This window comes from Sphingobium sp. BS19 (genome assembly GCF_027925545.1).
In the GTDB taxonomy this organism is placed as follows: domain Bacteria; phylum Pseudomonadota; class Alphaproteobacteria; order Sphingomonadales; family Sphingomonadaceae; genus Sphingobium.
The window spans coordinates 113,662-170,535 of record NZ_BSEF01000002.1 but is presented as its reverse complement, the minus strand read 5'-3'; the positions used below and the strand labels follow the sequence as shown (position 1 = coordinate 170,535).

Annotated in this window: 52 protein-coding genes (2 of these 52 cut by a window edge); 34 read left to right on the top strand and 18 right to left on the bottom strand. The window is 61.3% G+C overall.

Translation table 11 applies throughout. The annotated features are described in order from the left end of the window. Positions 1-314, top strand: the end of a protein-coding gene (locus QMG56_RS03225; RefSeq protein WP_281821133.1) for a short-chain fatty acyl-CoA regulator family protein. The gene continues 1,090 nt to the left of window position 1, outside the view; only the last 314 of its 1,404 coding nucleotides appear in the window; the start codon falls outside the window, past its left edge; it ends in the stop codon at positions 312-314. Positions 315-619: 305 nt separating this feature from the next. Here the strand turns inward: QMG56_RS03225 and QMG56_RS03220 are convergent, their stop codons facing one another. The 3 genes from QMG56_RS03220 to QMG56_RS03210 form a co-directional block, all read right to left on the bottom strand. Beyond that, entirely contained in the window at positions 620-1,483 is an 864-nt protein-coding gene (locus tag QMG56_RS03220; RefSeq protein WP_281821132.1) for a sterol desaturase family protein, read from the bottom strand. Position 1,484: 1 nt separating this feature from the next. Continuing rightward, positions 1,485-1,898 (bottom strand): EF-hand domain-containing protein, encoded by a 414-nt coding sequence (locus tag QMG56_RS03215; protein ID WP_281821131.1) that lies wholly within the window; start codon positions 1,896-1,898, stop codon positions 1,485-1,487. Between the two features lie 75 nt (positions 1,899-1,973). Further along, complete coding sequence (locus QMG56_RS03210) at positions 1,974-2,390, bottom strand: hypothetical protein (protein WP_281821130.1); 417 nt, start codon at positions 2,388-2,390, stop codon at positions 1,974-1,976. Between the two features lie 163 nt (positions 2,391-2,553). Between QMG56_RS03210 and QMG56_RS03205 the strand changes: the two genes are divergently transcribed. The 3 genes from QMG56_RS03205 to QMG56_RS03195 all read left to right on the top strand — a co-directional run bounded on the left by QMG56_RS03205 (position 2,554) and on the right by QMG56_RS03195 (position 5,656). Continuing rightward, positions 2,554-3,273: a response regulator gene (locus QMG56_RS03205; protein WP_230188084.1), complete on the top strand. Its 720-nt coding sequence runs from the start codon at positions 2,554-2,556 to the stop codon at positions 3,271-3,273. Positions 3,274-3,278: 5 nt separating this feature from the next. Next, positions 3,279-4,601: a cell wall metabolism sensor histidine kinase WalK gene (locus tag QMG56_RS03200; RefSeq protein ID WP_281821129.1), complete on the top strand. Its 1,323-nt coding sequence runs from the start codon at positions 3,279-3,281 to the stop codon at positions 4,599-4,601. 317 nt (positions 4,602-4,918) lie between these two features. Next, positions 4,919-5,656, top strand: a complete 738-nt coding sequence (locus QMG56_RS03195; RefSeq protein ID WP_281821128.1) for a DUF72 domain-containing protein — start codon at positions 4,919-4,921, stop codon at positions 5,654-5,656. A 1-nt stretch (position 5,657) separates the two neighbouring features. Here QMG56_RS03195 and paoC read toward each other — a convergent pair whose 3' ends face one another. The 3 genes from paoC to paoA are packed head-to-tail and all read right to left on the bottom strand — an operon-like array spanning position 5,658 to position 9,463. Beyond that, entirely contained in the window at positions 5,658-7,865 is a 2,208-nt protein-coding gene (gene paoC / locus QMG56_RS03190) for an aldehyde oxidoreductase molybdenum-binding subunit PaoC (RefSeq protein ID WP_281821127.1), read from the bottom strand. Positions 7,866-7,868: 3 nt separating this feature from the next. Beyond that, positions 7,869-8,819 (bottom strand): xanthine dehydrogenase family protein subunit M, encoded by a 951-nt coding sequence (locus QMG56_RS03185; protein WP_281821126.1) that lies wholly within the window; start codon positions 8,817-8,819, stop codon positions 7,869-7,871. Next, a complete protein-coding gene (paoA, locus tag QMG56_RS03180) occupies positions 8,816-9,463 on the bottom strand; it encodes an aldehyde dehydrogenase iron-sulfur subunit PaoA (protein WP_281821125.1) in 648 nt (215 codons plus the stop codon). The genes QMG56_RS03185 and paoA overlap by 4 nt, the downstream gene beginning before the upstream one ends. Before the next feature lie 188 nt (positions 9,464-9,651). Between paoA and QMG56_RS03175 the strand changes: the two genes are divergently transcribed. After that, positions 9,652-10,812 carry a molybdopterin-dependent oxidoreductase gene (locus QMG56_RS03175; RefSeq protein ID WP_281821123.1) on the top strand — a complete coding sequence of 387 codons (1,161 nt, stop codon included), beginning with the start codon at positions 9,652-9,654 and terminating at the stop codon, positions 10,810-10,812. 8 nt (positions 10,813-10,820) lie between these two features. Continuing rightward, entirely contained in the window at positions 10,821-11,138 is a 318-nt protein-coding gene (locus tag QMG56_RS03170; protein ID WP_230188091.1) for a cytochrome C, read from the top strand. 22 nt (positions 11,139-11,160) lie between these two features. Here QMG56_RS03170 and otsA read toward each other — a convergent pair whose 3' ends face one another. The 3 genes from otsA to otsB all read right to left on the bottom strand — a co-directional run bounded on the left by otsA (position 11,161) and on the right by otsB (position 15,191). Continuing rightward, positions 11,161-12,555 carry an alpha,alpha-trehalose-phosphate synthase (UDP-forming) gene (gene otsA, locus QMG56_RS03165; RefSeq protein WP_230188092.1) on the bottom strand — a complete coding sequence of 465 codons (1,395 nt, stop codon included), beginning with the start codon at positions 12,553-12,555 and terminating at the stop codon, positions 11,161-11,163. Beyond that, positions 12,552-14,351 carry a glycoside hydrolase family 15 protein gene (locus QMG56_RS03160; RefSeq protein ID WP_281821121.1) on the bottom strand — a complete coding sequence of 600 codons (1,800 nt, stop codon included), beginning with the start codon at positions 14,349-14,351 and terminating at the stop codon, positions 12,552-12,554. Before QMG56_RS03160 ends, otsA begins: the two co-directional genes overlap by 4 nt. A 75-nt stretch (positions 14,352-14,426) precedes the next feature. Beyond that, positions 14,427-15,191, bottom strand: a complete 765-nt coding sequence (gene otsB, locus QMG56_RS03155) for a trehalose-phosphatase (RefSeq protein WP_281821120.1) — start codon at positions 15,189-15,191, stop codon at positions 14,427-14,429. Positions 15,192-15,311: 120 nt separating this feature from the next. Here otsB and QMG56_RS03150 point away from each other — a divergent pair, with 120 nt between their 5' ends. Further along, positions 15,312-16,628: an amidohydrolase gene (locus QMG56_RS03150; RefSeq protein ID WP_281821119.1), complete on the top strand. Its 1,317-nt coding sequence runs from the start codon at positions 15,312-15,314 to the stop codon at positions 16,626-16,628. Between the two features lie 4 nt (positions 16,629-16,632). Here QMG56_RS03150 and QMG56_RS03145 read toward each other — a convergent pair whose 3' ends face one another. Next, the gene (locus QMG56_RS03145; protein WP_281821118.1) at positions 16,633-17,019 is read right to left on the bottom strand and encodes a hypothetical protein; all 387 of its coding nucleotides are present in this window, start codon (positions 17,017-17,019) and stop codon (positions 16,633-16,635) included. Between the two features lie 171 nt (positions 17,020-17,190). Further along, positions 17,191-17,343 carry a hypothetical protein gene (locus tag QMG56_RS03140; RefSeq protein WP_230188097.1) on the bottom strand — a complete coding sequence of 51 codons (153 nt, stop codon included), beginning with the start codon at positions 17,341-17,343 and terminating at the stop codon, positions 17,191-17,193. A 182-nt stretch (positions 17,344-17,525) separates the two neighbouring features. Between QMG56_RS03140 and QMG56_RS03135 the strand changes: the two genes are divergently transcribed. From QMG56_RS03135 to QMG56_RS03110, 6 genes are all read left to right on the top strand, one after another. Continuing rightward, positions 17,526-18,914, top strand: a complete 1,389-nt coding sequence (locus tag QMG56_RS03135) for a short-chain fatty acyl-CoA regulator family protein (RefSeq protein WP_281821117.1) — start codon at positions 17,526-17,528, stop codon at positions 18,912-18,914. A gap of 73 nt (positions 18,915-18,987) precedes the next feature. Further along, positions 18,988-19,260 (top strand): hypothetical protein, encoded by a 273-nt coding sequence (locus QMG56_RS03130; RefSeq protein WP_230188099.1) that lies wholly within the window; start codon positions 18,988-18,990, stop codon positions 19,258-19,260. A gap of 179 nt (positions 19,261-19,439) precedes the next feature. Beyond that, complete coding sequence (locus tag QMG56_RS03125; RefSeq protein WP_281821116.1) at positions 19,440-20,828, top strand: TIGR03013 family XrtA/PEP-CTERM system glycosyltransferase; 1,389 nt, start codon at positions 19,440-19,442, stop codon at positions 20,826-20,828. A 7-nt stretch (positions 20,829-20,835) separates the two neighbouring features. Continuing rightward, entirely contained in the window at positions 20,836-22,911 is a 2,076-nt protein-coding gene (prsK, locus tag QMG56_RS03120) for an XrtA/PEP-CTERM system histidine kinase PrsK (protein WP_281821115.1), read from the top strand. Further along, entirely contained in the window at positions 22,911-24,275 is a 1,365-nt protein-coding gene (prsR, locus tag QMG56_RS03115) for a PEP-CTERM-box response regulator transcription factor (protein ID WP_281821114.1), read from the top strand. Before prsK ends, prsR begins: the two co-directional genes overlap by 1 nt. After that, complete coding sequence (locus QMG56_RS03110; protein ID WP_281821112.1) at positions 24,272-26,236, top strand: tetratricopeptide repeat protein; 1,965 nt, start codon at positions 24,272-24,274, stop codon at positions 26,234-26,236. The genes prsR and QMG56_RS03110 overlap by 4 nt, the downstream gene beginning before the upstream one ends. Here the strand turns inward: QMG56_RS03110 and QMG56_RS03105 are convergent. Then, a complete protein-coding gene (locus tag QMG56_RS03105; protein WP_230188104.1) occupies positions 26,233-26,580 on the bottom strand; it encodes a GntR family transcriptional regulator in 348 nt (115 codons plus the stop codon). The genes QMG56_RS03110 and QMG56_RS03105 overlap by 4 nt on opposite strands. A 74-nt stretch (positions 26,581-26,654) precedes the next feature. After that, positions 26,655-27,233 carry a nitroreductase gene (locus tag QMG56_RS03100; protein ID WP_281821110.1) on the bottom strand — a complete coding sequence of 193 codons (579 nt, stop codon included), beginning with the start codon at positions 27,231-27,233 and terminating at the stop codon, positions 26,655-26,657. Positions 27,234-27,419: 186 nt separating this feature from the next. On the opposite strand from QMG56_RS03100, the gene QMG56_RS03095 reads away from it, so the two are divergent. From QMG56_RS03095 to QMG56_RS03085, 3 genes are read left to right on the top strand one after another with little or no spacing between them, the layout of a single operon-like run. Beyond that, positions 27,420-29,003, top strand: a complete 1,584-nt coding sequence (locus QMG56_RS03095) for a peptide MFS transporter (RefSeq protein WP_281821109.1) — start codon at positions 27,420-27,422, stop codon at positions 29,001-29,003. Further along, complete coding sequence (locus QMG56_RS03090; protein WP_281821108.1) at positions 29,003-30,394, top strand: amidohydrolase; 1,392 nt, start codon at positions 29,003-29,005, stop codon at positions 30,392-30,394. Before QMG56_RS03095 ends, QMG56_RS03090 begins: the two co-directional genes overlap by 1 nt. Then, on the top strand, positions 30,391-31,707 hold the full coding sequence (locus QMG56_RS03085; RefSeq protein WP_281821107.1) for an amidohydrolase family protein: 1,317 nt from the start codon (positions 30,391-30,393) through the stop codon (positions 31,705-31,707). The genes QMG56_RS03090 and QMG56_RS03085 overlap by 4 nt, the downstream gene beginning before the upstream one ends. A 24-nt stretch (positions 31,708-31,731) precedes the next feature. Here QMG56_RS03085 and QMG56_RS03080 read toward each other — a convergent pair whose 3' ends face one another. Next, positions 31,732-33,111 carry a sodium:alanine symporter family protein gene (locus tag QMG56_RS03080; RefSeq protein WP_281821106.1) on the bottom strand — a complete coding sequence of 460 codons (1,380 nt, stop codon included), beginning with the start codon at positions 33,109-33,111 and terminating at the stop codon, positions 31,732-31,734. Positions 33,112-33,202: 91 nt separating this feature from the next. Here QMG56_RS03080 and glmM point away from each other — a divergent pair, with 91 nt between their 5' ends. From glmM to QMG56_RS03055, 5 genes are all read left to right on the top strand, one after another. Further along, positions 33,203-34,543: a phosphoglucosamine mutase gene (glmM, locus tag QMG56_RS03075; RefSeq protein WP_281821105.1), complete on the top strand. Its 1,341-nt coding sequence runs from the start codon at positions 33,203-33,205 to the stop codon at positions 34,541-34,543. A gap of 1 nt (position 34,544) precedes the next feature. Further along, positions 34,545-34,769, top strand: a complete 225-nt coding sequence (locus QMG56_RS03070) for a DUF1272 domain-containing protein (protein ID WP_230188109.1) — start codon at positions 34,545-34,547, stop codon at positions 34,767-34,769. Continuing rightward, on the top strand, positions 34,766-35,650 hold the full coding sequence (gene thiD, locus QMG56_RS03065) for a bifunctional hydroxymethylpyrimidine kinase/phosphomethylpyrimidine kinase (protein ID WP_281821104.1): 885 nt from the start codon (positions 34,766-34,768) through the stop codon (positions 35,648-35,650). Before QMG56_RS03070 ends, thiD begins: the two co-directional genes overlap by 4 nt. Then, entirely contained in the window at positions 35,643-36,239 is a 597-nt protein-coding gene (locus tag QMG56_RS03060; protein WP_281821227.1) for a ribonuclease HII, read from the top strand. The genes thiD and QMG56_RS03060 overlap by 8 nt, the downstream gene beginning before the upstream one ends. Positions 36,240-36,452: 213 nt before the next feature. Then, positions 36,453-37,592, top strand: coding sequence for a site-specific DNA-methyltransferase (locus tag QMG56_RS03055; protein ID WP_281821102.1), 1,140 nt, complete (start codon positions 36,453-36,455; stop codon positions 37,590-37,592). Between the two features lie 8 nt (positions 37,593-37,600). Here the strand turns inward: QMG56_RS03055 and QMG56_RS03050 are convergent, their stop codons facing one another. Further along, on the bottom strand, positions 37,601-37,789 hold the full coding sequence (locus tag QMG56_RS03050) for a hypothetical protein (RefSeq protein WP_230188111.1): 189 nt from the start codon (positions 37,787-37,789) through the stop codon (positions 37,601-37,603). A 106-nt stretch (positions 37,790-37,895) separates the two neighbouring features. Beyond that, entirely contained in the window at positions 37,896-38,111 is a 216-nt protein-coding gene (locus QMG56_RS03045) for a circumsporozoite protein (RefSeq protein ID WP_230188112.1), read from the bottom strand. A 216-nt stretch (positions 38,112-38,327) separates the two neighbouring features. On the opposite strand from QMG56_RS03045, the gene QMG56_RS03040 reads away from it, so the two are divergent. From QMG56_RS03040 to QMG56_RS03020, 5 genes are all read left to right on the top strand, one after another. Further along, a complete protein-coding gene (locus QMG56_RS03040) occupies positions 38,328-39,308 on the top strand; it encodes a metalloregulator ArsR/SmtB family transcription factor (RefSeq protein WP_230188113.1) in 981 nt (326 codons plus the stop codon). After that, positions 39,305-40,252 (top strand): methylenetetrahydrofolate reductase, encoded by a 948-nt coding sequence (metF, locus tag QMG56_RS03035; protein WP_281821100.1) that lies wholly within the window; start codon positions 39,305-39,307, stop codon positions 40,250-40,252. The genes QMG56_RS03040 and metF overlap by 4 nt, the downstream gene beginning before the upstream one ends. Before the next feature lie 124 nt (positions 40,253-40,376). Continuing rightward, the gene (locus QMG56_RS03030; RefSeq protein ID WP_281821098.1) at positions 40,377-41,423 is read left to right on the top strand and encodes a homocysteine S-methyltransferase family protein; all 1,047 of its coding nucleotides are present in this window, start codon (positions 40,377-40,379) and stop codon (positions 41,421-41,423) included. A 111-nt stretch (positions 41,424-41,534) separates the two neighbouring features. Next, positions 41,535-44,153, top strand: coding sequence for a methionine synthase (gene metH, locus QMG56_RS03025; RefSeq protein ID WP_281821096.1), 2,619 nt, complete (start codon positions 41,535-41,537; stop codon positions 44,151-44,153). Positions 44,154-44,210: 57 nt separating this feature from the next. Continuing rightward, positions 44,211-45,149, top strand: a complete 939-nt coding sequence (locus QMG56_RS03020; protein WP_281821094.1) for a right-handed parallel beta-helix repeat-containing protein — start codon at positions 44,211-44,213, stop codon at positions 45,147-45,149. A 2-nt stretch (positions 45,150-45,151) separates the two neighbouring features. Here the strand turns inward: QMG56_RS03020 and QMG56_RS03015 are convergent, their stop codons facing one another. Next, positions 45,152-46,681 (bottom strand): alkaline phosphatase family protein, encoded by a 1,530-nt coding sequence (locus QMG56_RS03015; RefSeq protein ID WP_281821226.1) that lies wholly within the window; start codon positions 46,679-46,681, stop codon positions 45,152-45,154. Between the two features lie 262 nt (positions 46,682-46,943). Here QMG56_RS03015 and QMG56_RS03010 point away from each other — a divergent pair, with 262 nt between their 5' ends. From QMG56_RS03010 to proC, 8 genes are all read left to right on the top strand, one after another. Further along, a complete protein-coding gene (locus tag QMG56_RS03010) occupies positions 46,944-48,986 on the top strand; it encodes a protein-disulfide reductase DsbD (protein ID WP_281821093.1) in 2,043 nt (680 codons plus the stop codon). Then, positions 48,986-49,741, top strand: coding sequence for a TlyA family RNA methyltransferase (locus tag QMG56_RS03005; RefSeq protein ID WP_281821092.1), 756 nt, complete (start codon positions 48,986-48,988; stop codon positions 49,739-49,741). Before QMG56_RS03010 ends, QMG56_RS03005 begins: the two co-directional genes overlap by 1 nt. A gap of 59 nt (positions 49,742-49,800) precedes the next feature. After that, the gene (locus QMG56_RS03000) at positions 49,801-50,868 is read left to right on the top strand and encodes an efflux RND transporter periplasmic adaptor subunit (RefSeq protein ID WP_281821090.1); all 1,068 of its coding nucleotides are present in this window, start codon (positions 49,801-49,803) and stop codon (positions 50,866-50,868) included. Positions 50,869-50,880: 12 nt separating this feature from the next. After that, positions 50,881-54,000: an efflux RND transporter permease subunit gene (locus QMG56_RS02995; RefSeq protein WP_281821089.1), complete on the top strand. Its 3,120-nt coding sequence runs from the start codon at positions 50,881-50,883 to the stop codon at positions 53,998-54,000. A 48-nt stretch (positions 54,001-54,048) separates the two neighbouring features. After that, the gene (locus QMG56_RS02990) at positions 54,049-54,597 is read left to right on the top strand and encodes a TspO/MBR family protein (RefSeq protein ID WP_281821088.1); all 549 of its coding nucleotides are present in this window, start codon (positions 54,049-54,051) and stop codon (positions 54,595-54,597) included. Positions 54,598-54,645: 48 nt separating this feature from the next. Further along, positions 54,646-54,945 (top strand): accessory factor UbiK family protein, encoded by a 300-nt coding sequence (locus QMG56_RS02985; RefSeq protein ID WP_281821087.1) that lies wholly within the window; start codon positions 54,646-54,648, stop codon positions 54,943-54,945. 138 nt (positions 54,946-55,083) lie between these two features. Next, complete coding sequence (locus QMG56_RS02980) at positions 55,084-55,590, top strand: YbjN domain-containing protein (RefSeq protein WP_230188124.1); 507 nt, start codon at positions 55,084-55,086, stop codon at positions 55,588-55,590. A gap of 66 nt (positions 55,591-55,656) precedes the next feature. Beyond that, positions 55,657-56,469, top strand: coding sequence for a pyrroline-5-carboxylate reductase (gene proC / locus QMG56_RS02975; RefSeq protein WP_281821224.1), 813 nt, complete (start codon positions 55,657-55,659; stop codon positions 56,467-56,469). Here the strand turns inward: proC and QMG56_RS02970 are convergent. Further along, positions 56,462-56,874: the 3' end of a DMT family transporter gene (locus QMG56_RS02970; RefSeq protein ID WP_281821085.1), read on the bottom strand. It continues 505 nt past the right edge of the window; the window shows 413 of its 918 coding nt (coding positions 506-918); its start codon lies beyond the right edge, outside the window; the stop codon is at positions 56,462-56,464. The genes proC and QMG56_RS02970 overlap by 8 nt on opposite strands.

The window sequence follows — 56,874 nt, the reverse complement described above, 5'->3', positions numbered from 1 at the left end:
TGACGCAGGTGGCGCAAATGCCCGATGGCCGCACCTATTTGTGGATCGCGCGAACCGTGGGACGCAGTAACCCGGGCTTCGGCGAGATTGGCAAGACCTTCGCCGTCGGCCTGGGCTGCGATATCCGGCATGCAGGACGGCTCATCTATTCCAAGGGGCTGGACCTGACCGACCATATGGCGGCAACGCCGATCGGCGCCGGTTGCAAGATATGCGAGCGCCCTGCATGTCCCCAGCGCGCCTTTCCAGCGATCGGCCGGGCAATCAGCGTCGATTATAACCAGAGCATGGCAACCCCGTATCCGGCGGGTTAAGCTTTACGCAGCAGATAGGTGGCGCCGACGGCGATTAGCTCTATTTTCCGACGACTCGATGGAACGACAATAGCAAATTCTGTCAGGATCGGCCGTTCACGCGCTGGTCGGCAAATGACGAGAGTTGGTCGACAGCTGCGGGAAGTAAACGTGGGGTCGTGGGACAAACCCGTCATCCCCGTGTGGAACCTTGAACGTAGGTTTCCGATAGGAACCGAAGTTGGTGAATTGAAGCAAAAGGCCGACGTCTTGTGCTGGGCTATCTGGCGCGCCTTGTAGGTGAGTCTTCAGCGCCTCATCGTGCTTTAGTTGACGATAGCCAGAGGGGGCGGGGTTGATTGAGGCGATTCCTCGCCGGGCGGAGACAAAGCCACGCGTACTGCGCTGCGTACACTGCCGGCCGTTCGCATTGCGGCAAAGACGTCGGACCATTCGCGCCACACCAGCCGAAGCGGATTGGCCTCTGGTGCGCGGCCCTTGAGCCCAAACTCGACTGGTTCGTCCGACCGCTCCGCACGGAAGGTTCCAAACAGCCGGTCGAACACAATCAGAACGCCGCCATAATTGCGATCAAGGTACGCCTCGTTGCGTCCATGATGGACCCTGTGATGCGACGGTGAATTGAGCAGCCATTCGAGCGGTCCGAGCGAAATCTTCGCCTCGGTATGGAGGAAGAACTGATAGCGCAGGTTGAATGCGAGCAGCAGCACCACCAGCTTCGGATCGAAGCCAATCAGAGTCAGTGGAACGTAAAAGACCCAGCCTGCGGAGAGGAGGTTCGTCCAGCCAAGCCGCAACGAAGACAGGAGGGTCATTTGCTCGGCGGAATGATGTACGGCGTGACTCGCCCATAGCCAGCGGACGCGGTGGCTGGCGCGATGAAAGCCGTAATAGGCAAACTCGACAGCGATGAAACCCGCCGCCCAGGTTTTCCAGTTATCGAGCGGTAGATGGACCGGCGCGATGGCCCAGGTAGCGGAGAAGAGTCCGCCCAGCACGATGGCGTTGAGTGCCGCCGCAGGCACATTGCCTGCGATAAGGCCGAGCGTCGTCAGCGCTGTGCCCTTGTCATAGCCACGCCCCCCGCGAACGCGCCAGGTCAGTTCGACAAGCACGAGCGCCAAGACTACAGCCAACCACAAAGGCGATTTGGCGAGGAGCGTGTCCATCTCACTGCCCTCTCATCTGCGCGAGCGTGGTACGGAAGCCAGCCATCTCGTTGCGGTCGATAACGCCATCATGGTTGATATCGGCACGATCGAATACGGGTATTGGCGCCTTTGCCATTTCGTCCCGCGTCACCTGGCCGTTGTGATTGGCGTCCGCAGCCGCGATGAGCTGTTGCAGTGCCTGTCCGGCGCGTGGGCGGACGCGGGCGATCCGGCCGATGTCAGCCTGACTGACGACGCCGTCGCCATTGCGGTCGAGGCGGTTGAAATTGGCGAGCCGCGCAGATGCGAACTCGGCGCGAGTGATCCTGCCGTCGCGATTAACGTCAGCGGACGTTATGTCCTGCGCCATCGCCATCGTAGCGGCCATGATAGACAAGGGGAACGCGGCAAAGGCATAAAAGCGGTTATTCATGTGCAACTTCCTGAGAGGAAATGGCCCGGTCGCTTGGGGGGCGGGTAAACGACCGGGCCGCGTGTCGGCGTGCGCTCAGTTCTCGGGGCTGGTGCTCACAGTACCCGACACGGTGCCGGACTGGCCATTGGGGCCAGTAACCGTCGATGAATAGCTGCCAGTGCCGTCGCCATTGTTCGTGGCGGTGGTCGAGCGGCCGAAGGTCTTGCCGTTGTTCAGCGTATGGGTGGTGCTGCCGTTGTAAGTTCCGTTCGACGTGCTGCTGGCGCGCGTGGTGGTGGAACCATAGCCAGCGTTCGTCTGAACGCCGCGTGTCACCGTACCGTTGCCGACCGTGCCGGTCGTGCTGCGGGAAGCTATTCCACCACGCCCGCCCGACCCCTGGACCGAGACCGAGCCACCATGACGGCGCTGCGCTTCGGCGGGAACCGCGGAGATAGTTGCTGCGAGCACGGCGCCGGCGGCGATAGCGGTCATCATTTTCGTTTTCATATTCTGCTCCTCTTTTCTGCGTCGAACGGAAACTGTCCGATGCCGTGCAATCTGACCGACGGACGTAAGCCGAATGCGAGCGGCGAGTGAGCGAGTGTGAAGAAATGTAATCGCCCTCGCGTCATGCTTTTCCGCGCGCTCCTGGCGGTGCATGATGCCATTCATGAACAGTAATACCGTCATCGCCATCGTAGAGGATGATCCGGAGATCGGGCCGCTCGTTGCCGGATTGCTCCAGCGAGAGGGGTTCGATACGGAGCTTTGCACGAACGGTGAGGCGTTCGACCGACTGCGGGCGCGCAGGCGCATCGATCTGGCAGTGCTCGATCTCATGCTGCCTGGCGAGGACGGACTGTCGATCTGCCGCCGACTGCGGGCAGAGGGCGAGGTGCCGGTCCTGATGGTGACGGCACGCGGCGACGATGTCGACCGGATCGTCGGGCTGGAGATTGGCGCCGACGATTATCTGCCCAAGCCGTTCAACCCCCGCGAACTGGTGGCGCGGGTGCGCGCGATCCTGCGCCGCACGCGTGACAAGCATCAGGTGCCGCCCGCGCAACTGGCCGAGCGATGGCGCTTTGCCGGCTTCGCGATCGATCTTTCGACGCGCACGCTGCTCGACCCCGACGCGGTCGAGGTGGAACTCACCGGTGGCGAATTCGATCTGTTGGTGGCGTTCGTTCGCCATCCGCGTCGCGTGCTATCGCGCGACCAGTTGCTCGACTGGACGCGCGGTCGCGATGCGCAACCTTTCGACCGCGCCATCGACGTCCAGGTCGGCAAGCTGCGACGCAAACTGGCGCTGCATCCGAATGGTGCTCCAATTCTCAAGACGGTACGCGGCGGCGGCTATTGCTTGGCTGCCAGCGTCGATCGCGAGTAGGCGCGATGCATCACGGCACGCTTTCCTTCCGTATTACCTTGATTCTGGTTATCAGCTTCGTCGCTTTGCAGATCGCCGTTTTTGCGGTTGCGGGCGGAACGCAGCGCAACCCTGACCGACGGAGCGCGAACTTGCCGGCACCCGCTCAGGTTCGCGCGATGGTGGAGGCGATCGATACGACTCTGCCGGAGCGCAGACCGTTCATCGTCAGCGCGTTCGATGGGGCGCTGTATCATGTAGAACTTGAACCGCGCATGCCAACCGGTGCGCGACCATCGGCGATGGTCGCACCCTATCGCGCGACATTGCCCACGCATGCAATCGCCATGACCGGCCGCGAGCCGCGCTTTCCAGCGATCACACGGCTCAATCCCTGGCCCGGCTGGCTTGGCAAGCCGTTAACATTGCACGTAAAGCTGGGGTATGGCGGTGCGCTGGCAATCGAAAGCCGCCCGTCGCCTCCGGTGCGAAGCTTGCTGCGGCAGCGTGCGTTTATGCTGGGGCTGGGCGGTATCGTCGCGTTGATTGCCCTGACGCTGGCAGTACGCGCGACGACGCGCCCAATCGTTCGGCTGGCGGAAGATATTCGGCATTTTGCAGGGCGACCCGACACGCCTGACCTGCAAATTTCAGGTTCGCGCGAAATACGCGATCTGGCTAGTGCCTATAACGAAATGAAAGCACGGATTGCTGAGCTGATCGCCGAACGGACGCGCATCCTGGCCGCAATCGCGCACGACATGCGCACTTATATCACCCGGTTCCGGCTGCGGGTCGAGTTTATTGGCGATCCCGAACAACTGGAGCGGGCGGTGCGGGATCTCGATGAGATGGCGATGCTGCTCGACGATACACTGCTTTTGGCACAATCGGCTACTCCAGCGCTCAATCGCAACCATCGACTGGATCTGGTCGACGAACTGCAGCGGTTCGTGGCGCTCCGCGAGGAAATGGGCCAGGTAGTCGCGCTTTCGCTTCCGGATGACGCGGCATGGGTTATCGTCGATCCGCTTGCCCTCCGCCGCATTCTCGGAAATCTTGTCGACAATGCTCTGTATCACGGCAGCAGCGCTCGTCTTTCTCTGCGCGCAGGGGATGTCTGCTGGTTGTTGAGAGTGGAAGATGACGGACCAGGCGTGCCTGCGGCAATGCTGGAGAAACTCGGTGAGCCCTTCGGTCGGATCGACCCTTCACGAGATCGCTCTAACGGAGGGGCGGGACTGGGTCTCGCGATCGTTCGCGCGCTGGTTGCTGCGCAAGGCGGAAATGTTACCTTTGCCAATCGGACAAGCGGCGGTTTCGTTGTGAGTGTTCTATTGCCGACGTAAGGCACGGAGCGAAATCAGAAGCCTTAGTCGCAACGGAATATGAGGCTTATTTCCCAGGATCAAATCACAAGCTGACGTGGCACGGCTATGACTGCGACGTCCTTATCGGATATGGCTTTACGAGTAATATAGTGGCAGCTTGCGTAAGGTTCGGACGATCCCCGGCGGAGAGGGGAGCTTGGGAAGCGTCTGCTCTGCCATTGAGCTACACGCGTGTGGTTGCGCGTTTCCTATGTTTCGGCGGAGGTGCCGACGCTCTTCCCGCTGTTGGCCGCATCGGCTTTGCGCTAATAGATGAGCGAATGATGGAGAGCTAAATGGGCATTATCCGGGTCGGTATCGGTGGCTGGACGTTCGAGCCGTGGCGGGGCACCTTTTATCCCGAAGGTCTGCGGCAGAAGGATGAACTGAACTATGCTGCTTCGCACCTGACCAGCATAGAGATCAACGGCACCTATTACCGTTTGCAGAGCCCGAAAAGTTTTGCCGAGTGGGCCAAGGCCGCGCCTGAGGGGTTCGCCTATGCGGTCAAGGCGTCACGCTACTGCACTAACCGGAAGTTACTTGGCGAAGCGGCGGAGTCCGTCGATAAATTCGTGAAACAAGGGCTTGCGGAGTTAGGGGACAAGCTTGGCCCGATCCTTTGGCAATTTGCTCCAACCAAGGTGTTTGACGCCGAAGATATGGCGGCGTTTGTCGATCTTTTGCCGAAATCCGTGGACGGTGTGCGTTTGCGCCATGCTCTGGAAGTACGCCACGAGAGTTATCGCGATCCGGCTTTTATAGCTCTGGCAAAGGCAGCGGGGGCTGCCATCGTGCGCGCCGATCATGACGAATATCCGCTGATCGAGGCAGATACAGCGGACTTTACTTACGCCCGCCTGATGCAGTCTGTTGAAGACGAGCCTGCAGGATATGCACCCGACGCGCTGGATGGCTGGGCGGAGCGGGCGAGGGGATGGGCGAAGACCGGCGATGCATTCGTCTATGTCATCAGTGGGGCGAAGATACGTGCGCCTGCTGCCGCGCAATCGCTGATTGCGCGGCTAGGTTAAGTTACGCCTTGGTCAGGCCGCCAATGACCTTGTCAAGCGTCATGGGATAGTCGCGCAGGCGGACACCCGTTGCGTTATAGATTGCGTTCGCAACAGCCGCCCCAGCGCCGCATATGCCCAGCTCTCCCACGCCCTTGGCTTTCATGGGGGAGGATTTGTCGTCCAGTTCGTCGAGGAACAGCACGTCCTGCTCGGGTATGTCGGCGTGCACGGGGACATGATACTCGGCCATGTCGTGATTGACGAAATAGCCAAAGCGCTTGTCGACGACCAGTTCCTCCATCAACGCTGCGCCGACGCCCATCGTCATGGCGCCGATCACCTGACTGCGCGCGGTTTTGGGGTTGAGTATGCGTCCGGCAGCGAATGCGCCGCCCATCCGTCGCACGTGAACTTCGCCGGTAAAGCGATCGACGGCCACTTCGCAGAAATGTGCGCCGAAAGTCGCCTGAGCATAGCGCTCGGTAAGATCCCCGAATTCGATCTTGTCGTCCACGCTGATGCCCTCGCGACCGACAGCGTCGCGCAACGGGATGGCCTTACCTGCCGCTTTGATCATGCCGTCTTCAAAGAGCGCGTCTTCGGCATTGAAGCCGACCTTTTGGGCCAGCATGCCGCGCAACGTCATACAGGTCGCGTAAACGCCCGCCGTTGAACTGTTGGCCCCCCATTGGCCGCCGGAGCCTGCCGATGCCGGGAAGCTGCTGTCGCCAAGCTTCACGGTCACGTCACTGACATTCACGCCCAGCAATTCGGCGGCGGTCTGCGCGATGATCGTGTAGGTGCCGGTGCCGATATCCGTCATGTCCGTCGACACAGTGATCCGGCCTTTGCCATCGATCGCGACACGCGCGCCGGACGGCATGGCCATGTTGTTGCGGAACGCAGCTGCGACGCCCATGCCGATAAGGAAATCGCCCTCGCGCACTTGCCCGGGTTTGGGGTTGCGCTTTGACCAGCCGAACCGCTCAGCGCCCTGCTGGAGACATTCAATGAGTTTGCGGCTGGAGAAAGGCCGCTTCGGGCCAGCCTCCGGATCATATTGAATATCGTTCTTGATGCGCAGTTCGACAGGATCGACGCCGCAGGCTTCCGCCAGTTCGTCCATCGCGACTTCCAGCGCCAGCAGGCCGACCGCCTCGCCGGGCGCACGCATGGCATTGCCTTCCGGCAAATCCAATTCAGCCAGACGGTGGGTCGTTTTGCGATTCTTTCCCGCATAAAGCAGGCGCGTTTGCAGCCCGGCGCTCTCCACGTCGCCTCCGGGAAGGTCGCCGGCCCATACGTCATGGCCGATCGCCTGAATGACGCCATCCTTCGTGGCGCCGATCCGCAAGCGCTGGATCGTAGCGGGGCGATGGGTGGTGTTGTTTGGAATTTGCGGTCGCGCCAACGCCACCTTGACCGGCCTGCCGACCGCCCGCGCACCTAATGCCGCGAGAAGGGCATCGGCGCGCAGGAACAGTTTGGATCCAAAGCCGCCGCCAATATAGGGGGAGACGACCTGCACATTTTCAGGCGCGATCTTTAGCGTTTTGGCCATTTCCTTGACCGCCCATGTCACCATCTGGTTCGATGTCCACACTGTCAGCTTGTCGCCCGCCCATGCAGCAGTTGTAGCATGAGGCTCCATCATCGCATGGCTCTGATCGGGAGTAGTATAGGTCTGATCGACTTTGACGGCGGCACTTTTGAAAGCTCCGTCGAAATCCCCGACAGATGTATCTGCGGGGCTGCCTTGCACGCTTTTGGGCGGCTGCGCTGTCTTCACACCCACCAGCAGGTCAAATTTACCCTGACCTTGCGTATAGTCCACACGCACCAGCTTGGCGGCATCGCGGGCTTGTTCGAAAGTCTCGGCAACGACCAGTGCGACAGCTTGATCGTAATGTTGAATATCCGGTCCGCCCAGCAGGCGCGCGGTGTTCATGTTCCCCTTGCCCAATGCACCTGCATTGGCGTGCGTAAGGACAGCAAGAACGCCTGGAGCCGCTTCGGCTTCAGTCGTGTCGATGCTGTTGATCGTGCCTTTGGCGATGGCCGAGCCGATCATCCAGCCATAGGCAGGGTTGGGCGCTACATCATGTCGCTCGTAAGCATAGGGCGCCGCGCCGGCGACCTTCAGAGGACCGTCGATACGGTCGACGGGTTTGCCGACGACGCGTGCACGGTCGATGGGATTGAGCGTGGCGGGTTGATCGAATTTCATGGCCTAAGCCTCCTTCTGGGCGAAGACCGCCGCGAGCGTGCGCTGCGTCAGGTCGATCTTAAAGGCATTCTGCTCAGTCGTCTTTGCGCCAGCCAAGGCGGCTTCCGCCACGGCGGCTGCGCCGCGCGATCCCAAGGCATCTGCGGCCTCGACGCGCCACGGCTTGTGCGCCAAACCGCCAAAGGCAAAGCGTGTTTCACCTTGCTTGTCGAATACCGCGGCAACGGACAGAACGGCAAAGGCATAGGAAGTACGGTCCCGAACCTTGCGATAGATATGCGTGCCGCCCAGAGGTTTAGGCAGGACAACGGAGGTGATGAACTCACCCGGTGCCAGTGCTGTTTCGATGTCCGGCGTATTGCCCGGCAGGCGATGAAAATCCGCCATCGGTATCGCACGCTTGGTGCCATCGGACGTTACCGTCTCTACGGTCGCATCCAGTAACCGCATAGCCACCGCCATGTCCGAAGGATGCGTCGCGATGCAGTCAGCGCTCGTGCCCATTATCGCCATGTTGCGGTTAAACCCGTTCAACGCGGCACAGCCCGTTCCCGGCCTGCGCTTGTTACACGGCTTAGTCGTGTCGTAAAAATAAGGGCAGCGGGTACGCTGAAGCAAATTGCCTGCGGTCGTGGCCTTATTGCGCAACTGCCCCGAGGCACCGGACAACAGAGCACGGCTCAACACGCCATAGTCGCGGCGCACCGCCTTGTGCGCAGCCAATTCGGTGTTACGGACCAAAGCCCCAATGCGCAGGCCACCGTCTCTGGTCGCAGCTATCTCATCCAGACCCAACCGGTTGACGTCGATCAGATGCGTGGGCGTCTCGATCTGCAGCTTCATCAGGTCGAGCAGGTTGGTGCCGCCCGCGATGAATTTCGCGCCTGGATTCGCCACGGCCGCCTCTGCCGCCTTGGCGGGACTGGCTGCACGTTCGTAGGTAAAGGCCTTCATGCCTTATCTCCCTCGGCCACGTCCCGGATCGCGGCGATGATGTTGGGGTAGGCGGCACAACGGCAGATATTTCCACTCATCCGTTCACGAACTTCCGCGTCTGAATAAGCCACCTTGTTCAAATCTTCAGTCACATGGCTGGGAATTCCCGCCTCGATTTCGTCGAGCACTGCGACGGCAGAACAAATTTGCCCGGGCGTACAATATCCGCACTGGTATCCGTCATGCGTGACGAACGCCTGCTGCATCGGGTGCATTTTATCGGCGGAACCCAGTCCTTCGATGGTGGTGATCTCATCGCCATCGTGCATGAGCGCTAACGTCAGGCAGCTATTGATACGCCGACCTTCCACGATCACGGTGCAGGCGCCGCATTGTCCGTGATCGCAACCCTTTTTGGTTCCGGTCAGGTGGAGATGCTCGCGCAGCGCGTCGAGCAATGTGGTGCGTGGGTCGAGCGTCATTCGGACGTCTTTGCCGTTCACCTTGAGCGTGGTGGGAGTCATAGTCATTCGGGTCTCGACTGATTGGCGATTGCCGGTTTGAGCAGCAAAGGCAGGTGTAGCACAAATAGCCGCACTGCCACCCAGCACAGCCCTGCGCGATACGTTTCCGGTTCTTTCGGTCACGCTGATCTCCCCCATTCATGCTGTGGTAAACAAGTCAAACGTAGGACGCTGAATTTCTATCCATCGCATGGATAAATTATGTCGCGGCATATGCTAAACTGCATTGCAGTTGCGCAGCTTCGACCGGAGCCGCTAGAGGTGCATCACGCATCAAAACAAAGACAAGGGTCATCATGTTGGAACGACGGCAGCTGCTTATGGGCATGGGGGCATCGATTATGCTTGCCGGGAAGGCCGGGGCGGAAACGATTACCTTGCCGTTCGCCAATGGCGAGCGTCCAATGGTTCGCTTTCCGGGCAAGCGGCCGATGATCGGCCTTACCGCGCGTCCGCCGCAACTCGAAACGCCGTTCAGTGTGTTTGGAGAAGGCGTGCTGACGCCCAACGACGCATTTTTCGTGCGCTATCATATGTCCGATATTCCACTCTCGATCGACATGGACAGTTACCGATTGAACGTTGGCGGGCATGTAAACAGGCCGCTGTCACTGTCGCTGCCGGAGCTCAAGCGGATGTTCAAGCCGACCGAGATCGTTGCCGTGAACCAATGTTCGGGCAACAGCCGCGGCCTTTTCGAGCCGCGTGTCGCTGGCGGTCAACTCGCCCATGGTGCGATGGGCAACGCCCGCTGGACCGGCGTTCCGCTGAAAGCCGTGCTGGAACGCGCGGGTTTGAACGCGGGCGCGCAACAGGTGACGTTCAACGGCCTCGATAATCCCCCTGCGCCGGACATAGCGGATTTCGTAAAGGCGTTGGCGGTCGATCATGCCGCCGATGGCGAAGTAATGCTTGCCTGGGCCATGAACGGGCAGGATCTGCCGTTCCTCAATGGCTTCCCCCTGCGGCTCGTGGTGCCGGGTTATTTCGGGACTTACTGGGTCAAACATTTGAATGAGATTACGGTGCTGGATAAGCCCTTTGACGGCTATTGGATGAAGACAGCCTATCGCGTGCCCGACAATGATTGCCAGTGCGTCCCGGTAGGCACGAAACCCACGAGTACGCGGCCGATCGGCAAATTTGTGGTCCGCTCCTTCATCACCAGCCATGTCGACGGCACCAGGATCGCGCGTGGGAAGGGGGTTGCCGTTTCGGGCATCGCGTTCGATGGCGGCAGCGGTATCGCAAAAGTGGAATTGTCCACTGACGGGGGCGCTCACTGGAGAGAAGCGACACTCGGGGAAGACCTTGGTAAATATTCCTTCCGCCCGTGGGCGTCCTCGCTGGATCTGGCCAGCGGCGATCACGTATTGATGGCCCGTGCCACCGCTCGAAGCGGCGAAACCCAACCGATGGAGCCTTCATGGAATCCGGCAGGCTATCTGCGCAACGTCGTCGAAACCGTCAAAGTGCTCGTGTCATGAGGCGGTCGATGATGGTGCTTTGCCTCCCGGTTGCCGCGATAATATTTGCGGTCGCCGCACCGGCCAAGGTGGTCACTTATACATTGCCCGAAGGTACGGAGGATTTCACCCTGCCTGAGGGAGAGGGATCGGATGTGACTGTGGCAAATTGCGCGGCCTGTCACTCGCTCGACTATATCCGCACGCAACCGCGTGGCAAAGGCGCACAATTCTGGAAAGATGAAGTGCACAAGATGGTCGCAGTCTACGGCGCGCCCATCGAGCCTGCGGATGCAGACATCATCTCTACCTATCTGGCGAAGACATACGGAGAGCCTGTAAAATAAGCGCTCCGCATGTTTGTCGGGGTTAGTCGACTGTGGCGGGCTCTTTGATTTTTCCGGCATCTTCCAGCCGGAGGGCGAAGGTCGCGCGCCACCATGAGACGTCCTGTTCCTCGACGCATGTCATCATGGACCGCCACCGGCGCTGACGTTCTTGCAAAGGCATCCGTAACGCCTTTCCAATGGCATCGGACATATCCTCAGGGGAATAGGGGTTGATAAGAAGCGCGTCCTTCAATTGCGCCGCCGCCCCGGCAAAGCGCGACAGGATCAGTACGCCGGGATCTTCTGGATCCTGCGCAGCCACATATTCCTTCGCCACCAGGTTCATCCCGTCACGCAGCGGGGTCACTAACCCGATACGCGCGGCTCGATAAATGCCAGCCAGTTTGTCACGCGGATAGCCCTGATTCACATATCGGATCGGGGTCCAGTCAACGTCGCTATATTCCCCGTTGATACGCCCCGCCAGCGAATCCAAAGTGGCGCGTATCTCCTGGTAGCTTTCGACGTCGCCGCGCGATGGCGGTGCGATCTGTACCAGCACCACCTTACGGCTATAATCGGGATTGTCTTTCAGGAAGCGCGCATAGCCAGTGAATCGTTCCTCCAGCCCCTTACTATAATCCAGCCGGTCGACTCCGACGATCATCGCCCGGTCCTGCAGAGACTTGCGGACTTCCTCCTGCATTTCGGCAGCCGCTTCGCCACGGCTCGCTTCAATGAATTCAGGCGCATCGATACCGATTGGGCAGGCGATGGCCTGTATCGTCCGGCCACCCATGGTTACGAAGTCGCCATTGACCGTGCCGCCCATTTCCTTTTCGACATAATGGCGGAAGGATTCGAGCCACTCTTCGGTATGAAAACCCACCACGTCATACGCGAACAGCGCTTCGACCAGCTTGGTATGATGGGGGAGGGAGACCAGCAGGCGCGTGGGCGGCCAAGGGATGTGCAGGAAGAAGCCAATGCGGTTCTTCAGGCCCTTTTTCCGCAGCATCTGACCCAGCGGGATCATGTGATAATCATGTACCCACACGACATCGTCCGGCTCAATCAAGGGACTGGCGGTATCGGCAAAGCGCTGATTTACGCGATTGTAGCCGCCTTCGAAATCGCGCGCATATTCGGCGATGTCGATGCGGAAGTGAAACAGCGGCCACAGCGTTTTGTTCGCATAGCCGTTGTAATATTCGTCGACGTCTTGTTCTTCCAAGTCGATGGTTGCCGTCTTTACGCCATCGTCCTCGTTGAACGCGATCTGGCCGGTGAACTTGTCCGTCGTTTCCCCCGACCAGCCGACCCATATGCCGCGACTCTGGCGCAGGGCTGCAGCCAAGGCAACCGCCAGACCGCCTTGCTCGCCGCCCTTGCTGGGGCGACTGACGCGGTTGGAAATTACTATCAGGCGGCTCATCTGCATTCACTCCAGGGTTTACTTAGAAGAACGGCACAGTTGATAATGCCGACCAGTGAATAGGTTTGCGGATAGTTGCCCCACAACTCGCCGCTTTCGGGATCGATATCCTCGGAAAGGAGTCCGGCCGGCGTGCACCGCGCCAGCATTTCCTCGAACAATGTCCTTGCTTCTTCGCGCCGCCCGGTACGGAACAACGCCTCGATCAGCCAGAATGTGCAGACGTTGAACGCTGTTACCGGCTCGCCGAAATCATCGGCGGTGCTGTACCGGAGCATGTTCGACCCACGACGCAAATCTGCCTCTAGTGCATTGAGTGTCCCAATGAAACGTGGATCGTCGGCAGACAGGAACCGCAAATCGAGCAACTGGAGTAACGATGCATCGCGCGCATCGTCCTCAAAATTGGCGGAAAGCGAATCGCTTTCCGGTCGCCATGCCGCTTTCAGGATATCGCGCTTCATGTTGGCGGCGCGTTCCGCCCAATGATTGACCCGCGCTTCCAGCCCCAGCGCCTCGGCTGCATGGGCAAGCCGGTCGCAGGCGGCCCAGCACATGACCGCACTATAGCTGTGGACATGGGTGCGGTTGCGCAGTTCCCACAGACCCGCGTCGGGCTTGTCGTGCACCGCCCACGCACGTTCACCGACGGCCTCCAAGGCCTCGAAATCGGCCGGGCCAGCCATTCGCAGCAGGCGATGGTCGATGAACCCCTGAACGGAGGAGAGGACGATCTGCCCATAAGCGTCGTGCTGAACCTGTGAATAGGCGGCATTGCCGACACGTACTGGCCCCATACCGCGATAGCCGGGCAGCGATTCCGCTTCCCACTCGTCGAGCCGGGCGTTGCCGCGCACGTCATAGAGCGGCTGAATATGCCCACCCTTCGCGCCATCCACGATGTTTCGGAGATACGCCAGATAGCTCTCAAGCACGTCAAGCGCGCCAAGCCGGTTGAGCGCTTCCACAGTGTAATAGGCGTCACGCACCCAGCAATAGCGGTAATCCCAATTCCGCCCGCTATCGGCATGTTCGGGAATGGATGTGGTCAGCGCCGCGACAATCGCGCCGGTCTCCTCATGCTGGCAAAGCTTGAGCGTGATGGCCGATCGGATAACGGCTTCCTGCCACTCGGGCGGGATCGCGAGACCGCGCACCCACATCCGCCATTCCATGATAGTATCGTCCATCATCCGCTGTACGGCGGGACGCAAGGCATCGGAAAAACTCTCGTCCGGCCCCACAAAGAAATGGGCGTCGCTTTCCAGACGGAACCAGCTTTCCTGGGAAATCAGGCCGATGGGCGCATCCGTCGTAAGCCGCATCGCCATATAGGACAGCACCATGCGAATATGGTTCGACCCATAGTTCATTGGCACAACTTCGCTGTTCCAAGCGGTTGTGGGACGCAGCCGCACACGTATCCGTGGAGATCCTGCGACGGGCCGAACGACGCGTGCGAACGCCACGGGGCGGTACATGCGGCCCTGATGCTTGTACCGCGGGCTAAAATCGTAGGTTTCTATGGCGTTCCCGGCAGCGTCAGTCTGACGCGTCAGCAGGATCGGCGTATTGCGCACATAGGACTGCTCGACCGAAACACAGCCTTCCAGTTCGATGGCCCAGAACCCGCGCGCATCAGGCGCCTCGAAATCGGCATCGTCCAGAAGAGCGGAAAAAACCGGGTCACCATCGACACGCGGAACGCAGGCCCAGATAAATCGTCCGGCTTTGTCCACCAGCGCAGACGCCTGACAATTGCCGATAGGCCAAAGATTGAGATCGCGGTCGTTCATGGTTCCCCTTTATCCAAGCAAATCCTTGGGACAGGGCCGCGCAATAAGCCGATGAGTGGCAGGCGTAGTTAGACCTTAAGAGGTCAAATGCGCGACACTCTCATTAAGGTAATGCCTGACGGCATCAACATGTTCCAACCGCCACTGTGCTTTTGTGGCGCGCTCGGGTCCGATCAATATCCCGTTGCCCGTCAAAGATACGGCAGCGGCAAAGCCGTCCTCGTCAGTGACATCGTCGCCCAGGAATACGGGAATTCCATGTGACATCGGCGCTTTCCTCATCAGATGCCGGATGGCGCTACCCTTGTCGGCTCCACCGGGGCGCAGTTCATACAGCATCTTGCCGATCTGCAGGAAAAGGCCAGTTTCGCGTGCCAGTCGTTCGGCCAGTTCGCGACAGGCTTCCGCCCATTGCGGCGCCTGACGGAAATGCAGGCCCACGCTCAACGTCTTCCGTTCAATCAAAAGGCCGGGTTTGTCCGCTGCGAAAGCCAGCAGCTTTGCTTGCGCCTCATCGACCGCTTCAAGCCGTTGCGGTGCGTGGGGCGCCGCATCGGGCTGCGCAAATTCCAGCCCGTGACTACCCGCGAGCGTAAAGTCGCGCAGGCCGAACAGATTGCGCAACACCGCGACAGACCGTCCACTGACAATCGCCAGCCGCCCGTCGAGGGCCACGTGGAGCCGCCGCAGGAGAGCATGGAGGGCCGGATCGACTTCCACGGCTTCGGGCACGTCGGTCAGCGGCACCAGCGTCCCGTCGAAATCGAGAAACAGGCTGGCGCCCTCCATCAACGCCAATGGCGGAACGGGCAGGGGAGGGAGTCTGTCAATGTCGGCCATACCGCTCATAATGGGGAGGGCGGAGCAGATAACAACCCATCTTGCCCATTAACGTTTCTCATCTATTCGCGCCGAATTTTCTCCTTATGCTGGCTGCCAAGTCAAGGGAGACGAAAAATCATGCGCACCGCCCCGGTCGTTCTGGCCGCAATACCGCTGTTATTTGCTACGCCCGCCATCGCGCAGGATGTTTCTGCTCAGATCAAGGCTGATATGCCTGAGATGATGACGCTGTATCGCGACCTGCATGCCAGCCCGGAACTCAGCGGTCAGGAAGTGAAAACTGCGGCCAAGCTGGCAGCGCAGGTCAAGGCGATGGGCTTTACTGTGACCGAGAAGGTCGGCGGGACCGGCGTGGTGGCCGTGATGAAGAACGGCACCGGCCCGGTCCTGCTGATCCGTGCCGATATGGATGGCCTCCCCGTGATCGAGCAGACGGGCTTGCCCTACGCATCGAAAGTGCGCGCGACGACGGGTGACGGTATCGAAAGCGGAGTCATGCACGCCTGCGGCCATGACACACATATGACGGCGTGGATCGAAACGGCCAAGCTGCTGTCGGCCAGAAAGGCGCAATGGGCCGGCACGCTAGTCATGATCCTGCAGCCTGCTGAGGAAACTGGCAAAGGCGCCCGGATGATGCTGGAGGATGGGCTTTACAAACGTTTTCCAAAGCCGACGCACGCCATCGCCTTTCACGACGCGGCCAATTTCGAAGCGGGCAAGATCGCCTGGACCCCCGGTTTCGCCCTTGCCAATGTCGACAGCGTCGACATAGTAGTAAAGGGCGTGGGCGGCCACGGCGCCTATCCGCATACTACGCGCGACCCTATCGTGCTGGGGTCGAAGATCGTGATGGCGCTGCAGACGCTAGTCAGTCGCGAACGCGATCCGCAGGACCCTGCTGTCGTTACGGTCGGCAGCTTCCGTGCCGGGGCCAAGCACAACATCATTCCCGACGAAGCAACGCTGTTGCTGACGGTGCGAAGCTATTCCGATGAAACTCGCGCGCAATTGCTCGACGGCATCAAGCGGATTGCGCGAGGCGAGGCCATCGCATCGGGTATCCCGGAAGACCGGATGCCGGTAGTGACGATCAAGGACGAATTTACGCCCGCGACCTATAATCCGCCCGAATTCGCGCAGGAAATCGCCGCACTGTTCAAGGGGCACTTCGGGGCCAATCGCGTCGTTCAGGCACCTGCGGTTATGGGCGGCGAAGATTTCAGCCGCTTCTATCGCGAGGACAAGACAATCAAGAGCTTCATCTTCTGGGTGGGCGGCGTTCCCGCGCCGATCATGGCGAAGGCAGCAAAAGGCGACGTCTCATTACCGTCCTTGCACAGCCCGTTCTGGGCACCTGAAGCAGAAAAAGTTGTGCCGACCGCCGCTGAAGCCCTGACGGTCGCTGCACTCGATATCCTGACGAAGAAATAGGGCGCTACACGCCGGGTGGTCGATCGGTGTCCACCTCGTCATGCGGGCTTACGCTGGGCGGTGCGTCGGGCGTAACGTCCTCCACCCGCGGCGGTGGCGGCGCCGCGCCGCCGGGAAAGAGCGCGGGCGTCGGATCGATCCCTTTTGGGTCGAGCATCGGCATGCCCGCCGACGGGGCGCTCGCAATCGCTACTGCGTTGGACGGCTCTTCGACAACGGGCTGCGCCATCTCGATCGGCTGTGGAGCGATTTGCTCCGGCGTGTTTTCCGTCATGGGCGCCATATCGGATGCCGTCTGTGCGTCGATATGTTTGGACGGGGTGTAGCGGCTGGCGACCATCGTAACTACCGGCGCCAGCAACAGAACGACGATAGCGAATTTCTTGTACATAACAGCCTGCGATCCGGTGCAATATGGCGCGTACCTTAGCCGCAAGATGGTGAATAAACCGTCACCGCGGTATTCTGGCCTCAATGACGGAGCGCACATACGAAACCCGCCGCCTGACCAAACGGTCATGCGACGGGTTCGCTTCCTCCCCAGGAAGATCGTGGGCTATGTTCAGCCGAGGCGGCCGAGCCGGTGATACAAATTGCTGAACTTTGCCGATTCCGGCTTGTCCTGAATTTTCTTGATGTAGTCGCCGATCGCTTCTTTCATCAGCGAAAAGTCTTCGGTCGAAAAGACCGCGCGTGAACGGGTGGGTTCGGTCATCGTCTTTCTCCTTGGCTCTGCAATCAGTCGTCAATGGGGCGCGGCAGCAGTCTGCGGCGTTGCACCCTGATTACGTCCCATGGAGCATAAAGGCGACAGAAGTTGTAAAAAATTGAAGTCAGACCGTCGAAGAATGCGTTCTCCATGTTGTCATTCTGTAAAGTTTGTGACATTGCTCCTGAATGGCTGGAAAACTATTGGCAGGACATGCAGTGCGTCGGCTGCGGCGCGGGGCGGGTTTGACGCAAGTTGCCCTTGCGGCGGCGCTCGACATATCGCCAAGCTATCTCAACCTCATCGAACGTAACCAGCGACCTTTATCGGCCGGTCTGATGCTTCGGCTGGCCGAACGGTTCGATTTCGACCCACGCGCATTGGGTGCCGACGAGCCAGGCGGCGGCATGGATGGTCTGCGTCGCCGCCTTTCCGATCCGATGTTCGCGGACCTCAACATCGACCGGACGGAAATAGAGGAATGGCTGGCCGCAGCGCCCGGCGGCGCCGAAGCTTTCGCGCGCGCCTTCGACCGCGCTGCGGAAGGCGGCACACGGGCCGTGGGTGAGGAAGCGGCGCCGATTGCGCTCGTTCGCCGTGAGATAGAACGCTGGCGCAATCACTTCGCCGATCTGGATGCGCAGGCCGAAGGCCTGGCCGACGAGCTGCGGCTGAGTTCCGGCGATCTGTACGGCGCCATTGCGGAGCGCCTTCGCGTCAAACATCAATTCGCTATCCGCATCTTACCTGCCAACGTGATGCCGGACCGCGTCCGCCGCCTCGACCTTCATGCCCGCCAGCTTCAGATTTCCGAAATGCTCGATGGCGCATCACGCTGTTTTCAGGTGGCCTATCTGCTCGCCGACCTCGAAGCGATTGCTGAAATCAATGCGTTGGTGACGGGCGCGGCCTTGGCAGATCGCACCGCCGAACGGCTGTTCCGGCGTCACCTCACTGGCTATTTCGCTGCCGCCCTGATGATGCCTTATGCGCGCTTCCTGCGGGCGTGCGAGGGCAGCGGCTATGACCTTCTCTTGCTCCAGCGCCGTTTCAACGCGGGGTTCGAGCAAGTGTCTCATCGCCTGACCACCTTGCAGCGGGTCGGTTCGCGCGGCTTGCCTTTCTTCATGCTCCGCATCGACCGTGCGGGGCAAGTATCGAAACGCTACGCCGGAGCCAGCGCATCGCTGCTCGTCGAAGCGGAGGGGCGCTGTCCCTTGTGGGATATCCACGCCGCCTTCGCCCGCCCCGGCGAAATCGTACGGCAAGTCGTGGCACTGGAAGATGGCGAGCGCTGGTTCACCATGGCCCGAACCGTTGCTGCTCAGGGCGCAGCGTTGCAGGGCGGCGGCGCGATGTTTGCCATCGCTTTGGGGCTGAAGGCGGAGTTCGCCGCCCCCTTGCTGTCGGCGCGCGGCATCGATTTGCAAGGCGGTGAGGCGCAACCTGTGGGGCCGGGCTGTTCCGCCTGCACGCGCGAACTTTGCGCACAACGCAGCGCGCCACCCAGAGGGCGGGCACTGCGTTTCAGCGACCGGGAGCGCGGGCTTTCTCCCTTTTCTTTCTCAGGCGACTGACGCCGCAGTGCACCCGACGGAACGACCGCTTCGCTCCATCGTTACCTTCTCTCCAGGGTAGCAGGAGACAATAATGACCGACAACCGTTCCGAACCGCGCGCACCCGATGCTCCCCTCCACACCACTACGATAATCGAAAAGCGCAGCAGCGGCGGAGGCATGGTCATATTGGCGATCATCGGTCTCGCATTGCTGTTGGCGGTTGGATATTTCTTCATGGAATCCAACAATCGTGAAGACGCAAAAAGCGATGCCGTAATCGGCGCTGCCAAGTCGGTGGACGATGCCGCGAGCAGCGTAGGCGATGCTGCCAAGGACGCAGCCAACAAGCTCAAAGACGAATAACCCAGCGTTTCGACCGCATTCTCTGGGCATTCAGCAAATCTTTGTGATTTTGCGCGACACTGCTTGCTATGTCGGGAATATTGACAGTCGGCTGTAAGGTGCAGCGTCTGTCATGTTCCCGCCTTTCGTTGTCGGCTTTCTGATGCCGAGAGCGAGGCAAGCAGGGAAGCGCGCGTCGCATGGTTCGGTTGTTCAAACATTATGTCCCCCACGCAGTGTTGCTGCTGGGCTTCCTCGATTTTGTGATGCTGTTAAGCGCTGCCGAAACCGGCTGGCTTTTGCGCGCGCATCAGATCGGCATGGATGTCGATTACATCGGCACCCGCATTGCGCCTCTCATGAGCTTTGCCATTGCGCTTCAGGTCGGCATGATCGCCGTTGGCGTGTATGGGACGGAGGCGTTGCAGTCGCTGCGCTTCGCCATGGCGCGCCTCATCGTCGCGATTTCGCTCGGCGTGATCTTCCTGTCGGTCATGCATTTCCTGCTGCCTGCGATGACGCTATGGCGGTCCAATTCGCTGTATGCGATGGGCTTTTCCTTCCTCTTCCTCATGGTCCTGCGCATGTTGCTGGGTTCGATGCTGGGCGGCGAAGGGTTCAAGCGTCGGCTTGTCGTGCTCGGCGCAGGCAATCGCGCGGAACGCATTCGTCAGTTGGAGCAGCGCAAGGGCGCCGGGTTCCTCGTCGTTGGCTATATAGGCATGAACGACGGGCCTCAGGTGATTGCCGAAGCCATCAACCGCAGCGCGATCTATAATCTCGCGGACTTCGTTGTCCGTCTGGCGGCGACCGAAGTCGTCCTTGCCCTTGAAGAACGCCGCAATGCGGTTCCCATGTCCGATCTGTTGCGGATCAAGACGACCGGGGTTCACGTCAACGATCTCTCGACGTTCCTCGAACGCGAAACGGGCCGCGTCGACCTCGATAGCGTCAACCCAAGCTGGCTGATCTTTTCCGATGGCTTCTCCGCCGGTCGTCGGCTTTCGTCGATGGCAAAGCGCTTGTTCGATATGATCGCCAGCGCCGCGCTGCTCCTGCTCACCGGCCCCGTTATCCTTGTCGCTGCCATGGCTGTGAAGCTGGATAGCAAAGGACCTGCCTTCTACCGGCAAAAGCGTGTCGGCCTATACGGTCAGGAATTCTGGATCGTGAAGCTGCGCACCATGCGACTGGACGCCGAAGTCAACGGACAGGCCCAATGGGCGGAAAAAGACGATCCGCGGATAACCCGCCTTGGCTATTGGCTGCGCAAACTGCGCATCGATGAATTGCCGCAGACTTGGACCGTGCTCAAAGGCGAAATGAGCTTCGTCGGCCCGCGTCCCGAGCGCCGCCAGTTCGTCGAGGATCTGGAACAGCATCTGCGCTATTATGCCGAACGCCATATGGTGAAGCCCGGCATCACCGGCTGGGCACAGATCAACTATCCCTATGGCGCGTCGGTAGAAGACAGCCGCAACAAGCTGGAATATGATCTTTATTATGCGAAGAACTATACGCCGTTCCTCGATTTCCTGATCCTTATCCAGACGTTGCGGGTCATCCTGTGGCCCGAAGGCGCGCGCTGAGGTCGCGATGAACAGCCTGCTGCAACTCATCGGGGACGGGGGCCATGCTCTGGCTGCGGCTTTGTACGCAGCCTTGGCGATCTACATCCTGCGCGGCCATGAAGCGAAGCTGGAACGCAACCTGTTGTTCGCTGCGGTGGTGGCTACGTCGCTTTGGGCGTTGCACACGGCCTTCAGTAGTGTGACCGAACCACTTTCGGGTTTGTCGGAGAGCCTGCGTAACGGCCTTTGGCTGCTTTTCATGTTCGTCATGCTGCGTCATGGCGAAGGCAGCACAACCCGGCACCCGATTTCGATTACCTTTATCTACGGCGTTCTGGGCGGCGTGCTCGCCATGCAGACCGTCGCCGATCTGCTCCCCGACCTCTCGATGACAGCTTCCTTCCAATCGCTGGTCGTCCTCAGCTTGCTGCTGCGTATGATGTTTGCAATTGGTGCGTTGGTCCTGGTCCACAATCTCTTTACGATCTCCGCACCCGAGGGACGGGCGCGCATCGCCCTGGTCATGGCTGCGCTTGTTGCAATGTGGACCTATGATCTCAACCTGTATGGCATCGCTGGCCTATCCAACACCGATGCGTCTGAAATTTATGCGTTGAGGGGGATGGGGATGGCTATCCTTGCGCTTGTAATGGGCGTGGGGATGCGCGGGGGCGGTGAATGGCGCCTGCGGCTGTCACGCACTGTCGCGTTTCGGTCGCTTTCGCTGGTGGCTGTCGGGTTGTACCTCGTCGTGCTTGCCATCGTCATCGTTGCCATCGAATGGCTGGCTGGCCCCTATGCACGACTGATCGAAGTTGCCGCGACCTTTTCAGGATTGGTCGCGGCCTTGGTCCTGCTGCCATCCCAGCGCTTTCGCAGCCTGGTGAAGGTGCTGATATCGAAACATTTCTTCCAGCATCGCTATGATTATCGCAGCGAATGGATGCGCTTTGTCGACACCATCGGCGCGCCGGACGTGGATGCCGCCCCCATATACGAGCGCGTGGTCAAGGCTGTTGCGGACATAACGGAGTCGTCGTCCGCTCTGCTGCTGCTACCCGATGAGAGCGGCGCATTGACGGTTGAATGTGTGTGGAACTGGCCGGCGACCACCGTTCCCACCAAGGCGATGAACGCCGCCGACGCAGCAGGTCTCAAACGCACTGGCTTCATCATCGACTTCGACGAGTTGCGTAGCGGTGGCGGGTCGCGCGATGTTGCCCCGTGGATGATGTCCGACAGTGCCGTCTGGGCGCTGGTCCCCCTGATCCATTTCGACCGTCTGATCGGTGCCATCCTGCTTGGACGCCCGCGCGTCGACCGGCGGCTGGACTGGGAGGATTTCGATATGCTCCGCACGGCCGGGCGCCAAGTCGCAAGCTATATCAGCGAAGCGCAGGGGCAGCAGGCGCTGGAAGATGCGCGGCGGTTCGACGAATTCAACCGCCGCTTCGCCTTCATCATTCATGACGTGAAAAATCTCGTCAGTCAGCTTTCGCTGCTGTCGCGCAACGCCGAACGCCACGCAGACAATCCCGATTTTCGCGCCGACATGATCCTCACACTGCGCGATTCGGTGGGTAAGATGAACGATCTGCTCGCTCGCCTGTCTCAGCATAACAAAGGGCGGCAGGACGAACCGCGCGCCATCGACGTCTGCGCCGTCGCCAACGCTGTCGCCACCGCGCGAGCGCGCCAGCGCCTCGTCAAGGTAACCGGCAGCGCGTCGGACGCGATGGCCGATCCGCAACGGCTCGAACAGATACTGGTCCACCTTGTTCAGAACGCTATCGACGCCAGCGCGCCGGACGCGCCGGTCATTCTGCATCTGGGCACCGACGGCGACGGCGTTACCATACAGGTCATCGACCGTGGCACAGGCATGAGTGCCGATTTCATCCGCCGCGACCTTTTCAAGCCTTTTTCGTCGAGCAAGGCGGACGGATTCGGGATCGGCGCATTCGAAGCGCGCGAGCTGGCGCGCAGCATGGACGGCAGGATCGACGTGGAAAGCCGGGTAGGCGAGGGGAGCTGCTTCACGCTAACGCTGCCTCGCGCCCGATCGAACCACCATAGCACCTCGCAGGAAAGGGCAGCCTGATGGCGGACATGCGTCCCAAGCTCCTCATCGTGGAAGACGATTCCGGCCTGCAGCGGCAATTGCGCTGGGCCTATGACGACTATCGCGTTTTCATAGCAGGCGACCGGGAGGAAGCCATTGAGTTCATACGCACCGAAGCGCCCGATGTCGTCACGCTCGATCTTGGTTTGCCGCCAGATCCGGACGGCACGACCGAAGGGTTCGCGACGCTCGCGGAAATCCTGCAGATCAAACCCGATACCAAAGTTATCGTCGCATCCGGCCACGGCGCGCGGGAAAGTGCGCTGAACGCCATATCGGGCGGCGCATACGACTTTTATCAAAAGCCAATCGACATCGACGAACTCGGCCTGATCGTCAGCCGCGCATTCCACGTTCATGCGCTGGAGCGGGAGAATGCGCGGCTGGTGGAACAGCCTGCACTCGACAACCGCATATTAGGCCGCCTCATCACTGCCGCGCCGGAAATGCTCAAGGTCGCCCGGACGATAGAGCGCGTCGCCACCACGAACATCTCTGTCATGCTGCTTGGCGCGAGCGGCACCGGCAAGGAACTGCTAGCCCACGGCCTCCATGATGCCAGCAACCGGAACGCACAGCCGTTTGTTGCCATCAACTGCGCGGCCATTCCCGACACACTGCTGGAATCCGAACTGTTCGGCCATGAAAAGGGCGCGTTCACCGGCGCGGTAAAGACGACACCCGGCAAGATCGAAATGGCGCAGGGCGGCACGCTGTTCCTTGACGAAGTCGGCGACATTCCGTTGCCCATACAGGTTAAGCTCCTCCGTTTCCTGCAGGAACGGGTGATCGAGCGCGTCGGCGGACGCGATCCGATAGCCGTCGACACCCGCATCGTTTGCGCCACTCACCAGAACCTCGAAACGATGATCGCCGCCGGCACATTTCGCGAAGACCTCTATTACCGCCTCGCCGAAATCGTAATCGCAATCCCCACGCTCAAGGAACGCTCCGGCGATGCGGTCTTGCTCGCCAAACATTTCCTGACGCGCTTCGCCAAGGATATGAATCCTAGCGTCAAGGGGCTGGCCCCCGATGCATTGGCCGCGCTCGACGCATGGGCGTGGCCGGGCAATGTTCGCGAACTGGAAAACCGCATGAAGCGCGCGATCATCATGGCCGACGGCAAGCTGGTGACGGCGGCGGATCTGGACTTACTGCCCGGAGACGATGAAGGCGTTGAACTCATCAATTTGCGCGCTGCCCGCGAGATCGCAGACCGGCGCGCCATCCGCCGCGCAATCGCCCGGTCGGAGGGGAACATCTCCAGTGCGGCCAAGCTGCTCGGCATCAGCCGGCCGACGTTGTACGATCTTCTCAAGCAATATGAGATGCAGGCGTGAAGGCAAAGCGTCTTGCACTGTCGCTCGGCATCGGACTGGCGGCGACGGCGGCTCTGGTCGCGCCGATCCACGGACTGAGCGCGGGCAGCCGGGACGACGCCCGCCCGATGGTACAACGCGCGCTCACCGCGCTGGAGAAGGGCGACCCCCGCGTTGCCCGCGTCGAACTGATGAATGCCATCCGGGCCGATCCCAACTGGGCAACCGCGCGCGTCGCACAGGCGCGCGTTCTGCTAGCGCTGGGGGACGGGCTGGGGGCGAAGGGGCAACTTGATCGCTCCCGCGCGCTAGGCGCTTCGTCCGCTACCACCCGTCACCTTATGGCGCACGCTCTGCTGCTCAGCGGTGACCCAGAGCTTGCCCTCACCGAAGCACAGGCGGCGGATGTGCCTGCGGCATATGCCGCCTACGCCGCGCGCATCGCCGGATGTGCGCTTCAGGCGCAGGACAAAGTGCCCGAAGCCTTGGCTGCGTTCGACCGCTCACTCGAACTTGCGCCAAAGGACGCCGCGACATGGATCGACCTCAGCCGCTTTAGGATCGCCACGGGTGATCGCGCCAATGCGCTGATCGCCAGCGACCGGGCCATTGCACTGGCCCCCCGAAACCCGGGCGCCATCACTTTGCGCGCCGAACTGATCCGCGATCAATATGGCCCCGCGGCTGCGATCCCCTGGTTCGACCAAGCGCTGGCCATCGACGCAAACTATCTGCCCGCCCTTACCGAATATGCCGCCACGCTGGCCGACATGGGGCAGGCGCAGCGGATGCTGTCGCTCACCCGTCGTATCATCGCGTTGGATGGCAACAACCCGCGCGCTTTCTTCATGCAGGCCGTGATGGCCGCCCGTGCCGGGGACATGAATCTTTCACGCAGAATGTTGGCAAAGGTCGGCGACCGGCTCGACGGCCAGCCCGCGACGATGCTCCTGCGCGGCATCCTCCATCTGGAAAGCGGCAATGCCCAACTTGCGTCGGACCAGCTTGGCGCGCTTGTGGACCTGCAGCCGTTCAATTTCCAGGCGCGTCTCCTGTACGGTCGTGCTCTGTTTGAAGTAGGCCAGCCCGCCGAAGCAGACGCGATCCTCGGCCCGCTCGCAGCGCGCACCGATGCCGACACTTATACCGTGCTGCTTGCCGCGCGCGTTCGCGAAGCGCTGGGCGATAAAGTCGCTGCCGAAGCCTTGCTGGCCCGCGCCACTCGCCCGGATCGCGAACAGCCATCCCTGTTGCCGCTCGATCCCGATATCCCGGCACTAAGCGCGCTGGCCAACGCCGACCCTCGGGTAGCCGGCCGCAACATTTCCTATGTACGCGTGCTCCTTGCGAAAGGCGACACGAACACGGCCATCGCCCGCGCGACGATCCTGCGTAACGCCAATCGTGGCGCACCCGAAGCGCATGTGGCGCTGGGCGATGCGCTGGCGCAGGCTGGTCGCTGGGATCAGGCCGCACAAAGCTATGGCACCGCTGCTGATCTCAAATATACCGGCGACGTCGCCCTGCGCCTTGCAATGGCATGGAACCGGGCAGGGGAACCTGCACGCGCCGAACAGGCGTTATCGCTCTATCTCAGCCAGAATCCCAACAGTGTCGATGCCAATCGCCTCGCCGCGACCGCTTGGATGCGCGCCAATGACTGGAAGCGTGCGGCTATTGCGCTGGAGGCGGTTCGCGCGCGGATAGGGAACAACGATGCGTATCTGCTCACCGATCTGGCTTGGGCAAATCTGGGGCAGGGTGACGCCCCACGCGCGCTCACTTATGCGGCCCACGCCTATCGGTTGTTCCCTTCTGGGCCTGTGACGACCGATGCCTATGGCTGGTTGCTGTACAAGTTGCGCGGACCAAATCGCGCCAGCGTCGATCTGCTGGAAAAAGCTGTCGCGCTCGCGCCGGGCAACACCCTGCTGAGCGATCATTTGCGCACCGCCCAAGCGGCGCTATCCAAGAAAAGCTAAGCGTCTTCCCCGACCGACAGATCGTTCAGCGATACCCCGATCCGCCGCATCTGCGCGGCCACGGGCGGCCAGACATTCTCCAGGAAATGCGTACGTTCGGCGCGCCGCAGCTTACGCGAAGCCCCTTCGGCAACGAACATGCCGACGCCGCGCTTGACCATGATCAGCCCGTCGTCCTGAAAACTCTGATAGGCTTTGGCCACCGTCAGTGGATTGGCACCCTGTTGCGCGGCAAAGGCGCGGACGGACGGCAACATGTCGCCATCGCCATATTCGCCGTCCAGTATCGATGCGGAAATGATGTCGCGCAAGCGAAGGTAGACGGGTTTTGAATCATCGGCCATGACTGATGCAGTGCCATAATACAGCCCGTCACGTCAAGGCAATGATCGCTCCAAAGACATGTCTGAATGTGTCATTATATGTCCCAATTCATAACAACATTGTTATATTCTGGCCGCGGTCGCTCGTCTTGCGGACGTCCCGGCGTGCCTATGAATATAAACCCGGCGATCCGCTCCTCTGCCGTTCCAAAGCTGTCGCGCACCATATCGCTATAGGATGGCCAGCCGGTGAGCCAACCGCCCACAAAGCCGCTCGCATGAGTGGCGTTGAGCAAGTTCATTATCGCCGCACCGACCGACAACTCCTGCTCCCACAGCGGAATCTTGCTCTCCGCCTTCGGGCTGGACAATGCGACGACCAGTGTCGGTGCCTGATGCGCGAACTGATGCATCGCTTCGATCTCCAGCCGCCCGGCCTGCGGTTTATCCGCGCGATATGCACGCTCCAGCAGCGCCGCCAGCGCATCGCGCTGATCCTCGCGCACAATGACGAAGCGCCACGGCGCCAGCTTGCCATGATCCGGCGTCCGCGCCGCGACTTCCAATATGGTGCGCAATTGCTCCGCATTCGGTCCGGGCGCGGTCATGTCGCGCGGCTTGCCTGATCGCCGCGTTTGCAGCAGCGTCATGGGGGAGGATATATCGTTGAACATCGCTGCTAAATGGCTGGTCAATCCTCGCGACGCAAGCCTCCAGCGCGTTCCTTAACGAAACGATGTTGGAATTTTATTCCTCAATTCGGTAACTTTTTTGACACGCGAATTTTTTGCGCTAGGCTTCTGCCATGACAGGCCGCCTTTCGAGCTGGCTGCTATCGAATACAAAGAGGGTCTAACCGCATGGCAACGCAGTATAACCTTACTGACGATAAAAAGGGGACGTTGCTGGGGCATCCCCACGGTTTGTTCGTCCTGTTCTTCGCTGAAATGTGGGAACGGTTTTCCTATTATGGCATGCGCGCGCTGCTGATCTTCTACCTCACCAAGCATTTCCTGTTCGGTGACGACAAAGCCTATCTGATCTACGGTGCCTATACGTCGCTGGTCTATATCACGCCTGTCATCGGCGGATATCTGGCGGATCGCTATCTGGGCGCGCGAAAGGCCGTGTTGTGCGGCGGAATATTCATCGCCATCGGCCATTTCCTGATCGCTATCACCGAAGGACCATCGGGCCAGAGCGGCTATCATCTCAATGGCTTTTTCCTCGCGCTGTCGTTCATCATCATCGGCACCGGCTTTCTCAAGGCCAATATCTCCGTGATGGTGGGGGAGCTTTACCCCCGCGACGATATTCGCCGCGATCCGGCTTATTCGATATTCTACATGGGCATCAATGTCGGTGGAATGCTGGGACCGATCATCTGTGGCGTGCTGGGTGAAACGCTCGGCTGGGCATGGGGCTTCGGTGCAGCCGGGGTCGGTATGCTGCTTGGCCTCGTCGTATTCGTGCTGTGCAAGCCAACGCTCAAGGGGGCCGGTGAGCCGCGTAATCCGGTCGTGCTGGCGGAGCGCTCATCGCTTGAGCTAAGCAAGGAATGGACGATCTACGCCGCTTCGGCGATTGCGGTCATCGGCATATGGGGGCTGATCCAGTATCAGGATGTCGTTGGCTACGCCCTGCTGGTCTTCGCCTTCGCGACCGTCGCCTATATCCTCTATCGAATCTTCACGACCTTCGAACGGATCGATCGCGACCGAATCCTTGCGGCGCTGTTCCTGATCGCGCTCAACCCGCTGTTCTGGGGTCTGTTCGAACAGGCAGGCTCCTCGCTCAGCATCTTCACCGATCGTAATGTCGATCGTCATATCTTCGGCTGGGATGTGCCCGCGTCGGTATTTCAGTCCGTGAACTCGACCTTCATCATCCTGCTCGCGCCCCTGTTCGCCGTCCTGTGGACCTGGTTGGCTAAGCGCAGGATGGAGCCCAATACAGCTGCCAAATTCGGCATCGGTTTGCTGCTCATCGGCTTTGGCTTTCTCGTTCTGGTCGGCGGCGCAGTCGCGGCAGGGGCGGACCTGACTCCCGTCATCTTCATCTTCGGCATCTACCTGCTGCATACGATGGGCGAGCTTTGCTTTTCACCCGTCGGCTTATCGGCCATGACGCGCCTCAGCGTCGGCGGCATCGCCGGTCTGATGATGGGCACGTGGTTCCTCGCAACGGCGGCGGGCAATTTCGTGGCGGGCCTCATCGCGCGGGCAACCGGCGGCGAAGGCGCGGGGCCGGAAAAGGTGCTGGAAGTGTATACCCGCCTCGGCTGGGCGGTCATCGTCGTGGGCATATTGGTGATACTTGTATCGCCCATCATCAAGCGGATGATGCACCTTGATACGTTGACGGACACCGGGCCGCTCGCGGGTCAGAAAGAAATCGGAGAACCGGGGGCAGCAGGGCTCGCCGCCGGCAAGGAGACATTGTGATGCGTACCGCTTATCTCGGTCTGACGGCGGCGCTGGCGCTGACTGCCTGCACCGGCACAACGCAAGCGCCCAAAAGCGCCAGCAGCAACACGCCCGGACCCTCGACCGCGCCGGAAAATCCCTTCCCCTCGACCTACACGCCCTATCCCGGCGTACCGACGGTCATCAAGGGTGCCACCATCCTCGATGGCGAAGGCGGCAAAATCGAAAATGGCGTCGTGTTCCTTTCGGGAGGCAAGATCACGGCAGTCGGCGGACCGGACACCCCGATCCCTGCGGACGTGACAGTATTCGATGGCACCGGCAAATATGTGACGCCCGGCGTCATCGACATTCACAGCCATCTGGGCGACTATCCGTCTCCTTCGGTGCAGGCGCTAAGCGACGGTAACGAAGCTACTGGCCCCGTTACCGCCGACGTCTGGGCCGAACACAGCGTATGGCCGCAAGACCCGGGATTCTCCCGCGCGCTTGCCAATGGCGGCGTGACTGCGCTGCAAATCCTGCCCGGTTCCGCCAACCTCTTCGGCGGTCGCGGCGTGACGCTCAAGAACGTCTATGCCCGCACGCAGCAAGGCATGAAGTTCCCCGGCGCTCCCTACAGCCTCAAAATGGCCTGCGGTGAAAACCCCAAGCGCGTCTACGGCAGCAAGGGCCGCGAACCCAGCACCCGCATGGGCAACATCGCCGTGGACCGACAGACCTGGATCAAGGCCCGCGAATATCAAAAGAAACGCGCCGCCAACAAGGAACAGATGCGCGACCTGTCGATGGAAACGCTGGCCGACGTGCTGGAAGGCAAGATCCTCGTCCAGAACCACTGCTATCGCGCTGACGAAATGGCCAATGTCATCGATATGAGCAAGGAGTTCGGGTACAAGGTAACCGCCTTCCACCATGCCGTCGAAAGCTACAAGATCGCCGATTTGCTGAAAGCCAACAACATCTGCTCGGCAATGTGGGCCGACTGGTATGGCTTCAAGATGGAAAGCTATGACGGCATCCGCGAAAACATCGCTCTGGTCCAGAACGCCGGTGCCTGCGCCATCGTCCACAGCGACGATGAAAACGGCATTCAGCGTCTCAATCAGGAAGCGGCCAAGGCCATCGCCGCTGGCAAGCGCATGGGCATCAACATACCCGAAGAAATTGCGTGGGAATGGCTAAGCTATAACCCTGCCAAGGCAATGGGCATCGCGGATCAGACCGGCAGCCTCAAGGTTGGCAAGATGGCCGATGTCGTGTTGTGGAACGGCAACCCATTCAGCATCTACACCCGGCCCGAACGGGTCTGGATAGACGGCGCACTGATGTACGATGCCAACGATCCCAAACGTCGCCCCGTCAGCGACTTCGAACTGGGCCAGATCGGCGCGGGAGACACCAAATGAGCCGCAAGTTTCTTTCCGCACTGGCCGGGGCCGCTGCCCTCGCTGCCTTCGCTACCCCGGCGATTGCGCAGACCATAGCCATCACCGGCGGCAAACTCGCCATCGGTGACGGTTCAGAAGCCATAGAGAACGGCACCGTCGTCATCGTGAACGGCAAAGTCACGGCGGCAGGCGCAAACGTCGCCATCCCGGGGGGCGCGCAACGCATTGATGCTAGTGGACAATGGGTCACACCCGGCATCATATCGGGCTTTTCGCGTGTCGGCTTAGTGGAAGTCGAAGCAGTCGAATCTACTAACGATACCGAAGCGAACAAGTCGCCTTTCTCTGCCGCCATCGATGTGTCCACCGCGATCAATCCGCTCGCCAATCCCATCGCGATCAGCCGCACCAGCGGCGTCACCCGCGCCGTCGTCGTCCCGTCGGCGGGAAACAGCATCTTTGCGGGGCAGGGGGCCGTCATCGACCTCAGCACCGACATGGATGACGTGACGCAACCTCGCGCCTTCCAATATGTCGAACTGGGCGAAACCGGCGCAGCCAAGGCCGGTGGCAGCCGCCCCGCCGCGCAACTGATGTTCCGCACATTGCTGGAAGAAGCGCAGGATTACGCCCGCAACCCTGCGGCTTATGACGGACGCTCGAAGGACAATCTGCTCCTGCGCGTCGATGCGAAGGCGCTATTGCCCGTCATTCAGGGCAAGGTGCCGCTGCTCGTCCATGTCGAACGCGGCCCCGATATCCTTGGCGTCATCGCACTGCGCAAGGAATTTCCGACACTCAAGATCGTACTGGTCGGTGCAGCCGAAGGCTGGCGCGTGGCGCGCGAAATCGCCGCTGCCAAGATCCCGGTCATCACCGCTGGTCTCACCGATCTGCCCGCCAGCTTCGAAACGCTTGCCGCCACGCAATCCAATGTCGGTCGCATGGTGGAGGCAGGCGTTCTCGTCGCCCTCGGCCTGACGGACGGCAACGACGCCGTCCAGCTCCGCTGGGCCATGCAACAGGCAGGCAACATGGTCGCGCTGCAGAAGATCCCCGGCGCCACCGGGCTAAGCTGGGGACAGGCACTCCGGGCTATCAGCTCCGCGCCCGCCGAAGTGATGGGCATGGGCGACCGCATCGGTTCGCTCAAGCCCGGCCGCGCAGGCGATGTGGTGATTTGGGACGGCGACCCGCTGGAACTCATGTCCGCGCCAACCGCCGTCTTCATCGACGGCAAGCAACAGCCGCTGGAAAACCGCCAGACCAAGCTGCGCGACCGATATGCGACGCCCACGCCGGGCGCACTGCCCAAAGCCTACGATCGCTAAACGACGCGCGGCGGCGTAGGCTTCCTACGCCGCCGCGCCGCGCACCCGCAGCCAATAGGCCCGCACGTCGCGCCGCAATTCGCCAGCGCACAGATACAGCGCGATCACATTGGGGATCGCCATCAGGAAAAAGCTGCAATCGACGATGCTGATGACCCGGCCAAGGTCAATGACGGCAGCGGGCGGCAAAGCGACGATGTAGAGGATCTTGTAAGTCATCTGCGTGCGCGGCTTATGCCCGAACAGATATCCCCACGCCTGCAACCCGTAAAAGCCCCACGCCACCAAAGTCGAATAGGCAAACAGCACCACTGCTACCGCCAGCACATAGGGAAACCACCCTGCGACTCCCGCAAAAGCGGCGGTCGTGATGTTGATCCCTTCCAACCCCGTGTTCCACGTTCCCGCAACAACCAGCGCCAACCCGCCGAACGCACACACGATCATCGTGCCGAGCAACGGTTCCAGCAACGCCACCATCCCCTCTGACACCGGCTCATCCGTCCGCGCAAGGCTGTGCGCCATTACCGCTGAGCCGACGCCTGCCTCACTGGCGAACACCGCGCGCCGCATCCCCGCCACGAACGCGCCAACGGCACCCCCGGCGGCAGCCGTGCCATTCCACGCACCATCCCATATCTGCGCGAGTGCCCCCGGTATCGCACCGGCATTCAGGATAAGGATCGCGAACACGCCAATCAGATAGACGGCAACCTTGATCGGCGTCAGTCGGCTCGCCACGCGGCCCAGCCACGCCGCGCCGCCCAAAGTCACGAGCGACACCGCCAGCGCAAGCCCGATCCCATACACCCAACCATTGGTAAAACCTGTAACCGCAGAGACCGCCGCATAGCTCTGGTTCACCTGCACCATCGGGATAGCGCCGAACAATGCGAAGAAGGCATAAAGTGCGCCAATCGCGAAACCGAAACGCGGCCATCCCTTGCGCGCCAATACGGCTTTCAGCACATACATCGGCCCGCCATGCGCGTGGCCCCATTCATCCATCACCCGATATTTGAGACCCAGCGTGACCTCAGCCATCTTCACCGTCATCGCGAACCAGCCGATCACGAACATCCAGAGGATCGCGCCCGGTCCGCCCATGGTCAGCGCTACCGCCACGCCAGCAATATTGCCGAGGCCGATGGTCCCCGCCAGCGCCGTGGTCAGCGCCGCAAACTGGCTGACGTCGCCCTTCGCTTCGCCTTCGCGCGGTTGTGTGCGCAGCACCTGGAAAGCATGCCCCACTGCCCGCATATTGGGAAAGCCCAGCCAGACCGTGAAGAACAACATCGGCAGCGCGAGGTACAGCACGATCAACTCGATCTGTACGCCCAGCACGGGTATCTTGAAGAATACGGCGGCAGAGAGCGCGTCTACGGCGCGGTTGAACGATTCCATGCGTCATGAATGGCGGCGTGGTGGTGGATTGTCGATCCGATTTCGGTATAGGCTTGCACCTTGATCCGACGACACATTTTGCGGAGCGTCCATGAGCAGGCAATATTTCGGCACAGACGGTATTCGGGGCCGCACCAATGCATGGCCGATGACGCCCGAACTGGCGATGAAAGTCGGGATGGCGGCGGGCACGCATTTCTTGCGTGGCAGCCACCGCCATCGTGTCGTGATCGGCAAGGATACGCGCCTGTCGGGCTACATGGTCGAAAATGCGCTGGTGGCCGGGTTCACGGCGGTCGGTATGGATGTGGTGCAATTTGGTCCGATACCGACGCCTGCCGTGGCGATGCTCGCCCACTCGATGCGCGCCGATCTTGGCGTGATGATCTCGGCCAGCCACAATCCCTATTTCGATAACGGCATCAAGCTGTTCGGTCCCGATGGCTACAAGCTGTCTGACGAGGACGAACTGAAGATCGAGGCGCTGTTGAAAGGCGACATAGCCCTCGCGCCTTCCGCAGACATCGGTCGCGCCCGCCGCGTTGAGGATGCGCGCGGTCGCTATATCCACGCGGTCAAATCCAGCTTCCCGGCGGAGTTGCGGCTCGACGGCATGCGCATCGTCGTCGATTGCGCCAATGGCGCCGCCTATCAGGTTGCGCCCTCCGCTTTGTGGGAACTGGGTGCGGAAGTGATCGCGGTGGGAGTCACCCCCAACGGCATCAACATCAACGATGGCTGCGGATCGACTGCGCCGCTCTTGTTGCAGGAAACCGTACTGTCGTCGGGCGCGGATATCGGCATCGCGCTGGATGGCGACGCGGATCGGCTTATCGTCGTCGATGAACAAGGCAAGATCGTCGACGGCGATCAGATCATGGCGCTCATCGCCGCCAATTGGGCACGCGAAGGCACGCTGCGCGGTGGCGGCCTCGTCACCACGGTCATGTCCAATCTCGGCCTCGAACGCTTTCTAAGCGGGCAGGGGATCACGCTGGAACGGACCAAGGTTGGCGACCGTTACGTACTGGAACGGATGCGCGAGGGCGGCTTCAACGTCGGCGGCGAGCAATCCGGCCACATGATCCTGTCCGATTACGCCACCACCGGCGACGGCACCATCGCCGCGCTGCAGGTGCTGGCCGCACTCATCCGCAGCGGCAAGCCTGCCAGTGAGCTACTCCATCAGTTCGATCCCGTGCCGCAATTGCTCAAGAACGTGCGGTTTTCCGGCGGCAAGCCGCTCGAGCATAGCGACGTGCAACGCACCATCGCGCAGGCCGAAGCGGAATTGAAAGGGACGGGCCGTCTCGTCATTCGTCCGTCAGGCACCGAACCTGTCATCCGCGTAATGGCCGAAGGCGACAGCGAAACGCAAGTCAGGGATGTGGTCGACCGCATCTGCGCCGCTGTGGAAAAGGCGGCCGCCTGACATGCTTGAAATGCGCCCCGATTGCGAACGCTGCGGTACGGACCTTCCGGCCGACGCACCCGGCGCATTCATCTGCTCGTTCGAATGCACCTATTGCGCGCCTTGTGCCGAGGCGCTCGATGACCGTTGCCCCAATTGCGGCGGCGAACTGATGGACCGCCCGACCCGCTTCGGTCCCGCGCTCGCCAAAAATCCTGCCTCGACAACCCGGATGTTCAAGGGTTGACCCCGCGCATCCTGATTATCGCCGGGTCCGACAGCGGCGGCGGCGCGGGCATTCAGGCGGATATCAAGACCGTGACGATGATGGGCGGTCACGCAATGACCGCCATCACCGCCATCACGGCGCAAAATACGCTCGGCGTGCAGGGCGTCCATCCCATCCCGACGGCCGTGGTGATCGAACAGATCGAAAGCGTTCTCTCCGATCTCGGCGTGGACGCGATCAAGATCGGCATGATCGGATCACCTCAAACGGCCCATGCCGTCGCGGATCGCCTCGCCGGTCTGCGCGACATGCCTATCATCTTCGACCCCGTCATGGTTGCCACAAGCGGCGCGCTTTTGGCCGACAAGGCCACCGTCGCTGCGTTCGAGCGGTTGATGGGCATGGCCCTACTGATAACCCCCAACGTCCCCGAACTGGCGATGCTGACCGGCACCCCAATCGAAGATATCGATGCGCTGGAGGCTGCAGGCAATATCCTCGCCCGTCGCTATGGCTGCGCAGTGCTGGCCAAGGGCGGGCATCTTGGCGACCAGCCGCAGGATGACGCACCCAGCGTTCACGACTTGCTCATCCGCGCGTCGGGCGTATCGGAATATCGGATGCCGCGCATCGAAACCCGCCATAGCCACGGCACAGGCTGCACCCTCGCCAGTGCCATCGCGACAGGCATCGGTCGTGGCCTGACCATGGAAAATGCCGTCGACCGCGCCGAGGCATTCGTCGCCGGCGCACTGTTCAATGCACCCCAATTCGGTGCCGGTCACGGACCGATGGGCCACGCCATGGGCACCACGCCATTCTATCACACGTTGGCGTCCGTGAATGAACAGGGCTTCGATGCCACTGCCCTCGCTGCGCAATGGGACGACCGTGCCTGACTTCACGTTCGAAATGCAGCATCAGGGATATGTCGCGGGCGTCGATGAAGCGGGCAGGGGGCCACTCGCCGGTCCCGTGGTCGCTGCCGCTGTCATCCTCGACCCCGACAATTGTCCGCCCGGTCTCGACGACAGCAAGAAACTCTCCGCGCCCCGCCGCGCCGCGCTCGACATAGCGATCCGCGAGCAGGCCATTTGCTTCGGCATCGGCTCGGCCAGCGTAGAGGAAATCGACAGCCTCAATATCCTGTGGGCTACCATGCTGGCGATGACGCGCGCCGTTGATGCGCTCTCGCACAACTGCGTGCATGTGCTTGTCGATGGCAACCGCTGCCCCCAGTGGCGTCATGCCTCCACCGCCGTCGTCGGCGGGGACGCCCGCTGCCTCTCCATTGCCGCTGCCTCAATTCTCGCCAAGGAAGAGCGCGACCGGATCATGATCGCCGCCGCCCAAGCGCACCCTCATTATGGGTGGCACAGCAACAAGGGCTATGGCAGTGCCTTGCACCTGTCCGCGTTGCGAGAACACGGCCCGACACCGCTCCATCGTCGCAGTTTTGCGCCGGTCGCCCAGTTGCTGCTGCTATAGACGATAAAAATATCGTTGCGCTTGGCGATGAGTCTTTCGCGCCACACCACGACATATGGAGTCCTCGCGACTCGTCGGGACTCAACATGTCGTGGCTACCCTTTTCGTTCTCATGCGCTCGCTATAAATCGCCGAGTCGCGCCATAAGTTTTTGAACTTGACGGATTCCACGGAAAGACTCATCCCGGTTCCAACGAACGGGGGAACTATCAAATGGGCGTCATGGACCGCGTAATTTCGCGACCTAAAAAGGCTGTAACTGCTAAGGCACCTGCCGCCGCGCCGATCGAAGCCGATCGCCTGATCCGTGGGGATTGCATTGCCGAAATGGCGAAACTGCCCGACGCGAGCGTCGACATGATTTTCGCCGATCCGCCCTATAATCTCCAACTTGGCGGCGATCTTTTCCGGCCCGAAGGCGGGCGCGTGGATGCCGTCGACAACGACTGGGACAAATTCGACACGTTGGCAGCCTACGACCGCTTTACCGCGCTCTGGCTGGCGGAGGCGCGCCGCATCCTGAAACCCGATGGCACGATCTGGGTCATCGGCAGCTATCACAACATCTTTCGCGTCGGCGCGACGTTGCAGGATCAGGGCTTCTGGATTCTCAACGACATCATCTGGCGCAAGGCGAACCCGATGCCCAATTTCAAGGGCACACGCTTCACCAATGCGCACGAAACGCTGATCTGGGCCAGCCAGGGCGAAGACGCGCGCTACACCTTCAACTACAAGGCGATGAAGACTCTCAACGACGAGTTGCAGATGCGCTCCGACTGGGTGCTGCCGATCTGCGGCGGGCAGGAACGCTTGAAACGCAACGGGACGAAGGCGCATCCGACGCAGAAGCCCGAGGCCTTGCTCTATCGCGTGATGCTCGCCTGTACGAAACCGGGCGATATCGTGCTCGATCCCTTCTTCGGCACGGGCACCACCGGCGCGGTGGCAAAACGTCTGGGCCGCAAGTGGATCGGGATCGAGCGCGAGGACAGTTATATCGAAGTCGCATTGCAGCGGATCGAGGAAGCCCTTCCGCTCGATGAATCCTCACTCAGCATCATGCAATCCTCACGGCAAGCGCCCAAGGTCGCCTTCGGTACACTGGTCGAAACAGGCTATCTTACGCCCGGCGCCATCCTGACTGACGCAAAGCGCCGGTGGCAGGCAACGGTCAGGGCCGACGGATCGCTGGCAATCGGAACCGACACCGGGTCGATCCACAAGATCGGCGCCACACTGCAAAAGGCGCCCTCGTGCAATGGCTGGACCTTCTGGCACCATGAAACGAGCGAGGGCCTCAAGCCTATAGATACGCTGCGTCAAACCTATCTACTGGCAACGCAGCCCTAGGCCGCGCTTTACTTCGTCGCCGCCGTCGCATTCTGCGCGGCGGGCGACGCCGGCCTGTTGTCCAGCATTTCGGCCGCTTGGTTCAGCGCGCGCGCTTCGCTGGCCGACACCCCGCCTACGCCGTCGCCCGATGCGCCTTCTCCACAAGCCGCGAGCGCCAGCGGCAATGCGATAGTCAGAAGAAATCCTGCGCGCATATCGTCTCGTTCCTCACCAATTCACGGACCGCTATAACAAAAAAAGAGCCACCCCGTTGCCGAGGTGACTCTTTTTTTCCGTCATCCGTTACCGGACGACTGCGAATTACATCGCGTTCGAAGCGTTTACCGCGTTCGTGACGTTTGCTGCTGCGTTGGTCGCGTTCTCAGCCGCATTCATGGCGTTCTCGGCTGCGTTGGTCGCGTTTTCAACAGCTACGTTTTCAGCAGCGTTGTTGGTCGTGTTTTCAGCGCCACCGGAGCAAGCGGCAAGACCGAGCGAAGCGGCAAGAACGAGCGACAAAGAAATAGACTTGGACATGGGCAAACCCCTCTAAAGAAAAAACCGTGCAGACCCGCTAAATGGTAAAGCTCACCCCCCGAAGCCTGCAATCGCGATATCTACTGCCTTGGCGATAGTAACGCAATCCCTATCCTGCACTGCACAATATAATCGCGCTGCACCCCGCTGCCAAAGGCTTCGAGGCTGCGGGATTACGGATTGACGTATATAAAGAAAACTTTATATAGACGTTTTATGGCACTTTTGGACCTTTTTCACGCATTGGGTGACTCGACTCGCCTGCGTATCGTGCATTTGTTGCGCGCGATGGAGCTTGCCGTGGGGGAAATCGCGCAAGTTGTCGGGCAAAGCCAGCCGCGCGTTTCACGCCACGTCCGCATCTTGGTGGAGGCGGGGCTGGTCGAGCGGCGGAAGGAAGGAAACTGGGTGTTTCTCGCGCTCAATCGAGCGGAAAGCCTCGCTCCGCTTTTCGACCTGTTCGATGCCGTATCCTATTCCGATAGCGAAACTTTGTGGCAGGCTGCCGATCTCGCGCGTTTGGCCGCCGTCCGTAACGACCGGGCGCGCGCTGCCGACGAATATTTTGCGCAACACGCTGACGAGTGGGACGCGATACGGTCGCTGCACATTGCGGAGGATGAGGTCGAAGCGGCGATGCAAGCTATGCTGGCGGACCGCACGATAGGCCATCTGGTCGATATCGGCACCGGCACGGGCCGGATGATCCAGCTTTTCGGTCCCGATGCAGCGCAAGTAACGGCCATCGATCGCAGCCCGGACATGCTCCGTCTGGCCCGCGCGAAGCTGCCGGATGATGCCGCCGACAAATATCGCCTCCTCATGGGCGACTTTACTGCGCTTCCGTTGGAGAATGGCGCCGCCGACACGGTGATTTTTCATCAGGTGCTGCATTATGCGCAGGCACCCGAAACCGTCATTGCAGAAGCGGCGCGCGTTCTGGGTAGGGATGGCCGTTTGCTCATCGCCGATTTCGCCCCGCATCAGCGCGAGGAACTGCGCCTTCGCGATCAGCACGCGCGACTTGGCTTTTCCGATGCGCAGATGCAGGGCTGGTTTGCGGCGGCAGGTATAGAGATGGAATCGGAATGCACACTGCCCGGCGGGGAACTTACGGTAAAATTATGGTTGGGGCGCAGGCGCACGGCGAAAGTCGTGTCTATCGACCAGCGCGCTCTGGAAGGACGGACGGCATGACATTCTCGCTGGCTCAAATGGAAGAGGCGCGCCTCGCGCTCGACGTGCCGCTCTTCGCGGACCTGTCGGGCGACGCACAGGTGAGTTTTGAATTCTTCCCGCCCAAAAGCGAGAAGATGGAACAGCAATTGTGGAGCAGCATCGAGACGCTGGCGCCGCTTGGGCCGCGTTTCGTGTCGGTGACCTATGGCGCAGGCGGCTCCACGCGGGAACGTACCCACGCTACCGTTGCTCGTATTGCCAAGGAAACCGGCCTGTCTGCCGCCGCGCATCTGACTTGCGTCGGTGCGAGCAAGGATGAAATCGCGGAAGTCGCCGACGCCTATTGGCAGGCAGGCGTACGCCACATCGTCGCGCTGCGGGGCGATCCGCCGGTCGAGGGGCAAGCTTTTGCGCCCCATCCGCAAGGCTATGCCAGTGCTGCCGATCTCGTGTCGGGCCTCAAGAAATTGCATCCCTTCGACATTTCGGTCGCTGCTTATCCCGAAACGCATCCTGATGCGATCGATGCGCAAAGCGACCTCGACAACCTCAAGCGTAAGATCGACGCAGGCGCGAACCGCGCCATCAGTCAGTTCTTCTTTTCCGCCGACGCCTATTTCCGTTTCCGTGATGCTGCCGCGGCAGCGGGAATCGACGCAGAAATCGTTCCCGGAATCCTGCCTGTCTCCAACGTGCAGCAGACCCGCAAATTTGCGGCACTATGCGGCGCGGCTATTCCTGCATGGATGGACCGCCTGTTCGAAGGGCTGGACGACCACCCCGCCACCCGGCAACTTGTCGCCGCGACCATCGCGTCGGAACTGTGCCGGAAGCTGTATGCAGGCGGCGTGCGGCATTTCCATTTCTACACGCTCAACCGCGCGGAGCTCAGCTATGCGATCTGCCATCTGCTCGGATTGAGGCCCACAGCCGCCGCTGCTCCGAAAGAACTGGTAGCATGACCCCCTATGTCGTCGTTCCCGCGAAGGCGGGAACCCATCTCCCAACCTTGCATCTCTCGACAGCGCCGGAGATGGATTCCCCCCTTCGCGGGAACGACAATGTTACTGGATCGAGCACATTATCATGACCATCCGCGAAACATTCCTCGCCACCGCTCAGGAACGCATCCTGATGACGGACGGCGCATTCGGCACCGAAATCCAGAACTGGAAGCTCACCGAAGCGGATTATGCCGGCACGCTCGCTCTGGCGAAGGACCAGAAGGGCAATAACGACATCCTCGCCCTGACCAAGCCCGAAGTGCCCGAGAAGATCACGCAGGATTATCTCGACGCCGGGTCGGACATGGTCTCCACCAACACCTTCAGCGCGAACCGTATCAGTCAGGCCGATTACGCCGCTGAGCATCTGGTCGCGGAAATCAACATCGCCTCTGCGCAGATCGCCCGCCGCCTCGCCGATGCCGCCGCTGCAAAGGATGGCAAGCCCCGCTTCGTCGCGGGCGCCATCGGTCCCACGAACAAGACGCTGTCGCTTTCGCCAGACGTCAACGATCCGGGCTTCCGCGAAATCGACTTCGATGAACTGACCGCCGTTTATCGCGAACAGTGCGACGCGCTGATCGTCGGTGGCGTCGATTTCATCCTGATCGAAACCGTGTTCGACACGCTCAATGCCAAGGCCGGGATCATGGCCGCAATGCAGGCGGCCGAAGCTGCGGGCAAGGATGTGCCGATCATGCTCTCGATGACGCTCACCGACCTGTCGGGCCGCAACCTGTCGGGCCACACGGTCGAAGCCTTCTGGTACGCCGTGCGCCATGCCAAGCCCGTCACCATCGGCCTCAACTGCTCCTTCGGTGCCGAACAGCTTCGCCCGCATGTAAAGACGCTGTCGGCCATCTGCGACACGCTCATCATGGTTTATCCCAATGCGGGCCTGCCCAATGAACTGGGCGCCTATGACGAACTACCCGAAGAAACCGCCGCGCTGGTGCGTCAATGGGCGGTCGACGGGCAGGTGAACATCCTGGGCGGCTGTTGCGGCTCCACGCCTGCGCACATCGCCGCCATCGCGAAAGCCGTCGGCAACCTCCCACCCCGGACAATCCCCACGCCGCCAATCCGCACGGCGCTGGCCGGGTTGGAACCCATGTACATAGCCGCCTAACATATTCCCCTCCCACTTGTGGGAGGGGCTAGGGGAGGGCATGTGCGCTCCCAAAGAATTGACATTCCCTCCCCCGACCCCTCCCACAAGTGGGAGGGGAGTGAGAAACACATGAACCAGCCCACTACTGCCCAGTTCGTCAACATCGGTGAACGCACCAACGTCACCGGCTCTGCCAAGTTCAAGAAACTGATCATGGCGGGCGACTATACGGCGGCTATCGAGATCGCCCGGCAGCAGGTGGAAAGCGGCGCGCAGATCGTCGACGTCAACATGGACGAAGGTCTGCTCGACGCAGAGTTCGCGATGACGACGTTCCTCAAGCTGATCGCCGCCGAACCGGATATCGCGCGCGTGCCGCTGATGGTCGACAGCTCGAAATGGAGCGTCATCGAAGCAGGCCTCAAATGCGTCTCCGGCAAGCCCATCGTCAACTCGATCAGCATGAAGGAAGGCGTGGATGCGTTCCTCCATCATGCACGCCTCTGCATGGCCTATGGCGCAGCCGTCGTGGTCATGGCGTTCGACGAAGTCGGCCAGGCCGATACGCGCGAGCGCAAAGTCGAAATCTGCAGCCGTGCCTATGAATTGCTGATGGAAATAGGCTTCCCGCCCGAAGACATCATCTTCGATCCCAACATCTTCGCGGTCGCCACGGGGATCGAGGAGCACAACAACTACGGCGTCGACTTCATCGAAGCATGCAAGGAGATCAAGGCGCGCTGCCCGCATGCCCATATTTCAGGCGGGCTGTCGAACCTCTCTTTCAGTTTTCGCGGCAACGAACCTGTGCGCCGGGCGATGCATTCGATCTTCCTGTATCACGCGATCCCCGCGGGTATGGACATGGGCATCGTCAACGCGGGGCAACTCGACGTGTACGACACCATCGACCCGGAACTGCGCGAAGCCTGCGAAGACGTCATCCTCAACCGCCCGCAACGCAATCCTGACGTCACGCCCACAGAGCGCCTCGTCGATCTGGCCGAGAAATTTCGCGGCACCGATGCCGTTGCCGAAAAGGCCGTTGAGGAATGGCGTGGCTGGGCCGTGGAAAAGCGCCTCGAACATGCCTTGGTCAAGGGCATCGACATGTATGTGGTCGAAGATACAGAGGAATGCCGCCTCAAAACGGTAAAGCCCATCGAAGTCATCGAAGGCCCGTTGATGGACGGCATGAACGTTGTCGGCGACCTGTTCGGGTCGGGCAAGATGTTCCTGCCGCAGGTCGTGAAATCCGCGCGCGTCATGAAGAAGGCCGTCGCCCATCTGCTCCCTTATATCGAGGCCGCGAAGGAACCCGGCGCGAAGGGCAAGGGCAAGATCATCATGGCGACCGTAAAGGGCGACGTGCATGATATCGGCAAGAACATCGTCGGCGTGGTGCTGCAGTGCAATGGCTTCGATGTCGTCGATCTTGGCGTCATGGTGCCGTGGACGACGATCCTGCAGGCCGCGAATGAGAACAACGCGGACATGATCGGCCTGTCCGGTCTCATCACCCCATCGCTCGACGAAATGGTCACCGTCGCCGAGGAAATGAAGCGTCTGGGCATGACCATGCCGTTGCTGATCGGCGGCGCGACCACGTCGAAAGTCCACACGGCATTGCGTATCGCGCCGGCCTATGAAGGCCCGGTCGTCCACGTCCTCGATGCCAGCCGCGCCGTCGGCGTTGCTACAGCGCTCGTCAGCGAAACGCAGCGCGACGATTTCGTCGCGAAGGTCGCCGACGAATATGAACATGTCCGCATTGCCCGCGCGGGCAAGGGGCAAAGCGCGCTCATCAGCATTCAGGACGCCCGCGATAACGCCTTCGAAATCGACGAACGGCTGAAGCCACCCGCGCCGCTGAAACCCGGCATCCATGCGTTCCCAGACTGGGATCTGGCCGACCTGCGCGAGTATATCGACTGGACGCCGTTCTTCCGCGCGTGGGAGCTTGCGGGCAACTATCCCGCGATCCTGACCGACCCCGTCGTCGGCGAAAGCGCGAGCAGCCTGTTCGCCGATGCGCAGAAGATGCTCGACACCATCATCGCGGAAAAATGGCTGGTGGCAAAGGGTGTCGCCGCACTCTGGCCCTGCCGCCGCGAAGGCGATGACGTCATCATCCATGTCGAGGATGAAACGCACATCCGTATGCCGTTCCTCCGCCAGCAGATCGCCAAGCGGGAAGGGCGCGCCAACATGTGCCTTGCCGACTTCATCAGCCACGATGGCGACTGGATCGGCGGTTTCGCAGTGACGACAGGCCATGGCATCAACCCGCATCTGGCGCGGTTCAAGGCAGGCTATGACGATTATTCGGACATTCTGCTGAAAGCACTGGCCGACCGCCTCGCCGAAGCCTTTGCCGAGCGTCTGCACAAGCATGTCCGCACCGATCTGTGGGGCTATGCGGCGGGCGAGCAGCTCGATAACGAAGCTCTGGTTCGGGAACAATATCGCGGTATCCGCCCGGCTCCCGGCTACCCTGCGTGCCCGGACCACAGCCACAAACCGATCCTCTTCAAGATGCTGGACGCGGTCCACAACACCGGCATCACCCTGACCGACAGCTTCGCGATGCTGCCGACCGCCGCCGTCAGCGGTTTCTACTTCGGCCACCCCCAGTCGGAATATTTTGGCGTCGCCCGCGTGGGTCGCGATCAGCTTGAGGAATATGCCGAGCGGCGTGGTGTCGACATTGCCACGGCGGAACGCTGGCTGCGCCCCAATCTCGACTGATAGAATGATGGTTAAGCCGTTGGCGGCGTCATAGCCTCCTGCGCTATGGCGGCGGTCATGAAAATGCCCGCAATCGCTTTGACCGTCTTGGTCGCCCTCGGATCGACTGCCCTTGCGCAGCAACGCAGTGGCCCGTTCACGATAGCGGAAAGCGGCGCCGGATATGGCAGTCTGGCCGATGCGGTCAACGCTATCGGCGCAGGCACGGGTACCATCGTCATCGCCCCCGGCACCTACCGCGATTGCGCCGTTCAACTCGGCGGCACCATCACCTATCGCGCCGCAACACCCGGCACCGCCGTCTTCGATGGCGGCATCTGCGAGGAAAAGGCCGCTCTCGTCTTGCGTGGCCGCGCCGCCCGCGTCGAAGGCATCGTGTTCCAGAACATGCGCGTCCCCGATGGCAACGGCTCCGGCATCCGCCTCGAACAGGGCGACCTCGACGTCACCAACGCCATGTTCCGCAACAGTGAGGAAGGCATCCTCACCCATGACGATCCCGCCCACGCCATCCGCATCGACCAATCTACGTTCCAGCGCCTGGGCCGCTGCGACCGCGATTTAAGCTGCGCCCACAGCATCTATGTCGGCCATTACGGCAGCCTGACCGTAACCCGCTCCCGTTTCGAAGCGGGCAATGGCGGCCACTATGTCAAAAGCCGCGCCAACAGGGTGAAGATCGACGACAACAGCTTCGACGACAGTAAGGGCCGCCTCACCAACTACATGATCGACCTGTCCAACGGATCGGCAGGCGCGATCACCGGCAATGAAATGGTGCAGGGCAAGGACAAGGACAACTGGTCCGCCTTCATCACTGTCGCCCCGGAAGGCCGCGAGCGCGACTCCTCCGCCCTGTCAGTCAGCGGCAACAGCGCATCCTTCGCACCAGGCATCCAGCGCCAGAGCACCTTCGTCGCCAACTGGACCGATGATGCGGTACGCATCGGCCAGAACAAGCTGGCGGCCGGCGTGAAAATCACCGACCGCCGCTGACCTTACTTCGCCGCGCAGCTATCTGCCGCGCTGGCATCGATATCCAGGCACCGCCCATCGATCTCACCCTTGGGCACCGCAAGACCGATCTGCGCTGCCAATGTCGGCAGGATATCCACCGTCTCCACGCCCAGTGGCTGTTCGAACGGCACGATGCCCTTGCGCCAGAACAGGATCGGGACGCGGCGGTCATAATCCCACGGGCTGCCATGCGTCGCGACATAGCCCTTAGTCGGATCGGGGATCGGCGTAACCCGCGGCTTCAGCATCACAAGAAAATCGCCGGAGCGCGGCGCATAGAAACTCGCCCGCGCTTCCTGAATCAGCGACCAGCGTTCGGGCGGACCCGAAGGCGAAGGGGTGGCTGCGATCTGATCCTTGGTGAACACCACCTCGACCTGCGGATTGGCGCGGATCATCGCGAGCGCTTCGGCCTGCACCTTTGCGCGCTGTGCGGGCGTCAGCGTCTTCGACACATAGAAATCGCCCGCTGCGCCGTCGCCATACAGCACTTGCCCGGTCAGCCCCAGCTTGGCGCCGATCGCATCGCTTAGTGCTTTAGGGCCTAACGCCGCATCCACGCGCTGCGCATCGGGAATGCCATGCTCGCGATTACGCTCCGGCAGGTCATGCCCGCCATGGTCGGCGGTGAGCACCACTTCGTAATCCACGCCGCTCTTATCCAGCCGTTCAAAAAACGCGCCCAACTCACGGTCCACGGTCGCAAGCTGCAGGCACATTTCGGCGCCTTCGGTCCCGTAAGTATGCCCCACATAGTCGGTCGCCGACAGCCCGATGGAGATGATATCGGTCTGCGCCTGCTTGCCCAGCTCCATATTCTCGATCAGCGCAGCGGCAAGCACCAGCGTCGCTGCATCCTGCTCAGGCGATGCGCGAAACGCCTTGGTATCGCCAGCAATGCGCGCGAAATGTCCCGTGCCGACCGATTTGCCGCCGCCAATGCTAACCGCCACGTCCTTGGGCTTGCAGAAATCGGGCAGCTCCATCGCCGGACGGTCCTGCGCGACCAGTTTTGCGATGCCCGCATTCACCTGCGCCACCAGCGGCGTTTCGGCTACGCCTTTGTAGCTCACATAACTCTTGCCGCCCCACCACCAGATCTGGTCCGTGGTCGGCCCACCCATCATGATCGCCGCGCGATCCTTGCCCGCCACCGACACCACCCGCGTCGCCGGATTGGCCTTCTTCATCCGTCCGCCCAGCGTGGGCACCAGCAAATGCTTGGGCGAAGCGACATAATCGCCGCTGCTGCTACCCGGCTGTGTCTCGTCTTCCGCGCAATAGACAGCCTTGTCGTCGCGCGCGATCGACAGGTCGAAATAGGTATTGGCGATGATGCCCGTGCGCGAAGGGCGGCTGCCGGTCAGGATCGTGCTATGGCCGGGGCAGGTCTCGGTCGCGGCATGGCTTTGATAGCCGCGCGGGAACACGACGCCTTGCTCCATCCGCTTGAGACCGCCCGTGAAATGCTGGCGATATTCTTCGAACAGGTCGCCCGAAAACTGGTCCATCGAAATCGCGACGATCAGCTTTGGCGCAGAGGCGACCTCTTGCGCAGGTGCGGGCGCAGCCGCCAGAGCAAACGTCAGGACAGCAGTGGAAGCGAGAGTGAAACGGCGCAAAATGGAAACTCCTCGATCGATCGTGCCGAACCTAAACAGGGACAATGCCAAAGTCCCTTCTTTTATGCCCGTAACATCAGTAAAGCGCACTCAGTCGCGCCGGATGACAGGAGGATCGGCACCTGTCGCCACACCGCGTATGAAGGCTCCCATGCGAATCATTTATGTCCTGTTGATGACGCTGGCGACCTTATTCGTCACCATGCCTGTCGCTGCGCAAATCGGCGCGTTCGGGGGCAGCGAACCCAACATCGCTGCCAGGCTGGAGGCAGAGAGCGCAGCCCCCGCGCCGGGCAAACCGCTGACCATCGCCTTCGTCATGACGCCAAAACCGGGCTGGCACGGCTATTGGGAAAATCCCGGCGATGCAGGTATCGGCATGACCGTTAAATGGACGCTTCCGTCCGGTGTCACCGCTGGGCCGTTGCGCCATCCCGTACCCGAAACGCTGATCATCTCCGGCCTGATGAATTATGTATATGAGGGGCGTTATGCCATCCTCGTAACGTTGAATATTCCCGCGACCATGAAGCCGGGCGATCTGCTCCCGATCCGCGCGCGCGGCGACTGGCTCGCTTGCACCCGCGAAATCTGCGTACCCGGCGGCGGCGATCTGTCGCTCGACCTGCTGGTCGGCGACGGCAACATTGCCCCGGCCAGTCGCGCGGCGTTCGATGGCTATCGCGCCCGCCTGCCGCGCGCCTTGGGCAGCGAAGCGCGCTACGCGATCCAGAACGGCCAGTTCCGCCTCGCCATTCCCTATCCTGCAGCGTCCCCGATTGCCGACGCCTATTTCTTCCCGTCGAAGGATGGCGCGCTTGCCTATGCCAGCCCGCAAAAGGTCAGCCGTAATGGCGATACCGTCATCATCGAAGCCAAGGCCGCCGGAACATCCGCTCCCGCCACGGTCGAAGGGATATTGCGCACCGGCGATCATGTCGGCTTCGCGATCCGGGGCGCACCCGGCGCAGTGCCATCTGCCGGATCGCAAGCCTCCGGCAGCGGCGCCACCGCGATCCTCCTTGCGCTCGGTGGCGCTTTGCTTGGTGGCATCCTGCTCAATATCATGCCCTGCGTCTTCCCGATCCTCAGCCTGAAGGCATTGAGCTTAGCCAAGGCAGGTGGCGACCCCCGCGCGGCGCGGCGCGAAGCGGTGGCCTACGCACTGGGCGTCGTCGTGACGTGCCTTGCCTTGGGCGGCGCCTTGTTGGCGTTGAGGGCAGGGGGCGCATCGGTCGGCTGGGCGTTCCAGTTGCAGGACCCGCGCATCATCCTCGTCCTGCTGCTGCTTGTAACCGCCATCGCCTTCAACCTCGCCGGATTGTTCGAATTGCGCGCTATCGACGCGGGCGGCGCACTTGCAGGCAGAGGCGGAATACAGGGGAGCTTCTGGACCGGGGCACTTGTGGCTTTCGTCGCTACGCCCTGCACCGGACCGTTTATGGGGGCCGCGTTGGGCGCTGCGCTCGTCTTACCGCTTGGCGCGGCGCTAGCGATCTTTGCGGGGCTTGGCCTCGGTCTGGCGCTGCCGTTCCTTGCCATCGCCTTCATCCCCGCAATCCGCGCACGGATGCCCAAGCCCGGCCCGTGGATGAAGCGTTTTCAGCGCATCCTTTCCATCCCCATGTTCCTCACCGCGCTCGCGCTGGCATGGCTTCTGGGGCAGCAGGTCGGCACCGGCGGCATGACCATCGGCATAGCCGCAGCGATGGCCACCGCGCTGTTGCTCTGGTGGCTCGGCGGACGACAACGTGCTGGATCGGGTGGCGTCTGGATTGCGTCCGTTGCCCTTGCCGTGGTGCTGGCAGGTGCCATCGCTACGCTTCCCCGCACCGGCGAAGCACGCGAAGCCAAGACGGAAGGCAATGCCGTCGCCTTCGATGAAGCTCGCCTTGCGCAATTGCGGGCGCAGGGCAAGCCCGTGTTCCTCTACTTCACTGCCGACTGGTGCCTGACTTGCAAGGTCAACGAAAACGCCGCCATCGAGCGCGCCGAAGTCGCCGATGCCTTCACCAAAGCCGGGGTCGTCACCATGGTTGGCGACTGGACCAACAGCGATCCCACCATCGGACGCTTCCTTGAAGGGCAGGGCCGCTCCGGCGTCCCCCTCTATCTCTTCTACCCCGCAGGGAAGGAGGCGCAGACCTTGCCTCAGGTGCTGACCCCCAGCACTCTCACGGCTCTCGTCAACTGATGGCCAAGCAGCGCGCCGATCAGATGCTCGTCGACCGCGGGCTGGTAGAAAGCCGATCCCGCGCGCAGGCGTTGATCCTTGCGGGCATCGTCTTCACCGGCGACCGGAAAGTGGAAAAGGCCGGGCAGCAGTTACCCGAAGACGCCCCCCTCGACGTGCGCGGGCGTGACCATCCGTGGGTCTCGCGCGGTGGCATAAAGCTTGCCCATGCGCTCACCCATTTCGCGTGGGAGGTGACCGGCGCGGTCGCGATGGACGTGGGCAGCTCGACCGGCGGCTTTACCGATGTCCTTCTTACCAACGGCGCCACCCGCGTCTATGCGGTGGACAGCGGCACCAACCAGCTCGCCTGGAAAATCCGCAACGATCCTCGCGTTGTCGTCCACGAACAGACCAGCGCCCGTATCCTCACCCCTGCGCATATCCCCGAACCCATCGACCTGTTCGTCTGCGACGCCAGCTTCATCGCGCTGGCAAAGGTACTCGAACGCCCGCTGACTTTCGCATCCCCCGAAGCGCGTCTTGTCGCCCTTATCAAGCCGCAGTTCGAAGCGGGGCGGGAGGAAGTGGGGAAGGGCGGCGTCATCCGCGATCCTGCCATCCACCAGCGCGTTTGCGATGCTGCCGCCGCATGGATAGAGGGCGCTGGATGGCACCTCGTCGGCATCGTCCCCAGTCCGATCACGGGGCCGGAAGGGAATGTGGAATTTCTCATGGCGGCTTCCCGCACGTCGCCCGTTGTTACGGTAACGTGAGGCACCATAACCGAATGCCGTAGTTGTCTCGCAATAAGAAGGACGTATAGCCTCAACCCATGCGACATTTATCGGTTTCCTGCGCGGCGGTGCTCCTGCTTGCGGCCTGTGGTGGTACAGCGGAAAAGCCCAAGCGCCCGCCTTCGCTCGTCGAAGTGCAACCGGTCGCCGCTCAACCCTTCGCTGACACCATCGAAGCCGTCGGCTCGGCCATCGCCAATGAACAGGTCGTGCTGTCTTCCCCCGTTACCGAGCGGATCGTCACCCTGAACTATAGCGACGGCGGCTATATCCGGCGCGGCGAAGTCATCGCGCGCCTCGCCCAGTCGCAAGAAGTTGCCGAACTCGCAGGCGCACAGGCCCGCGCCCGCGAAGCCACGCAACAGCTCGACCGCATCAAGCAACTGCGCCAGCGCGGCTTTGCTACCGGCTCCAGCCTCGATCTGCAGACCGCCACCGCCAATGCTGCCGCCGCCACCGCCGAGCAAGTGCGCGCCGCAATTAGCGATCGCATCATCCGCGCGCCCTTTTCGGGTTATCTGGGCCTGCGCACTGTATCCCCCGGGGCAATCGTCGCGGCAGGCACCCCCATTGCCACGGTCAGTGACATTTCGCGCATAAAGCTCGACTTCAACGTCCCCGAAACGCAACTGACCGCGCTGTCGAAGGGCCAATCGCTCATCATCACCGCGTCGGCTTATCCCGGTCGCACCTTTACCGGCACCGTGGCGACCATCGACCCGGTCGTCGATCCCGCCACCCGCGCCGTTGCCGTCCGCGCCATCCTGCCCAACACGGACAGAGCCCTCAAGCCCGGCATGCTGCTCACGGTCAAGGTGCTGTCCCGCCAGCGTCAGGCGCTTTCCGTTCCCGAACTTGCCATCGTCGGCGAAGGGCAGGAGCAATATGTCTATGTCGCTGACGGAGGCAAAGCCAAGCGCATCAAGGTCACCACTGGCACACGGCAGGACGGGCGCGTGGAGATATTGAGCGGCCTTGCGCCGGGTCAAAAAGTCGTCACCGAAGGCGTCGTCAAACTTGCGGACGGTTCGCCCATCCGGCTGGCGGGGGAAAAGGGTAAATCCTCCGGTGCAGCGGGCGCCGGTGGCGTCGGCAAAGCACGCTAAGGGGCCGGCGGAGTGCAGCTTTCCGACATCTCGGTGCGTCGTCCGGTCTTCGCGGCGGTTGTCGCGGTCCTCCTCTGCATCGTTGGCGTGGTGGGCTATTTCAGCCTGTCTGTCCGCGAATATCCCGACACAGACCCACCCGTCGTATCGGTGCAGACGGCCTATACCGGCGCAGCGGCCTCCGTCATCGAAACCCGCATCACGCAGGTTATCGAGGACGCCATCGCCGGGGTGCAGGGCATCCAGACCATCACATCGGACTCTCGCGACGGCCAGTCGAACATCAACATCGAATTCGATCCGACCCGCGACATCGACTCCGCCGCCAATGACGTGCGCGATCGCGTGGGGTCAGTCACCGAAGATCTCCCGGAAGACATCATCGCCCCTGAAATCCGCAAGGTTGATGCAGACGCGCGCCCCGTCCTGATCTTCCTGTTCGGTCGCCCCGGCTGGTCGCAGGTACAGATCAGCGACTATGTGGATCGCAACATCGTCGACCGTTTTTCGGCGATCAATGGCGTCGCCCGCATCACGATTTTCGGCGAAGCCCGTCCTTCCACGCGCATATGGCTCAACCCGGAGCGTCTGACCGCATTCGGCCTGACCCCCGCAGATGTCGAAACGGCCCTGCGCACCCAGAATGTCGAACTGCCTGCCGGTCGCATCGAATCGAAAGATCAGAACCTCACCCTGCGCGTAGATCGCCCCTTTGCTACGCCCGCCCAGTTTGCGGGCCTGATCGTCGGGCGCGGTGCCAACGGCTATCAGGTGACGTTGGGCGATGTCGCCCGCATCGAAATGAGCGCGGAAAATCCTTACAGTTCGTTCCACGCCAATGGCGCCACCGGGCTGGGCGTAGGCCTCGTCCGCCAATCGGGTGCCAACACGCTGGAGGTCGCGGAACGCGCCAAGGCCGTGGCAGAGGAAATGCGCGCCACCTTGCCCCCCGGCATGACCTTCACAGTTGGTCTGGATGAATCGCAGTTCATCAGCCGCGCCATCGAAAATGTGTATCACACGCTGGCGGAAGCGGCGGCGCTCGTCATTCTGGTCATCTTCCTGTTTCTGGGCTCGATCCGCGCGACCATCATTCCCGCGGTCACCGTGCCGATCTGCCTGCTCGCTACCTGCGCGACGATGTGGCTGCTTGGGCTGTCGATCAACCTGTTGACGCTGCTAGCCTTCGTTCTCGCCATCGGATTGGTCGTCGATGACGCCATCGTGGTGCTCGAAAACGTCTACCACCGCATCGAACAGGGCGAAGACCCGCTCGTCGCGGCCTTCGTCGGCACGCGGCAGGTCGGCTTTGCGATCATCTCCACGACATTGGTCGTCTGCGCGGTGTTCGTGCCCGTCATGTTCCTTGCCGGTCAGACCGGGCTGTTGTTCCGCGAACTGGCGATCACCATGATCGCGGCCATCGCCTTCTCCGGCTTCATTTCCTTGAGCCTCGCACCGATGATGTGCTCCAAACTTTTGAAGCACAGTAAGCGCGGGCGGCTCGCGACATGGGTCGATGCCCGGTTCCAGTGGATCGAGACGCGCTACAGTCGGCTGGTGGACAGCGTCATCCGCAAGCCTTTGGTAGCGACCCTGTTAGTTGTCGGCTTTCTCTGTGCCAGCGGCGGGCTTTTCCTGACGCTCAGCACTGAACTCGCGCCCGCCGAAGACACGGGCGTTGTCGAAACCAACGTGTCAGCGGCTGAAGGCACCGGCTTTGACAAGATGGTCGGCTATATGGGGACGCTGGAGAAGCAACTGCTCCCGCTGCGCGACGAAGGCACCGTTGCGACCGTGCTCGTCCGCGCGCCCGGCGGCTTTGGGCAGAGCGACGATTTCAACGGCGGCGTAGCCAATATCTATCTGCGTCCGTGGGAACAACGGAGCGTTACCACAGCAGAACTCGCCAATCGGGTCACCAAAATCCTTGCCGAACAACCCGGTATCCGCGGCAATGCGCAGCCTCGCTCGGGTCTTAGCCGTGGGCGCGGACAGCCGGTCAATCTGGTGCTGGCAGGATCGACTTACGAAGGGCTGGTCGCTGCGCGCAACCGGATCGTGGCGGCGGCGGCATCCTATCCCGGCATCGTCAACATCGACAGCGATTACAAGGAAACGAAGCCGCAGATGCGGATCGTGGTGGATACCCGCCGCGCAGGCGATCTGGGCGTCTCGGTCAACGACGTCAGCCAGGCGCTGCAAACCATGCTCGGTTCCCGCCGTGTCTCCACCTATGTGGATCGGGGAGAAGAATATCGTGTTATCGTTCAGGCGGACCGCGATGGTCGCTCTAACACGGCTGACCTTTCCCGTGTCAATGTACGGGCGCGCGATGGTACTTTGGTGCCGCTGTCCTCCTTGGTAACGACCAATCAGGTCGCCGGTGCGCGTCAACTCAACCGTTACAACAAACTGCGCGCCATCACGCTCACGGGCGGCATCGCGCCCGGCTATTCACTCGGCGATGCGCTCAGCTTCCTTGAGACGCAGGCGATGCAATCGCCCGAAGTTGTCGCCATCGGCTATCGCGGCGAAAGCCAGTCGCTCCGCGAAACAGGCAGTTCGATCTGGCTCGTCTTCGCGCTCACCATCGTCCTCGTCTTCCTGCTGCTGGCCGCGCAGTTTGAAAGTTTCATTCATCCCGCCGTCATCATCGCAACTGTCCCGTTGGCGGTGGCAGGGGGCATCATCGGGTTGGCGCTGACTGGCGGATCGATCAATCTCTATAGTCAGATCGGCATCGTCATGCTTGTCGGTCTGGCCGCCAAGAACGGCATCCTGATCGTGGAGTTTGCCAACCAGTTGCGCGACGAAGGCCTGTCCGTGGCCGATGCCATTCGGCAGGCCGCAACCCGTCGCTTGCGCCCCATCCTCATGACTTCCATCGCGACCGTCATGGGAGCGGTGCCGTTGGTGCTGGCCAGCGGGGCAGGGGCAGGCGCGCGAGGCAGCATCGGTGTGGTCATCGTCTTTGGCGTATCCTTCGCCACCGCAATCACGCTGTTTCTCATACCTCTGCTCTATTCACGGGTTGCAGGGCGCACCGTTTCACCGCAAACCGTGTCGAGACGGCTGGATTCGGCTCTCAAGGATTCGCCTGTGCCGGATTCGCCGCATCCTGCCGAATGACATATCGGCCACCTGTTCTGGCGGTCTTTGACAGGGGAATGCCTGCGGATGAATGAAATCGCGTCGAAGGGTCAGTTGCGGCTCTCCTACCTGCGATGGGCGCTGTTCGTGGTGCCTGCCATCGTCTTCCTTGGCTTCCTGATGAGCCGCATATCCAATGCGGGTTTCGGTAACCTCTGGTTCGATACGCTGGTAAAGCCCTCGATCATGCCACCGGGCCTCGCTTTTCCTATCGTGTGGTCGATATTGTACGTCCTCATGGGTTTGGCACTGAGCGTTGTGCTGGATGCGCGCGGTGCGAAAGGACGGGGTGTGGCCGTCCTGCTGTTCCTCGCCCAACTCGCTTGCAACCTTGCATGGTCGCCATTGTTCTTCGCGTCGCACAAAGTCACGGCGGCGCTGTATCTCATCATCCTCATGCTCATTCTGGCGACGGCGACGACCCTGGCATTCAGACGGATCAGGCGCATTGCGGCGTGGCTGATGGTGCCTTATCTGTGCTGGCTGGGCATAGCCTGCGGCCTCAATTACGAAATCCGCCGCCTCAACCCCGACGCAGAGACACTTGTCGCGCCGACGCTGCGTACCCAAATATAGCGTATTGGTGGCGTAAGCCACGCGCCTATCAACCGATACAGGTGACCTATGCAAAGTGAAAACCGGTTTTTCGACGATCTTTCAAAGCTGATCAACGGCGCTGCCGGTACTATCGCTGGGGTGGGTCGTGAATTCGAAGCCAATGCGCGTGAAAAGGCAAAGGAATGGGTCGGCGGCGTCGACGTCGTTTCCCGCGAAGAATTTGACGCGGTAAAGGCGCTGGCATCTACTGCGCGTGAAGAAGTCGAATTGTTGAAGGCGCGCCTGGACGCACTGGAAGGAAAAACGGCTCCGGTCGTGAAAGCAAAGGTCGCAACGAAGAAGACGCCGCCCACAGGCGACATCTGATCGCTCCGACGATCACTTATCCACAGGTCGTCCACAACATCCTGCACAGTATCGCGACTGATACCGGGCTTCCCTGTCCATTGGCATCGATGGATGCTAGGGCTGCGTTTCCGCGCGTAGCGAACTGACATAAGTGACATGATGGATAGCAACGAATACGAACAGGGTGAACATGAGGCTGCGCCGATCGATATGCTCGCGGCCTATTTCGAGGCGCATGGCTGGTCGTTCGAACATGCCGGCGAAGATGAGATTGCGGCCACTACGCAGGGAAGCTGGGCGCAGTACGAACTGCGCGCGATCTGGCGTGAGGAAGATCAGGTTCTTCAAATGCTCGCGCTCCCCGATATCAAGGTCGCCGATGACAAGCGTTCCGCGATCTACGAGACAATTGGCCTCATCAACGAGCAACTCTGGCTCGGCCATTTCGAAATGTGGTCGTCCAGCGGGATCGTCCTTTTCCGTCACGGCGCGTTGCTGGGGCAGGGCGAAGGCATGACGCTCGATCAGGCGCAGATCCTCGTGGAAACCGCGCTGGACGAATGCGAACGCTTCTATCCGGTGTTTCAGTTCGTGCTGTGGGGCGGCAAAAGCCCAACCGAAGCAATCAGCGCGAGCCTCATCGAAACCCGCGGCGAGGCCTAAAAAATCGAGCGGCATAATCCAACAGGCCAGCCCCTTCCTATGGGCGATGTTAGAGAAGTTACGCAGATGACAATTCCCTGGCCCGCACATCTCTTCATGGTCGGCTGCGGCAATATGGCAGGCGCCATGCTCACCCGCTGGCTCGCCTCCGGCCTCGATCCCGCCTGCGTCACCGTCCTGCGCCCCAGCGGCAAGGCCGTCGCCGATGGCGTGCACGTCATAACGGCTCTCCCCGCCACTCTGCCGCAGGATGCAATAGTCCTGCTAGGCATGAAGCCGCAACAGATCGCCGCTGTTGCCATCGACCTGGCGCCCTTGCTCCACGCCGACACTGTCCTGGTCTCGATCCTTGCTGGCACAACGCTAGACAGCTTGCGCACCCACTTCCCGCGACCCGAAGCGGCCATCCGCGTAATGCCCAACACGCCTGTATCGGTCGGGCAGGGCGTCTGCGCCCTCTACTCCGACCCCAAGACGCCAGACACTGCACGCCACGCTGTGGACGGGCTGATGCAGCCTCTTGGGCTAGTGGAATGGATCGACGACGAAACGCAGTTCAATCTGGTCACCGCGCTCTCCGGCTGCGGCCCCGCTTATCTTTTCCGATTCATCGATGCGCTGGCATCGGCGGGACAGGCGCTAGGACTGGAGGAAGGTCAGGCAGCACGCCTCGCGCTCGCAACCGTGCAAGGCGCGGCGACACTGGCGGCGCAATCGCCCGATAGTCCCGGCATACTGGCGGACCGTGTCGCCAGCCCCGGCGGCATGACCCGCAAGGGCATGGACGTCCTCGATCAGGACGCCGCTCTGCTATCGCTACTGACTGAAACCCTGCGCGCCGCCCGAGATCGCGGCATCGAAATGGCCGCGCTCAAATAACTTTGGCGCTGCGCTTCGATTTGAATCGTATCTCGCTGACGATCACTCCCGCCACGATCAGGACCGCGCCCAGCAACGCCGCAGCAGGCAACCGTTCGCCTGCCAGTCGACCGACGATACCTGCCCACACTGGCTCACCTGCATAGATCAGGGTCGCCCGCGTCGCCGAAACCGTCCGCTGCGCCCAGTTCATCACCAGTTGAATAACTGCGCTCATCACCCCTAGCCCGCAGGCACAGATGACGAGCAACCACGAGAAGCCGGGAACAGGCTCCCCCATCGGCACCATTGCGCCGAAGGCCAATATCGAGGTGACTGCCAACTGCACAACCGTAACCCGCAGAACGTTGACCTTACCTGCCCACAGGCTGATCAGCACGATCTCCAGTGCGATAGCCAGAGTGC

What these genes read in the sequence shown, in the direction of transcription:
- QMG56_RS03050 (WP_230188111.1), bottom strand. Translation starts at nt 37,789, where the DNA reads ATGCGCGCAGGATTTCTTCTGACTATCGCATTGCCGCTGGCGCTCGCG.
- QMG56_RS03070 (WP_230188109.1), top strand. Translation starts at nt 34,545, where the DNA reads ATGCTTGAAATGCGCCCCGATTGCGAACGCTGCGGTACGGACCTTCCG.
- QMG56_RS03090 (WP_281821108.1), top strand. Translation starts at nt 29,003, where the DNA reads ATGCGTACCGCTTATCTCGGTCTGACGGCGGCGCTGGCGCTGACTGCC.
- QMG56_RS03005 (WP_281821092.1), top strand. Translation starts at nt 48,986, where the DNA reads ATGGCCAAGCAGCGCGCCGATCAGATGCTCGTCGACCGCGGGCTGGTA.
- QMG56_RS02985 (WP_281821087.1), top strand. Translation starts at nt 54,646, where the DNA reads ATGCAAAGTGAAAACCGGTTTTTCGACGATCTTTCAAAGCTGATCAAC.
- QMG56_RS03105 (WP_230188104.1), bottom strand. Translation starts at nt 26,580, where the DNA reads ATGGCCGATGATTCAAAACCCGTCTACCTTCGCTTGCGCGACATCATT.
- metH (WP_281821096.1), top strand. Translation starts at nt 41,535, where the DNA reads ATGAACCAGCCCACTACTGCCCAGTTCGTCAACATCGGTGAACGCACC.
- QMG56_RS03000 (WP_281821090.1), top strand. Translation starts at nt 49,801, where the DNA reads ATGCGACATTTATCGGTTTCCTGCGCGGCGGTGCTCCTGCTTGCGGCC.
- QMG56_RS02990 (WP_281821088.1), top strand. Translation starts at nt 54,049, where the DNA reads ATGAATGAAATCGCGTCGAAGGGTCAGTTGCGGCTCTCCTACCTGCGA.
- QMG56_RS03055 (WP_281821102.1), top strand. Translation starts at nt 36,453, where the DNA reads ATGGGCGTCATGGACCGCGTAATTTCGCGACCTAAAAAGGCTGTAACT.
- QMG56_RS03030 (WP_281821098.1), top strand. Translation starts at nt 40,377, where the DNA reads ATGACCATCCGCGAAACATTCCTCGCCACCGCTCAGGAACGCATCCTG.
- QMG56_RS03095 (WP_281821109.1), top strand. Translation starts at nt 27,420, where the DNA reads ATGGCAACGCAGTATAACCTTACTGACGATAAAAAGGGGACGTTGCTG.
- QMG56_RS03100 (WP_281821110.1), bottom strand. Translation starts at nt 27,233, where the DNA reads ATGTTCAACGATATATCCTCCCCCATGACGCTGCTGCAAACGCGGCGA.
- QMG56_RS03085 (WP_281821107.1), top strand. Translation starts at nt 30,391, where the DNA reads ATGAGCCGCAAGTTTCTTTCCGCACTGGCCGGGGCCGCTGCCCTCGCT.
- QMG56_RS03185 (WP_281821126.1), bottom strand. Translation starts at nt 8,819, where the DNA reads ATGAAGGCCTTTACCTACGAACGTGCAGCCAGTCCCGCCAAGGCGGCA.
- QMG56_RS03200 (WP_281821129.1), top strand. Translation starts at nt 3,279, where the DNA reads ATGCATCACGGCACGCTTTCCTTCCGTATTACCTTGATTCTGGTTATC.
- QMG56_RS03205 (WP_230188084.1), top strand. Translation starts at nt 2,554, where the DNA reads ATGAACAGTAATACCGTCATCGCCATCGTAGAGGATGATCCGGAGATC.
- proC (WP_281821224.1), top strand. Translation starts at nt 55,657, where the DNA reads ATGACAATTCCCTGGCCCGCACATCTCTTCATGGTCGGCTGCGGCAAT.
- otsB (WP_281821120.1), bottom strand. Translation starts at nt 15,191, where the DNA reads ATGGCCGACATTGACAGACTCCCTCCCCTGCCCGTTCCGCCATTGGCG.
- QMG56_RS03145 (WP_281821118.1), bottom strand. Translation starts at nt 17,019, where the DNA reads ATGTACAAGAAATTCGCTATCGTCGTTCTGTTGCTGGCGCCGGTAGTT.
- paoC (WP_281821127.1), bottom strand. Translation starts at nt 7,865, where the DNA reads ATGAAATTCGATCAACCCGCCACGCTCAATCCCATCGACCGTGCACGC.
- glmM (WP_281821105.1), top strand. Translation starts at nt 33,203, where the DNA reads ATGAGCAGGCAATATTTCGGCACAGACGGTATTCGGGGCCGCACCAAT.
- QMG56_RS02980 (WP_230188124.1), top strand. Translation starts at nt 55,084, where the DNA reads ATGATGGATAGCAACGAATACGAACAGGGTGAACATGAGGCTGCGCCG.
- QMG56_RS03020 (WP_281821094.1), top strand. Translation starts at nt 44,211, where the DNA reads ATGAAAATGCCCGCAATCGCTTTGACCGTCTTGGTCGCCCTCGGATCG.
- QMG56_RS03135 (WP_281821117.1), top strand. Translation starts at nt 17,526, where the DNA reads ATGGCTGGAAAACTATTGGCAGGACATGCAGTGCGTCGGCTGCGGCGC.
- QMG56_RS03220 (WP_281821132.1), bottom strand. Translation starts at nt 1,483, where the DNA reads ATGGACACGCTCCTCGCCAAATCGCCTTTGTGGTTGGCTGTAGTCTTG.
- QMG56_RS03045 (WP_230188112.1), bottom strand. Translation starts at nt 38,111, where the DNA reads ATGTCCAAGTCTATTTCTTTGTCGCTCGTTCTTGCCGCTTCGCTCGGT.
- QMG56_RS03040 (WP_230188113.1), top strand. Translation starts at nt 38,328, where the DNA reads ATGGCACTTTTGGACCTTTTTCACGCATTGGGTGACTCGACTCGCCTG.
- metF (WP_281821100.1), top strand. Translation starts at nt 39,305, where the DNA reads ATGACATTCTCGCTGGCTCAAATGGAAGAGGCGCGCCTCGCGCTCGAC.
- QMG56_RS03130 (WP_230188099.1), top strand. Translation starts at nt 18,988, where the DNA reads ATGACCGACAACCGTTCCGAACCGCGCGCACCCGATGCTCCCCTCCAC.
- QMG56_RS03170 (WP_230188091.1), top strand. Translation starts at nt 10,821, where the DNA reads ATGATGGTGCTTTGCCTCCCGGTTGCCGCGATAATATTTGCGGTCGCC.
- QMG56_RS03175 (WP_281821123.1), top strand. Translation starts at nt 9,652, where the DNA reads ATGGGGGCATCGATTATGCTTGCCGGGAAGGCCGGGGCGGAAACGATT.
- QMG56_RS03160 (WP_281821121.1), bottom strand. Translation starts at nt 14,351, where the DNA reads ATGAACGACCGCGATCTCAATCTTTGGCCTATCGGCAATTGTCAGGCG.
- otsA (WP_230188092.1), bottom strand. Translation starts at nt 12,555, where the DNA reads ATGAGCCGCCTGATAGTAATTTCCAACCGCGTCAGTCGCCCCAGCAAG.
- QMG56_RS03080 (WP_281821106.1), bottom strand. Translation starts at nt 33,111, where the DNA reads ATGGAATCGTTCAACCGCGCCGTAGACGCGCTCTCTGCCGCCGTATTC.
- QMG56_RS03210 (WP_281821130.1), bottom strand. Translation starts at nt 2,390, where the DNA reads ATGAAAACGAAAATGATGACCGCTATCGCCGCCGGCGCCGTGCTCGCA.
- QMG56_RS03010 (WP_281821093.1), top strand. Translation starts at nt 46,944, where the DNA reads ATGCGAATCATTTATGTCCTGTTGATGACGCTGGCGACCTTATTCGTC.
- QMG56_RS03015 (WP_281821226.1), bottom strand. Translation starts at nt 46,681, where the DNA reads ATGGACCAGTTTTCGGGCGACCTGTTCGAAGAATATCGCCAGCATTTC.
- QMG56_RS03215 (WP_281821131.1), bottom strand. Translation starts at nt 1,898, where the DNA reads ATGAATAACCGCTTTTATGCCTTTGCCGCGTTCCCCTTGTCTATCATG.
- prsK (WP_281821115.1), top strand. Translation starts at nt 20,836, where the DNA reads ATGAACAGCCTGCTGCAACTCATCGGGGACGGGGGCCATGCTCTGGCT.
- QMG56_RS03140 (WP_230188097.1), bottom strand. Translation starts at nt 17,343, where the DNA reads ATGACCGAACCCACCCGTTCACGCGCGGTCTTTTCGACCGAAGACTTT.
- paoA (WP_281821125.1), bottom strand. Translation starts at nt 9,463, where the DNA reads ATGGGGGAGATCAGCGTGACCGAAAGAACCGGAAACGTATCGCGCAGG.
- QMG56_RS03195 (WP_281821128.1), top strand. Translation starts at nt 4,919, where the DNA reads ATGGGCATTATCCGGGTCGGTATCGGTGGCTGGACGTTCGAGCCGTGG.
- QMG56_RS03125 (WP_281821116.1), top strand. Translation starts at nt 19,440, where the DNA reads ATGGTTCGGTTGTTCAAACATTATGTCCCCCACGCAGTGTTGCTGCTG.
- prsR (WP_281821114.1), top strand. Translation starts at nt 22,911, where the DNA reads ATGGCGGACATGCGTCCCAAGCTCCTCATCGTGGAAGACGATTCCGGC.
- QMG56_RS03150 (WP_281821119.1), top strand. Translation starts at nt 15,312, where the DNA reads ATGCGCACCGCCCCGGTCGTTCTGGCCGCAATACCGCTGTTATTTGCT.